Genomic DNA, 57,342 nt, shown 5'->3' with positions numbered 1-57,342 from the left:
ACTACACGCAGAACATCTGGGACACCCTCACGCTGGCCTACCTCATCGACCCGAGCTACGCCACGCAGACCGTGGACCGCTACGTCGACGTGATCGCTAAGCCCGGTGCCGCCAACAACGGCCAGTCCATCGGCTACACCTCGCAGCCTGCGGGAGCGACGCTGCAGAAGATGACGGTGGTGAAGAAGTTCGACAACGCGCGCTTCTTCGAGCTGTACGTCGACCTGCTGACGCGGCCGGTGCCGATCACGCTGCCCCCGACAGCGAACTGAGCGCCATAAGCCGCGCTTATCCAAACGCAACCGGGAGACACGTTCCCAACAGGCATTGCTCTTCGGATACTCGCCCACGTCCGCAGCCCCGCGGACGCACAACGAATCCGACAGAGACAACGCAGTGCCCCTCTCCACCATCACCGCTATCGACAGCCACGCCCATGTGTTCGTGCGCGGCCTGCCCCTGGCGGAGATGCGCCGGCATGCGCCCGACTACGACGCCACGCTGGCTGAGTACCTCGCCTTGCTCGATGCGCACGGCGTCTCGCACGGCGTGCTGGTGCAGCCCAGCTTCCTCGGTACCGACAACCGCTTCCTGATTGATGCGCTGCGCGCCAGCCCCGCTCGCCTGCGCGGTGTCGCGGTGGTCGATCCGCGGGTGGACGACGCCACGCTGCAGGCGATGGCCGACGCCGGCGTCGTCGGCATCCGCCTCAACATCGTGGGCATGCCGCTGCCCGACTTCTTGCGGCCGGACTGGCAGCGGCTTTTCGCCCGCGTGCATGCGCTGGGCTGGCATGTGGAGCTGCATCGCGAATCGCGCGACCTGCCGCTGGCCGCACGGGCCGTGCTCGACGCCGGATGCGCGCTGGTCGTGGACCACTTCGGCCGCCCCGCGTCGGCGCCTGCCATCGCTGACGAAGGCTTCGCCTGGCTGCTTGCCGCCGCGGCCTGCGAACGCATCTGGGTCAAGCTGTCGGCCGCCTACCGGAACTGGCCCGTGGCCACCGCAGCCACGGCCGCGCACGACGCCGCACAGGCACTGCTGAAGTCCTTCGGCCCCGAACGCCTCGTGTGGGGCAGCGACTGGCCGCACACGCAGCACCGCGAGATCGCCGATTTCGCCACCGCACACGCGGCTCTGGCCGACTGGGTGCCCGACGCCGCTGTGCGCCGCCGCATCCTGGTCGACACGCCGGCCCGCTTGTTCAAGTTCAATACAGGAGACATCGACCAATGACCAACGAAATCTCTCGCGCGCGCCTGCTGCGCGCCATTCCCCTTGCCCTCGCGGGCGCGGCCCTGCTGATGGGCGGCGTCAGCGCGCAGGCCCAGGCGTGGCCGGCCAAGCCCGTGCGGCTGGTCGTGAGCTATCCGCCCGGCGGCACGGTCGACGCCGTGGCGCGCATCGTTGCGCCCAAGCTGTCGGCGAAGCTGGGTCAGCCGGTGGTGATCGACAACCGCGGCGGTGCCGGCGGCGCCATCGGAGGCGACTTGGTCGCCAAGAGTTCGCCCGACGGCTACACCGTGCTGCTCGACGCCTCCAATCACGCGCAGAACCCCGCGCTGCGCAAGATGCCCTTCGACACGCTGCGCGAACTGGCGCCGGTGTCCCTGCTGGTGAAGGTGCCCAACGTGCTGGTGGTGAATCCGTCGGCACCGATGAAGAACGTGGCCGACCTGATCGCGCAGGCCAAGGCGAAGCCGGGCGGCATCAACTACGCCTCGTCGGGCAACGGCTCGGCGCAGCATCTGGCGGGCGAACTGTTCGCCTCGATGGCTGGCGTCCAGATGACGCACGTGGCCTACAAGGGCGGCGGCCCCGCGCTAACCGACGTGATGTCGGGGCACGTGCCTGTGTTCTTTGCCAGCATGGCTTCGAGCCTGCCCTTCATCCAGAGCGGCAAGCTGCGCGCGCTGGCGGTGACCGGCAAGGCGCATGCGCCCGCCTTGCCTCAGTTGCCCACGGTGGCGCAGGCCGGCCTGCCCGGCTACGAGGTCTACGAATGGAATGCGGTGTTCGTGCCGGCCGGCACGCCCGCGCCGGTGGTGGAGCGGCTTTCGAAGGAACTGGCGGCCACGCTCAAGGACCCGGAGGTGCGCGGCCGGCTCGAAGCATTGGGCGCCGAGGTGATCGGCTCCAGCCCCGCCGAGCTCGACGGCTTCCGCCGTGCCGAGATCACCAAGTGGACCAAGCTCGCCAAGGACAACAAGATCCAGATGGATTGATCGGGCCGTGCCTCAGCCGCGCAGCATGGCGGCGAAGGTGTCCGCGAAGGTCGGCCGCGAGCGCGCCAGCCACAGAGCCGAAAGCTCGAAGGCCGGCAGCCCCGCGCCATCGCGCACTTCGGCATAGCGCACGCCCTCGTGCTGCAGTGCGCGCACCGAGCGCGGCAGCAGCGACCAGCCCAGCCCCGCAGCCACGCAGGCCAGCACCGTCAGCGTGCGGTTGGCGTCCTGCACCACGCGCGTCTCGTGGCCGGCGCGGCGCAGCGCGCCCAGCAGCTGCGCGCGCAGGGCGGGTATCTGCTGCTCCGGAAACCACACCAGCCCGTGCCGCGCGATGTCGGCGAGCGACACGCAGCCGTCGTCGTCCAGTGGCCAGGCGGCGGGCAGCGCGGCGATCATCGGCTCCTCGCCCAGCCGCAGCTCGTGCACCCGGGCCGTGACTGACACCGGCGGATGCAGCAGCGCGATGTCGATGCGGCCGCCTTCCAGCGCCGCCACCTGCTCGGCATTGCTCATCTCGCGCAGCACCACGTCGAGCTGCGGATGCTCGACGCGCAGCTGGCGCAGCGCGTTCGGCAGCACCTGGTAGACCGCATGCGTCACGAAGCCGATCGTGAGCCGGCCTGCGCGTCCGGCGCCTATCGCGCGGGCGCGCTCTGCGGCCGTGTCGCCATAGGCAAGGCTGGCGCGCAGGTCGTCGATGACGGCCAGGCCCGCGTCGGTGAGCGTGGCCCCGCGGCGCGAGCGCGTGAAGAGCGGTGTGCCGAGCTCCTTTTCGAGCCGGTTCAGCGTCTGCGTGAGCGCTGGCTGCGCCAGGCCCAGCCGCTCGGCCGCCTTCGTGAGGCTGCCCGCCTCGGCGATCGCGACCACGCAGCGCATCTGGCGGGTGTCCAATGCGGTTCCCCTCGAAGATGCTCCGGCGTCAGAACGCTTCGCAGACGCGAAGCACCTCGCTGCCGTAGGCCTCGAGCTTCTTGGTGCCAATGCCGCTGATGCCCTGCAGGTCTTCGAGCGTCGCGGGCGCGCGCTCGGCAATGGCTGCCAGCGTGGCGTCGTGGAAGATCACGTAGGCCGGCAGGTTGTGCTCCTTCGCCACCTCGGCGCGCCAGGCCTTGAGCGCATCGAAGCGCTTCTTGCCCATGTCGTCGAGCTTGGCAGCAGCCGGCGAGGGTGCGCCCTTGGCGACCTTCTCGCGCCGGGGCTTGCGCTCGGCCGGTGACGAAACCGACTCGCGCAGCGTCACGCTCGCCTCGCCCTTGAGCACCGCGCGCGAGCCTTCCGTGAGCTTCAGCGTGTTGAACGCCTCCGCGTCCACCGCCAGCGCACCGGTGGCAATCAGCTGGCGCAGCACGCCGCGCAGCGCCACCTCGCTGAACTCCGCGCCAATGCCGAAGGTGCTCACGCGCTCATGGCCGAACTGCTTGACCTTCTCGGTCGGCTTGCCGCGCAGGATGTCCATGATGTGCCCTGCGCCGAAGCTGATGCCGCTCAACTGCTGCACGCGGTAGATGGTGCTCAGCAGCTTGCGCGCGGCATCGGTGCCGTCCCACACCTGCGGCGGGTTCAGGCAGTTGTCGCAGTTGCCGCAGGGCGTGCTCTTCTCGCCGAAGTAGCCCAGGAGGCGCACGCGGCGGCAGTCGCTGGCTTCGGCCAGCGAGAGCAGCGCATCGAGCTTGCCGCGCATCACCTGCTTGAACTCTTCGCCGGCGGGGCTCTCGTCGATCATGCGGCGCTGGTTCACCACGTCCTGCAGGCCGTAGGCCATCCAGGCATCGGCGGGGCCGCCGTCGCGGCCCGCGCGGCCGGTTTCCTGGTAGTAGCCCTCGATGTTCTTCGGCATGTCGAGGTGGCCGACAAAACGCACGTCGGGTTTGTCGATGCCCATGCCGAAGGCGATGGTCGCGACCATCACGATGCCTTCCTCGCGCAGGAAGCGGTCCTGGTGCTTCTGTCGCACCGCCGCATCGAGGCCCGCGTGGTACGGCAGGGCATTGATGCCCGCGTCGCGCAGCGTCACGGCCACGTCTTCCACCCGCTTGCGCGACTGGCAATAGACCACGCCCGCATCGCCTTCGTGTTCGCGCTCGATGAAGCGCAGCAGCTGCGTGGTGGCGTCTTTCTTCTCGACGATGGTGTAGCGGATGTTCGGCCGGTCGAAGCTGGAGACGAACTGGCGCGCGTCCTCCAGCTGCAGCCGCTCGACGATGTCGGCGCGCGTCAGGTCGTCGGCCGTGGCTGTGAGCGCGATGCGCGGCACGCCCGCGTAGCGCTCGTGCAGCACAGTCAGCGCGCGATACTCGGGGCGGAAGTCGTGGCCCCACTGGCTCACGCAATGCGCCTCGTCGATGGCGAAGAGAGAAAGCTTGCCGCGCTCCTTCAGCGAATCGAGCTGCGACAGAAAGCGCGGCGTGTTCACGCGCTCGGGCGCCGCGTACAGCAGCGTGATCTCGCCGCGCAGCATGCGGCGCTCCACGTCCTGCGTCTGCTCCCAATCGAGCGTCGAGTTGAGAAAGGCCGCGCTCACCCCGGCCTCGTGCAGCGCGCCCACCTGGTCGTGCATCAGTGCGATCAGCGGCGACACCACGATTGCCACGCCGCGCCCCGCACGCTGCCGCGCGATGGCGGGAATCTGATAGCACAGCGACTTGCCGCCACCCGTGGGCATCAGCACCAGCGCATCGCCGCCGCCCACCACGTGATCGACGATGTCCTGCTGGGCCCCCCGGAACTTCGCATAGCCGAAGACCTCGTGGAGGATGTCGGAAGGGGCGCTGCTGCCGGAGACGTCGATGGGGTGGGGAGCGAGGGAGGACACAGGCAGCGGTGGGGAGGTCGGAAAGGGGGCAAAGAGGGCGGGCCGTCGATTGTCCCCCAGCCCCGTCGATATGACTGTGGCACGAGGTTTGCGATGGTCATCCCCGTCCCGCGGCCTCCCTTGTCTAGACAGCAAAGAGGTGCATTTCCCAAGGAAGTGCACCAAAAATGACCTTTCGGGTTATCCTGTATATACAAGTTGGGGCGCTTGGCAACAATGCGAGGCGTGCGTTACCCGGCCATCGGGCCCGCCGCCGAGCCTTTTCCAAAGAAACAGACCCAGGAGTACCCATGGTCAAGAAGACGGTAGTTGTGAAGTTCGCCTCGCTGGTTGCAGTGGGCGCATGTGCAGCGGGCATGGCCGGAACGGCCGCCGCCCAGGACATGACGAAGATTGCGCTCGGCATGTCGGGCTGGACCGGCTTCGCGCCGCTCTCGCTGGCCGACAAGGCCGGCATCTTCAAGAAGAACGGGCTCGACGTCGAACTCAAGATGATCCCGCAGAAGGACCGCCACCTGGCCCTCGCTTCCGGTGCCATTCAGTGCGCGGCCACCACGGTCGAGACGCACGTGGCCTGGAACGCCAACGGCGTGCCCATCGTGCAGATCTTCCAGATGGACAAGTCCTACGGCGCCGACGGCCTCGCGGTGCGCGGCGACATCACCAAGTTCTCCGACCTCAAGGGCAAGACCATCGGCGTCGACGCCCCCGGCACCGCGCCTTACTTCGGCCTGGCCTGGATGCTCAACAAGAACGGCATGACGCTGAAGGACGTGAAGACGACCACGCTGTCGCCGCAGGCCTCGGCCCAGGCCTTCGTGGCCGGCCAGAACGACGCCGCCATGACTTACGAGCCGTACCTCTCGACCGTGCGCGCCAACCCCGCCGCCGGCAAGATCCTGGCCACCACGCTCGACTACCCGATGGTGATGGACACCGTCGGCTGCGCGCCCACCTGGCTCAAGGCCAACGCCAAGGCCGCCGCCGCGCTCACCAAGTCGTACTTCGAGGCGCTCGACATGATCAAGGCCGAGCCGGAGAAGTCGAATGAGCTCATGGGCTCCGCCGTGAAGCAGAGCGGCGAGCAGTTCGCCAAGTCGTCGGCCTTCCTGCGCTGGCAGGACAAGGCCGCCAACCAGAAGTTCTTCGCGGGCGAACTCACCAGCTTCATGAAAGAGGCCGCGCCCATCCTTCTGGAAGCCGGCGTGATCCGCAAGGCGCCTGAAGATTTCACCGCGACCTTCGATGCAAGCTTCGTCAAGTAAGACCATGTCGCAAATGCCGTCCGCCGCGGTGGCCGCGGCGCCTGCCCCCAGGCCCGCAGCGGCGCCGGTCGTCGCGCCTGCGCGCCGCCGCGCGTTCGCACCGCTCGAACCCATCGGCACGCGTGCGCGTGTGCTGCTGGGGCTCGCGTTCTTCGTCGTCTTCGTGCTGGTGTGGGCCATTGCCACGCTCGGCGGCTTCGTGCCGCCGACCTTCCTCGCGAGCCCGCCGACCATGGTCAAGGAGGGCTGGCTGCTCTTCACCGAGTACGGCTTCATCGGCGACATCGGCATGACTGTGTGGCGCGTGTTCGGCGGCTTCCTGCTGGCGGCGGTGTTCGCTGTGCCGCTGGGCATTGCCATGGGCACCTGGAAGACCGTCGAGGCCTTCTTCGAGCCCTTTGTCTCGTTCTGCCGCTACCTGCCGGCCTCGGCCTTCATTCCGCTGCTGATCCTGTGGGCGGGCCTGGGCGAAATGCAGAAGCTGCTGGTGATCTTCATCGGCTCGTTCTTTCAGATCGTGCTGATGGTGGCCGTTACCGTCGGCGGCGCGCGGCGCGACCTCGTCGAGGCCGCCTACACGCTGGGCGCCAACAGCCGCGGCATCGTGGCGCGCGTGCTCATTCCGGGCGCCGCGCCGGGCATTGCTGAAACGCTGCGCCTCGTGCTGGGCTGGGCGTGGACGTACGTGATCGTGGCGGAGCTGATCGGCTCTTCGTCGGGCATCGGCCACATGATCACCGACAGCCAGGCGCTCTTGAACACCGGCCAGATCATCTTCGGGATCATCGTGATCGGCGTCATCGGGCTCCTTTCCGACTTCGCCTTCAAGGCGTTGAACCGCCGTCTGTTTGCATGGGCCGCACTGTGACGAAGAACCAACTTTCCATCCAGGGCGTGTCGCGCGTCTTCACCGGCACCAAGGGGCAACGCACGCAAGCGCTGCAGCCCATCGACTTCGAGGTGAAGGAAAACGACTTCGTCACCATCCTCGGCCCCTCGGGCTGCGGCAAGTCGACGCTGCTGCGCATCGTGGCGGGGCTCGACTTTCCGACCACCGGCCAGGTGCTGCTCGACGGCGAGCGCATCGATGGCCCGGGCGCCGACCGCGGCGTGGTGTTCCAGAGCTACACGCTGTTCCCGTGGCTCACGGTGGCGCAGAACATCCGCTTCGGCCTGCGCGAGCGCGGCATGAGCGAGGCTGACCAGAAGGAGCGCAGCGAGTTCTTCATCGCCAAGGTAGGCCTGCGCGGTTTCGAGAACCACTTTCCGAAGCAGCTCTCGGGCGGCATGCAGCAGCGCACGGCCATTGCGCGCGCGTTGGCCAACGACCCCAAGATGCTGCTGCTCGACGAGCCCTTCGGCGCGCTCGACAACCAGACCCGCGTGCTGATGCAGGAGCTGCTGCTCGGCATCTGGGAGTCGGCGCAGAAGACGGTGCTGTTCGTCACGCACGACATCGACGAGGCGATCTTCATGGCCAACCGCGTGGCGGTGTTCAGCGCGCGGCCGGGGCGCATCAAGACCGAGATCGCGGTCGACTTTCCGCATCCGCGCAGCTACACCATCAAGACCTCGCCGGAGTTCATGGACATCAAGGCGCGCCTGACGGAAGAAATTCGCGCCGAGTCGATGGCGGCGGCGGAGCATTGACCGAAACGATGAAACGCGACCTGCCGACCCTCGCGCTCTACGCGCAAGTCAAGGACCACATCTCCCGCAAGATCCAGGACGGCACGTGGCCGCCCGGCCACCGCCTGCCTTCGGAGCACGAGCTGGTGGCGCAGTTCGGCATGGCGCGCATGACGGTGAACCGCGCGCTGCGCGAGCTGGTGGAGCAGGGCCGCATCGTGCGCGTGGCCGGCGTCGGCAGCTTCGTGGCCGAGAACAAGCCGCAGTCCACGCTGCTGCAGATCGCCAACATCGCCAGCGAAATCCGCCAGCGCGGGCACGACTACCGCTGCGAAATGATCGAGGTCGAGCGCATCGCCGCCTCGCCAGACGTGGCTGCGTGGCTCGACCTGCGCGCGGGCGACTCGGTGTTCCACAGCGCCTGCCTGCACCTGGAGAACGAAACACCGGTGCAGCTCGAAGAGCGCTACGTCAACCCGCAGGTCGTGCCCGACTACCTCGAGCAGGACTTCACCGCCATGCCGCCCAGCGAATACCTGGTGCGCAACGTGCCCTTCGACCAGATCGAACACGTCGTCGATGCCGTGCTGCCCAACCTGGAACAGGCGCAGAGGCTCGCGATGGCGCCCACCGACCCCTGCCTGCTGCTGACGCGCCGCACGTGGATACGCAACACGCCCGTGACCTGGGTGCGCTGCCTGCATCCCGCTTCACGCTACAGCCTGGGCAGCCGTTTCAAAGCCGACGGCAACCCGAGCTTCGGCTAGTTTTTTTCGTCCTCAGAGACCTACGTTTTCTCTCGCAACTACTTGTATAGACAGGTTCACATGCCAAGCAATCACACCGCCACTCCAGATGCCACTTTGACCCTCATGCCCGGCAAGGTCGATCTAGCGATGCTGCGACGCATCCAGGCCGGCGGCGTGCAACTTGCGCTCGATCCGTCGGTGCGCGACGGCATGCTTCGCGCCGAAGCCGCCGTGCGCCACATCGTCGAGAACGACCAGGTCGTCTACGGCATCAACACCGGCTTCGGCAAGCTCGCCAGCACGCGTATCGGCAACGACCACCTGGCCGAGCTGCAGCGCAACCTGGTGCTGTCGCACAGCGTGGGCACGGGCGAGCCGCTGGCCGCGCCCGTCGTGCGCATGATCCTCGCGACCAAGGCCGTGAGCCTGGCGCGCGGCCATTCGGGCGTGCGGCCCGCGCTGGTCGATGCGCTGCTGGCCCTGTTCAACGCGGGCGTCACGCCGAGCATTCCGTGCAAGGGCTCGGTCGGCGCTTCCGGCGACCTCGCGCCGCTCGCGCACATGGCCTGCGTGCTGATCGGCGAAGGCCAGGCGACCCTGGCCGATGGCAAGGTTGTCGGCGGCGCCGAGGCGATGCGCAGCATCGGCCTCGAACCCTTCGTGCTCGGCCCCAAGGAAGGCCTCGCGCTGCTCAACGGCACGCAGGTCTCGACCGCGCTCGCGCTCTTCGGCCTGTTCGGCGCGGAAGACGTGTTCGCCTCTTCGCTGATGTCGGGCGCGCTGTCGCTCGAAGCCATCCAGGGTTCGATCAAGCCTTTCGACGCACGCATCCACGCCGCGCGCGGCCAGCTCGGCCAGATTGCCGTGGCGGGCGCGGTGCGCACGCTGCTCGAAGGCAGCGAGATCGTTCCCTCGCACGCCGACTGCGGCCGCGTGCAAGACCCGTACTCGGTGCGCTGCATCCCGCAGGTGATGGGCGCCTGCCTCGACAACCTCGCGCACGCCGCGCGCGTGCTGGTCATCGAGGCCAATGCCGCGTCGGACAACCCGCTGGTGTTCTGCGACACCGGCGAGGTGATCTCGGGCGGCAACTTCCACGCCGAGCCCGTCGCCTTTGCAGCGGACATCATTGCGCTGGCCATCAGCGAAGTCGGCGCGATTGCCGAACGCCGCATCGCGTTGCTGCTCGACACGGGCCTGTCGGGCCTGCCGCCGTTCCTGGTGCGCGACGGTGGCCTCAACTCCGGTTTCATGATCGCGCAGGTAACGGCGGCGGCATTGGCTTCGGAAAACAAGTCGCTCGCGCACCCCGCCAGCGTCGACAGCCTGCCCACCTCGGCCAACCAGGAAGACCATGTGTCGATGGCCACCTTCGCGGGCCGACGCCTGGCCGACATGGTCAACAACACCGCGGTGGTGGTCGGCATCGAAGCCATGGCCGCGGCCCAAGGCATCGAGCTCAAGCGCAATCTCAAGAGCTCGCCGCTGGTGGAGGCCGAATTCGCCGTCATCCGCCAGAAGGTCGCTTTCCTCGAACGCGACCGCTACCTTGCCCCCGACATCGAAGCCATGCGCCAGTGGGCGCTGAAGGCCGAGCTGCCGGCCACGCTGCTCGACATCCTGCCCAGTCACTCGTAAAACACACCCCGATTAGGAGAACCACGCCATGAACGCTCCCGAGAAATTCGCCCTGAACAACCCCGATGCCGCCGACCCGCGCCATGACCCGACCCGCGTGATCCGCGCCCCGCGCGGCAGCGAGCTCAACTGCAAGAGCTGGCTCACCGAAGCCCCGTTCCGCATGCTGCAGAACAACCTAGACGCCGAGGTGGCCGAGCGCCCGCAAGACCTCGTGGTGTACGGCGGCATCGGCCGCGCCGCGCGCAACTGGGCCTGCTACGACCAGATCCTCGCGTCGCTGAAAGAGCTGAACGACGACGAGACGCTGCTCATCCAGTCGGGCAAGCCCGTCGGCGTGTTCAAGACGCACGAGAACGCACCGCGCGTGCTGCTGGCCAACTCCAACCTCGTGCCCAAGTGGGCCAACTGGGAGCACTTCAACGAGCTCGACCGCCAGGGCCTTTTCATGTACGGCCAGATGACGGCCGGCAGCTGGATCTACATCGGCAGCCAGGGCATCGTGCAGGGCACCTTCGAGACCTTCGTCGAAGCCGGCCGCCAGCACTACAACAACAGCCTCGCGGGCAAGTGGATCCTCACGGCCGGCCTGGGCGGCATGGGCGGCGCGCAGCCTCTCGCGGCCACGCTGGCCGGTGCCGTGTCGCTCAACATCGAATGCCAGCAGTCGAGCATCGACTTCCGCCTGCGCACGCGCTACGTCGACAAGCAGGCGCGCGACATCGACCATGCCTTCGAGCTCATCAAGCAGCATTGCGACGCAAAGGAAGCCGTGTCGATCGCGCTGCTCGGCAACGCGGCCGACATCCTGCCCGAGCTGGTGAAGCGCGCGAAGGCGGGCGGCCTGAAGCCTGACCTCGTGACCGACCAGACCTCCGCGCACGACCTCATCAACGGCTACCTGCCTTCGGGCTGGAGCGTGCCGCAATGGCAGGCCGCCATGAAAGACGTGTCGCAGCACGACGCGCTCAAGAAGGCCGCCGCCAAGTCGTGCGCCGTGCACGTGCAGGCCATGCTCGACTTCCAGGCCATGGGGATCCCCACGGTCGACTACGGCAACAACATCCGCCAGGTCGCGTTCGACGAAGGCGTGAAGAACGCATTCGACTTCCCGGGCTTCGTGCCGGCCTACATCCGCCCGCTGTTCTGCGAAGGCAAGGGCCCGTTCCGCTGGGTGGCGCTTTCGGGCGACCCGGAAGACATCTACAAGACCGATGCCAAGATCAAGGAGCTGTTCCCCGAGAACAAGCACACGCATCGCTGGCTCGACATGGCGCGCGAGCGCATCGCCTTCCAGGGCCTGCCGGCGCGCATCTGCTGGCTGGGCTTGGGCGAACGCCACATCGCGGGCCTGGCCTTCAACGAGATGGTGAAGAACGGCGAACTGAAGGCGCCCATCGTCATCGGCCGCGACCACCTCGACACCGGCTCGGTCGCCAGCCCCAATCGTGAGACCGAGGCCATGAAGGACGGCACCGATGCCGTGTCCGATTGGCCGCTGCTGAACGCGCTGCTCAACACGGCGGGCGGCGCCACCTGGGTCAGCCTGCATCACGGCGGCGGCGTGGGCATGGGTTACTCGCAGCATTCGGGCGTGGTGATCGTGTGCGACGGCACCGATGCCGCGGCCAAGCGCATCGAGCGCGTGCTCTTCAACGACCCGGCCACCGGCGTGATGCGCCATGCCGACGCGGGCTACGACATCGCCGTCGCCACCGCGAAGAAGCAGGGCCTGAAGCTGCCGATGGTGAAGTGATGGCGGGCGCGGTCCTTCCCGACGCCCGGGAGTTGCAGCGCCGCGTGCAGGCGCGCGTGGACGACGCGCTGGTCGCGCAGTTCCAGCGCGACGGCGCGGTCTGCATCCGCCAACTGCTCACGGCCGATGAACTGGCATTGCTGCGTGACGGCATCGAAGCCAACCTCGCCGCACCCAGCCCGCGCGCCAAGGTGGCGAGCCGGCCCGACGACCCGGGCCGCTTCTTCGAGGACTTCTGCAACTGGCAGGACATCGACGCCTTCCGCCGCTTCATCTTCGAAGCACCGCTCGCGCAACTGGCGCAACGGCTGATGGGCTCGCAGACCGTGCGGCTGTACCACGACCACTTGTTGGTCAAGGAGCCCGGCACGCGCCAGCGCACACCGTGGCACCAGGACCAGCCCTACTACAACATCGAGGGCGAGCAGAACGTCAGCATGTGGATTCCGGTCGATCCGGTGTCGCGCGCCGCCACGCTCGAGTTCGTGGCCGGCTCCCACAAGGGGCCGTGGCTGATGCCGCGCACCTTCATGGACAACCACGCCAAGTGGTTCCCCGAAGGCAGCCTGCAGGACCTGCCCGACATCGAGGGCGCGCGCGAGCGCTTCCCCATCGTCGGCTGGAACATCGAGCCCGGCGATTTCGTCTGCTTCCACATGCTCACGCTGCATGCGGCCGCCGGGGTCGAGGGGCCGAACCGGCGCCGCGTGTTCTCGGTGCGCTTCCTGGGCGACGACATCCGCCATGCGCCGCGCAGCTGGAAGACCTCGCCCGACTTCCCCGGGCTGGCCGACACGCTGCCAGCGGGCGCGCCCATGGACGACGCGCGCTTTCCGCTGCTGGTGGGTTAAGACGAAGGTAGAAAGAAAAAACGCGCTCATTCCCATCGAGTGGGAATCAAGGCTTGGAAGTGAGAACGGCGAGCAAGATACTGCACGCCGCATCCACTTTCGACCTCCAGCGATTGCCTCCGATGACGCCCCCGATTGAAGCTCCCGCCCACAACGACCGCGCGCTGTTCGTGCTGTCGGTGCTGGCGCAAAGCAAGGCGGCGATGACGGCGGCCGAGTTGGTGCAGGCCACCGGCCTGTCGCAGAGCACGCTGTACCGGCAGATCGCCACGCTGCGCCGCTGGGGCTTCGTGATGGAGTCCGAGGGCCGCTACTCACCGGGCCCGGTGAGCGTGCAGCTGGCCACCGGCTTCGACGGCAACTCCGACCTCGTGATGGCGGCGCGCGCCGACATGCGCGTGCTGGCCCAACAGACGCACGAGAGCGTGGCACTGGTCACGGCCGTGAACGAGCGCGTCGTGTGCCTGGAGATGATCGACAGCGAGCAGTCGCTGCGTTGTTCCTTCGATCGTGGCCGCAGCGTGCCGGCGCGCGACGGCGCCAGCGCCAAGTGCCTGCTGGCCCATATGCCGCTCGACCAGCGCGATGCCCTGCTCGACGGGCTCGGCGAAAGCCTCGAACGCCGCGCCGAGCGCGCCGCCGAACTCGATGCCATCCGCGAAGCCGGCCATGCCGTGACCCACGGCGAGGTCGATGCCGGCGTGTGGGGCGCGAGCGCGCCGGTGCTCGCCTCGGGGCGGCGCCTGCGCGGTGCGATCACGCTCATGGCGCCGCTCACGCGCGTCGAGGGCATGGAAGCTGCATTGCTCCACATGACCGTCGTCACGGCGGCCCGCATCTCTCGCGCCCTGCAGTAGTCGCGCGCTGCTTTTTTTCTTCTTTACTCCCACGGAAGCCTTTCACCATGAACACCCGTCGCTCCCTCGTCGCCGCCGCACTCTCCGGCCTCGCTCTCTTCGGTTTCGCCGGCGCTGCCCAGGCGCAGGGTGAGCCGCTGCGCGTGGCCACCGACGCCACCTTCCCGCCGATGGAGTTCGTGGAGAACGGCAAGCGCACCGGCTTCGACGTGGAGCTGGTCGAGGCCATCGGCAAGACGCTGGGCCGCAAGATCGAGTGGATCGACATCGACTTCAAGGGCCTCGTGCCGGGCCTGATCTCCAAGCGCTTCGACATGGCCGTCTCGGGCATCTACATCACCGACGAGCGCAAGAAGGTCGTCGACTTCACCGTGCCGTACTACGCGGGCGGCCTCGTGGTGATGGTGAAGGACGGCAACACCGCCATCAAGACGCCGGCCGACATCAACGGCAAGAAGGTCAGCGTGCAGGTGGGCACCAAGTCGGTGTCGTACACCAAGGAGAAATTCCCGCAGGTGCAGCTGATGGAAGTCGAGAAGAACCAGGAAATGTTCAACCTCGTCGACATCGGCCGTGCCGACGCCGCCGTGACCGGCAAGCCCGCCGCCTACCAGTACGTGCGCACGCGCGGCGGCCTGAAGGTGCTGCCCGAGCAGATCACCACCGAGGAATACGGCATGGCCATCCGCAAGGACACGCCGGAACTCACCAAAGCGGTGAACGGCGCCATCGAGAAGCTCAAGGCCGACGGCACCTACGACCAGATCGTGAAGAAGTGGTTCAGCGCCAACGCTAAGTAAGCGAGCCATGGATTTCGATTTCTCGCCCGTCTGGGAGGGCTGGCCCGACCTGCTGCGCGGCGCGCTGGTCACGGTGGAGATCACCTCCTGCGCGCTGGCGCTGGGCTGCGTGCTGGGCCTCTTGGTCGGCATCGGCCGGCTGAACCCGAAGCGGCGCTGGCTCTACGGCGTGTGCACCGCGTACGTGGCGGCCATTCGCGGCACGCCGCTGCTGGTGCAGCTGTTCATCCTGTTCTTCGGGCTGCCGCACTTCGGCATCCTGCTGCCGGCCTTCCTGTGTGGCGTGCTGGGGCTCGGCGTGTACTCGGGCGCATACGTGTCGGAGATCGTGCGCGGCGCGATCCAGTCGATCGACAAGGGCCAGACGATGGCGGCGCAGTCGCTGGGCATGACGCCCGGCGTGGCAATGCGCCAGATCGTGCTGCCGCAGGCGGTGGTGCGCATGATTCCGCCGCTGGGCAACGAGTTCATCGCGCTCATCAAGAACTCGGCACTGGTGTCGTTGCTGACCATCCACGACGTGATGCATGAAGGGCAGAAGATCATCAGCGTGTCTTACCGCTCGCTGGAGGTGTACCTGGCCATCGCGGTCGTGTACTTCGTGCTGACCGGCACTATGACGCTGGTGCTGCGGCACTTCGAGCAGCGGCTGCGCCAGGGCGGGTTGATGCGATGAGCGTTGTGCTTCGTTTCTCGTGCGCCGCGCTGCCCGTCACGCCGTGGAAGAACGGCGGCGGCACCACGCAGGAAATCGCCAGCTGGCCACAGGGCGCGGGGCTCGACAGCTTCGGCTGGCGCGTGAGCATCGCCACCATCGCAGCGGCGGGGCCGTTCTCGGTGTTCGCCGGTGTCGACCGCAGCATCACGCTGCTGGAGGGCGACGGCGTGCGCCTCTTCACGCACGACGGGCGCATCGACCATCGGCTCGACGTGCCGCACCGGCCCTTCGCCTTCAGCGGCGACGAGGCCATCGACTGCACGCTGCTCGGCGGTGCGTCGAACGACTTCAACGTGATGACACGGCGCGGCCAGTGGCGCGCCGAGGTGCTGGTGCTCGATGGCGTTTCAGCCATCGACGCCGCGCCGCATGGCGTGTTGCTGGCGTTGCGCGGCGCGTGGCGGTTTAACGACGAAGCGTTCCGCGATGGCGAGGGCCTGCAGTGGGCTGACGCAGCGCAGGCCTGGCAGGCAGTGCCCGAGGGCACCGATGCACGGTTGCTCGCAGTGCGCGTCGTGCCGGCGTAACCTGCAACAGCAAAGACAGGAAAGACGATGAAACCCGCCAACGAATTCCCTTCGGCCGACGGCCTCTGGACCGGTCTCCGCCTCGCCATCGATGCCGAGGTGGAGAGCGCCATCGTGGTGGAGCAGGGCGCGATCCGCTGGGTCGGCGCGCGCAGCGCACTGCCGGCAGGGTTCGCGGGCCTTGCGCTGCACGACGGCGGCGGCGCGCTCGTCACGCCGGGCCTGGTCGATTGCCACACCCACCTCGTCTACGGCGGCCAGCGCGCCAACGAATTCGCAATGCGGCTTGCGGGCGCTACGTACGAAGAAGTGGCGAAGGCTGGTGGCGGCATCGTCTCGTCGGTGCGCGCCACGCGCGAGGCCGATGAAGACACGCTCTTCGCGCAGGCCGCGTCGCGGCTCGAACAGTTGCTGGCCGACGGCGTGTGCGCCATCGAGATCAAGTCGGGCTACGGCCTTTCGCTGGAACACGAGCGCAAGCAACTGCGCGTGGCGCGGCGCCTGGGCGACGCCTATGGCGTGACGGTGCGCACCACCTTCCTCGGCGCGCACGCGCTGCCGCCCGAATACGCAGACCGCAGCGGCGACTACATCGACCTCGTCTGCCACGAGATGCTGCCCGCGCTGGCCGCCGAAGGGCTGGTCGATGCGGTCGACGTGTTCTGCGAACGCATTGCCTTCTCGCTCGAGGAAACCGAGCAGGTCTTCAAGGCCGCACAGGCGCTGGGCCTGCCGGTGAAGCTGCATGCCGAGCAGTTGTCGGACATGGGCGGCGCGGCACTGGCCGCGCGCTATGGGGCGCTCTCGTGCGACCACATCGAACACCTGTCGGCCGAGGGCATCGAGGCGATGCGCAAGTCGGGCACCGTGGCCGTGCTGCTGCCCGGCGCGTACTACACGCTGCGCGACACGCACCTGCCGCCCATCGCCGCGCTGCGCGCTGCGGGCGTGCCGATGGCGGTGTCCACCGACCACAACCCCGGCACCTCGCCGGCACTGAGTCTGCTGCTGATGGTGAACATGGCCTGCACGCTGTTCCGCCTCACCGTGCCCGAGGCGCTCGACGGCGTCACGGTGCATGCCGCGCGCGCGCTGGGCCTGCAGGACACACACGGCGCCATCGCGCCAGGCATGCCCGCCAACTTCGTGCTGTGGAACGTGCGCGAAGCGGCCGAACTCGCCTACTGGTTTGGCCAGCAGCCCGTGCGCGCGGTGGTGCGGCAGGGCCGCATCGCCATCGGAGCCAAGGAATGACACAAACGCTTTTCGCAGCCGATGCGCTGCTGCCCGAAGGCTGGGCCAGAAACGTCCTGCTGACGTGGAACGATGCGGGCCAGCTCACGCAGGTGCAAGCCGGTGCGCAACGGCCTGCCGACACGCAAGCCGCCAGCGGCCCCGTGATCCCCGGCATGCCCAACCTGCATTCGCACGCCTTCCAGCGCGCCTTTGCCGGCCTTACCGAACACCGCGCCGAGCAGCAGGACAGCTTCTGGAGCTGGCGCACGCTGATGTACCGCTTTGCCGCGCGCCTCGGCCCGCAGCACATGGAAGCCATCGCCACCTGGCTCTATGCCGAGATGCTCGAAGCGGGCTACACCAGCGTGTGCGAGTTCCAGTATGTGCATCACGACGTGGACGGCCGCCCGTATGTCGACGACGCGACGCTGAGCCTCGCCCTGCTGCGCGCGGCGAAGAAGACCGGCATCGGCTTCACGCTGCTGCCGGTGCTCTACCAGACCGGGGGCTTCGGCGACCTGCCGCCCACCGAGGGGCAGCGCCGCTTCATCCGCTCGACCGATTCGATGCTGCGCCTGCTCGAAGCGCTGAAGCCTGTGTGCGACGCGCAGGGCGCCCGGCTCGGCCTCGCACCGCATTCGCTGCGCGCAGTGCCGCCCGAAGGCTTGCGCGATGCGATCGCGGGGCTCGAAGCCATCGACCGCACCGCGCCCATCCACATCCACATCGCCGAGCAGAAGAAGGAAGTGGACGACTGCGTGGCCTGGAGTGGACTGCGTCCGGTCGAGTGGCTGCTCGATCACGCGCCGGTCGATGCACGCTGGTGCCTCGTGCACGCCACGCACATGAACGACGCCGAGTACGAATACGCGGCCCAGAGCGGCGCGGTCGCGGGCCTGTGCCCGACGACCGAAGCCAACCTCGGCGACGGCATCTTCGACTTCGCCAAATGGCGCAGCCACGGCGGCGCATGGGGCGTGGGCTCGGACAGCCACGCCAGCGTCAACGCGGCCGAAGAGCTGCTGATGCTCGAATACAGCCAGCGTCTGGCCAAGCGCCAGCGCAACGTCGGCGCCAGCGCGGCGCAGCCGCATGTGGCGACCGCGCTCACGCTCGAAGCGGTGCAGGGCGGTGCGCAGGCATCGGCCCGCGCCGTCGGTGGGCTTGCAGCGGGGCAGCAGGCCGACTTCGCCGTGCTCGACGCCTCGCACCTCGCGCTGCAGGGCCTGCTTGCGCCCGATATGCTCTCGGCCCACGTCTTCGCAAGCCATCGCACCTCGGCCGTCGACACCGTCTGGGTGGCGGGCCGCGCGCGCGTTTCGGCCGGCCGCCATGCGCTGCACGACGAAGCCGCGGCCGCCTTCGTGGCCGCGCGCACCCAACTACTCAAGGATTGACCCCACCATGGCCTTCACCACCGCCGAACCGCCATTCCGCTTCCGCCAGGGCACGCGCCCGCTGCTGATCTCGATGCCGCACGTCGGCACGCACGTGCCGCCCGCGCTGGCTGCCCGCCTCACGGAGGAAGCGCGCCATGTGCCCGACACCGACTGGCACCTCGAGCGGCTCTACGACTTCGCCGACGAACTCGGTGCCTCGGTGCTCGTGGCCACGCACTCGCGCTACGTGATCGACCTGAACCGTCCGCCGGATGGCGCGAGCCTTTACCCGGGTCAGAGCGTCACCGGCCTGTGCCCGGTCGACACCTTCGACGACACACCGGTGTATGCCAACCCCGGCGACCTGCCGGGCGATGCGGAAACCGCCGAGCGCCGCGATGCCATCTGGCAGCCCTATCACGCGAAGCTGGCCGAAGAACTCGCGCGCATCCGAGCGCAGCATGGCGTGGCCGCGCTGTGGGACGCGCACTCCATCCGCTCGGTGCTGCCGCGTTTCTTCGAAGGCAAGCTGCCCGACCTGAACCTGGGCACCGGCAAGGGCATCAGCTGCGACCCGGCGCTGGCGCAAACGCTGCTGGGCATCGCCGAAAGCGCCACCGGCTACACGGGAGTGCTCAACGGCCGCTTCACCGGTGGCTACATCACGCGCAACTACGGCAACCCTGCGCAGAACGTGCACGCGGTGCAGCTGGAGATGACGCAGAGCAGCTACATGCAGGAGGCCTTGCCCTTCGACTATCTGCCCGAGGTGGCGGCGGGCGTGCAGCCGCATGTGCGGCGCATGATCGAGGCGGTGCTGGCGTTCGCCGAATCGCGCGCGGCGCGCTGAGCGACCGCAGGCTCAACTGCTTTCCAGGCTCGCGAAAGTCCTGGAGAAATCGCCGAGTGCCAGGTCCTTCATGTGGATGCTGAAGCTCAGCGTGCCCGCATCCCAGAAGCAGAAGCCGGGCCGGTTGTCCGACTCGAGCATCAGCAGGTTGATCCATTCGCCAGGCAGGCCGCCGCGCTCGGCCGATGCCTGCTCCTCGGGCGATTCGTGCTGCGTGAACACGTGTGCGTTGACGAGGTGGCAGTCCTCGCTCTTGCCCGAAAGCTCTTCCTGCAGTGCCCAGTAGGCCTTCTGCAGCTTGTCGTCGTCCTCGATGTTCTGCAGCACCGCGTCGCGGCCGGTCAGGCGGTCGCCCGCGTTGTAGAGGCTCGGCACCGACACGGTGGCAGTGGCGACGGCCTTGAAGCCGGGAAACGCGTCGCCGTTCTCGAACGTGGCGTCGTCCGGGTAGACGTAGGTCTGCAGCGACGAGGCGGCGGCGGTCGAGTGGATCACCCGGTGCTTCTGCAGCTCCTCCTGGTCCTCGCCGAAAAAGTAGAGCATGCCGTCGCGCGGTAGCCAGGGCTGCAACCCGGCCACGTCGGCCAGGCGCAGTTGCGCATAGAAGCGCCAGTGCGTGCCGTCTTCCGCACGGGGAAATTCGATGTCCGGCGGAAGGTCGGGTGCGCCGCCGAAGCGCGTGTTGCCCTTCTGCGCATAGTCTTCCGGCTCGGTGGTGCGGTAGCGCACGGTGTTGCGGGCCAGGCGCAGCAGCGCGGGCAGGTAGCGCTTGAGCTTGTGCCGGGCGCAGGCGGCTTCCAGGATCGCGGCGTGTTCCGCGCTGCCGCGCGCCAGGAAGCTTTCGGGCGCCACCGCCACGTCGACGTCCGGGCGATAGCGGATGTCGAGATACAGCGCCTTGAGCTTGTTCTCGAGCGTGACCTTCTTGATTTTCTTCAGCGACGCCGGCAGCGACACAAAGGGATTCTTCTCGACGTTCAGCAAGGTCAGCGCCGGCAGGTAGCCGACGCATTCGGGCAGCGTGGTGAGTGCGTTGCCGGGCAGCACCAGCCGTTGCAGCCGCGAGAGGCGGCCGATGCTGTCGGGCAGGTCGCGCAGCTTGCCGTACTGCAGGAACAGCGCTTCCAGCTGCTCGAGCGCGCCGAAGTTGTCGGGCAGGTGCTCGATGGCCGAGCCGCGCACGAACAGCTCCTTCAACGACGAGAGCGAACAGAATTCGTCCGGCAAGGCTGTGAAGGGCGCGTGTGCCGGCGACATGAACTGCAGCGACAGGAACTCGAGGTTCCTGAAGCGCAGGATCTCGGGCGGGAAGGCCTCGATCTTCGGTGTGTCGCCTTGCCACGGTCGCCGGACAAGCAGCCGCCGCACCCGTTCGGGCGGCACCTCGGCAGCCTCCGCGAGGCTGGTGTACGTGTGGGGCTGCAATGTCACTTCACCCGGCTCGAAAGCCTTGCGGACGTGGATGGGAACGCTCTTGCTGTCGTCGTAGCGCGAACGCATCGTGCCGCGCAGCTCGACCGACGAAGGCGTCAGCGTCACCGTGCCGTGGAAGCTGTCGAGCGCGAAGCCGCGCTCGTACAGGTGAAAGTCGAAGGTGGCCGGCTGGTTTTGCGGCATCTGCACGATGCGTAGCGGCTCGCCGGTCTTGTCGTGGAAGAAGAACGCGCCGTAAGTGCCGAACTGCGGCGCGATCGTGCCCTGCGAGGGGTTGTCCACGTCGTCGGGCTGGAAGGCGGGTGCATGCAGCGCCGCATCGAACGCGACCGGGGCCGTGTGCAACTGGAACTGCATGCCCCCGTCGACGAAGCTGGCCGAGGATTGCGCGGTGAACGCGAAGTGCGCGTCGCCGACCTGGAAGATGTCTTCTTGCATGGAGATGAAAGCGTCGGGTGCCTGCGTCCAACCTTGCCAGACCGGCAAGGCATGGACAAGGCCAAGTCCCGGGGCAGAGCGGGGCGATGGGCTGGTTTCTACAATCGGAGCTTATGAAGCCCCTTGTCTACACCCGCGGCCAGGCCCTGCCCGGCATCCTCGCCAAGCGCATCGCCATCCTCGACGGCGCCATGGGCACGATGATCCAGCGCTTCAAGCTCACCGAGGAGCAGTACCGCGGCGAGCGCTTCAAGGACTTCGAGCGCGACATCAAGGGCAACAACGAGCTGCTGTCGCTCACGCGGCCCGACGTGATCCGCGACATCCACGAGAGCTACCTCGCGGCCGGCGCCGACCTGATCGAGACCAACACCTTCGGCGCGACCACCATCGCGCAGGAGGACTACAAGATGGCCCACCTGGCGCGCGAGATGAATCTCGAATCCGCCAAGCTGGCGCGCGCGGCCTGCGACAAGTTCAGCACACCCGACAAGCCGCGCTTCGTGGCCGGCGCGCTTGGCCCGACGCCCAAGACGGCGAGCATCAGCCCCGACGTGAACGACCCGGGCGCGCGCAACGTCAACTTCGAGGAACTGCGCGCGGCCTACTACGAGCAGACCGAAGCGCTGGTCGAAGGCGGCGCCGACGTGATCCTGGTCGAGACCATCTTCGACACGCTCAACGCCAAGGCCGCGCTGTTCGCAGTCGACGAGTATTTCGACAACAGCGGCCAGCGCCTGCCGCTCATCATCAGCGGCACGGTGACCGACGCCTCGGGCCGCATTCTCAGCGGCCAGACCGTCACCGCCTTCTGGCATAGCGTGCGCCATGCGCAGCCGCTGGCCATAGGCCTGAACTGCGCGCTGGGCGCGGCGCTGATGCGCCCGTACATCCAGGAGCTGGCGCGTGTGGCCGGCGACACCTTCATCAGCTGCTACCCGAACGCGGGCCTGCCCAATCCGATGAGCGACACGGGCTTCGACGAGACGCCCGACGTGACCTCGCGGCTGCTGCACGAGTTCGCGGCCGAGGGGCTGGTGAACATCGTGGGTGGCTGCTGCGGCACCACGCCGGACCACATCGCGGCCATCGGCAAGGCTGTGGCGCCAGTGGCAGGCCGCGTGCTGGGCAGCAACAACGCGGGCTTCTACAAGGAAGCCGCGTAAGCACCACTCCGGTCGCGCCCGCGGCCGATTGACAGGCTCTTGGCCCCCGGCCTACGCTGGGGCGCAAGGAGCCTACCCATGAACACACTCGTTCCGCGCTGGATCGGCATCGGCGCCCTGGCACTGCTGCTTCCGCTCGCGGCCGCGGCGCAACAGGCCTTCACGCGTGGCGCGGTCAACATGCGCGCCGGCCCTTCGGGCGACTATCCGTTGGTGGCGCGGCTCGGGCCGGGCCAGCCGCTCGACGTGGTCGGCTGCACCAGCGGCTATGGCTGGTGCGACGTGGTGCTGCCCGACGGCGGGCGCGGCTGGGTCTGGTCGCGCAACCTCGACTACGCATATCAGGAGCAGCGCGTGCCGCTGGCCACCTACGGCGCGGTGATCGGCGTGCCGATCATCGGCTTCGCGATCGGCAGCTACTGGGCCGACTACTACCGCGACCGGCCATGGTACGGCGACCGGCGCTGGTGGGGCGGCCGGCCGCCTCCGCCACCCATGGCGGGCTGGCGTCCACCGCCGCCGGTGAGGCCGGGATGGCAGCCGCACCCGTGGCGGCCGGGGCCGGGTTTCCGGCCGCCGGGGCCTGGCTTTCGCCCACCACCCGGGCCCGGATTCCGCCCGCCGCACGATCCCGGCATCAGGCCGCCGCGGCCGCAGCCGGGCTTTCGTCCCGGGACTCCGCCCGGCGTGGCACATCCACACCCCGGCGGCCGGCCGAGGCCCGGTGGGGGCGGCGGCGAACGCCCGCATGGCGGTGGCGGACACGGTGGCGGACACGGCGGCGGACATGGTGGTGGCCATGGAGGTGGCCACCGGCCCTGAAGGCGCGTGCGTCAGCCCTCGGCGACGTGCACCACGCGCTTGCCGAAGTTGCGCCCCTCCAGCAGGCCGATGAGCGCAGCCGGCGCGTTATCCAGCCCGTCGACCCGGTCCTCGCGCAGCGTCACGCGGCCCGCATCGACCCATTCGCTCATCTCGCGCCGGAAGGTGTCGAAGCGGTCGCCGTAGTGGTCGAGGATGACGAAGCCCTGCATGCGGATGCGCTTCTGCAGCAGCGCCGCCATCAGCAGCGGCAGCCGGTTCGGGCCGGACGGCAGCGTCTCGTTGTTGTAGTCCGCGATGTGCCCGCACACCGGCACGCGCGCGCCGATGTTGAGCAGCGGCAGCACCGCATCGAACACTGCGCCGCCGACGTTCTCGAAGTACACGTCGATGCCCTTGGGGCACGCGGCCGCGAGGCGCGATGCGAACTCCGGGTCGTGGCGATCAAGGCAGGCGTCGAAGCCCAGTGTTTCGACCGCGTAGCGGCACTTGTTCGCGCCGCCCGCGATGCCGACCACGCGCGCGCCCTTGAGCTTGGCGATCTGCCCGACCACCGAGCCGACCGCGCCGGTCGCCGCGGCCACGACAACGGTGTCGCCCGGTTTCGGCTGGCCGATGTCGAGCAGGCCGACGTAGGCGGTGAAGGCAGGCATGCCGAGCCCGCCCAGCGCCAGCGAAGGCTGCGCCATCTCGCCGAGCGGGAGCAGGTCCTGGCCGTCGGACAGCGCGTAGTCCTGCCAGCCTGCGTTGCCGAGCACGAGATCGCCGGGGCGGAACTGCGGGTGCTTTGAGGCGACGACGCGGTTCACCGTGCCGCCCGGCATCGGCTCGCCCAGCGGCACCGAGGCCGCGTAGACCGGCGCGATCTCATCCATCAACTGGCGCATGTACGGATCGAGCGACAGGTGCAGGGTGCGCAGCAGCACCTGTCCTTCGCCGGGCGTGGGGACGGCGGTTTCTTCGAGGCGGAAGTCGCCCGGTGTCGGCAGGCCGCGCGGGCGTGCAGCGAGGACGATGCGGCGGTTGAGGGTGTCGCTTTGAGGCATGGGCTGGTGGCTCCTGTAATGGTTGGGGATGCGGATCTGCGGAGGCGAATAGACCAGTCGTCTAGTGCACGGCCGAAAAAAAAGCGGGAGCGCGTATGCCTCCCGCTCCAGGCTTTTTCAGGTGTCCGGAGACAGGCCCAGCAGCTGCCGGGTGTCGCGCATGGCCATGTCCAGCGAGGCGCGGTCTCGGGTGATCTTGGCCAGCAGGCTGGCGCCGAGCCATCGCTGGTAGAGCGCGACGGCGATTCCCTGCGCGTCCTGTTCCTTTGCTTGCGGCGCGGCCTGCAACGAGCCGTCGGCCCGGCCGGCTTCGATGCAGCGCGCCAGCCGGTCGGTGATGCCGCGGGTGCCTCGCGCCAGCGCCGCGCGCATGCTTTCGGACAGGTCGCAGACCTCCGCGCCGAGCTTGACCACGAGGCAGCGGCTCTGCGCATCGTCGCCGGTCTGCGAATCGAGCCAGTCGTCGAAGTAGCCGATCAGCCGTTGCGCGGCCGTGCCCGGTGCCTCGGTCAGCAGGGCGTCGGTGCGCCCCAGGTATTCGGTGAAATAGGCTTCCAGCACGGCCTCGCCGAAGGCCTCCTTGGAGCCGAAGTAGTGATAGAACGAGCCCTTCGGCACCTTCGCCGCCGCCAGCACCTCGGCCAGTCCGACCCCGGTGAAGCCCCTTTGCAGCAACAGCGGATGGGCCACGTCGAGGATGTGCTGGCGGACGTCGGGAGTGGGGGCGATCGCGTTCATGGCCCGCACTCTAGCGGCTATTAGACCAGTCGTCTAGTCGCCTTGATCGCCGCCGGTCTTGGGGCTGCACTCACCGGCGGCTGCCCGGTCCTTCGCTATCAACTTCACGAAGCGCTGGGCTCCCAGGCCGAGTGGGCGCTCACGTGACCACACCACGTCCACCCACAGGTCCAGCCCGTTGCTGAGGTTCTCGAACGGAATCTCGATCAGGGCGCCCGCCGCCACATGCGGCTTTGCGAAGTTGCGCTGCAGCCAGCCCCAGCCCAGCCCGGCGGTGATCAGGCTCAGCGCGGCCAGTGCGTTGTCGGTGCGCCAGACATGGCGCGCGAACACGAAGCGCGGGTCGCTGGTGGTCAGGTCGCGCCCGGCCACGACGATCTGCCGGGTGTTCGTCAGGTGGTCCTCGCGCAGCCGGCCGCCGTTGGCCGCGAGCACGGGGTGGTCCGGCGCGATGACCGCCACCATCAGGTCGCTGCCGACTTCCTGGAAGCCCTCGCGCCCGTCGAGGCTCGGGCGCTCGAACACTAACGCCAGCTGCGCGCGCCCGCTGTGGAGCAGCGCCAGTGCGTCGGCCTGCGGGGCCGCCAGCACCTCGACCTGCAGCAGCGGGTGCTCCCGTGCCAGTTCGGCCAGCGGACCGCTCCAGCGCGCGGCCAGCAGCTCGGGCGCAATGGCCAGCGTGAGCCGGTCTTCCAGCCCCTGGGTCAGCGCCAGTGCCTGCACCTGCAGTTGCCTGAGCTGGGCCGCCAGCAGCCGCGCCTGCGGCTCAAGCGAGCGCGCGGCGGCGGTGGGCTGGGGCTCGCGGCCGCTGCGGTCGAACAACGGCAGATCGAGCTCGGCCTCGAGGTTGGCGATGGCCATGCTCACGGCCGACGGCACCCTGTGCAGCGCCCGGGCGGCGGCCGAGAAGGAGCCGTGGTCGATCACGGCCAGGAAGACTTCGACGTTGTCGCTGGAAAAAGCCATGGCACCCGACCTATCAATAAAACTGAAACAAGTTAACTTTTTATATCAGCGGATGACACATAAAGTCCAGTCGTCGCAGTAACGAAACCAAGAGAAGAGTCATGCAAGGCATTCAACGTCGCATCGTCTACATCAGCCTTTATGAGGGCATCGCCATCGTCGCCGCCAGCGCCGGGCTGGCATTGATGACGGACGCCGGCCTCGGCCATTCGGGCGTGCTGGCGGTGGCCGCCTCGGTCGTCGCGGTGATCTGGAACCTGGTCTTCAATTCGCTGTTCGAGCGCTGGGAGTCGCGCCAGGTCGTGCGCGGTCGCAGCCTGCGCCGCCGCATCGCCCACGCCATCGGCTTCGAGGGCGGGCTGGTTGCCTTCCTGGTGCCGATGTTCGCCTGGGGCCTGGGCGTGTCGCTCTGGCAGGCACTGGTGATGGACCTGGGGCTGGTGATCTTCTTCCTGGTCTACACCTTCGTCTTCAACTGGGCCTTCGACCGGGTGTTCGGCCTGCCGGCTTCTGCGGCGGCGAACAGCACGGTGGTCACGGCGTAGAGGGCGCCTTCTTCTTGTCGTTGGCGGCGCGGACTTCCAGCGCGGCCTGAAGCCGCAGCGCCTCCTGCGGCGTGAAGAGCTGGGCCTGCAGCTGCGCCCGCGTGGCCTCGTCGGCCGCGGCGTAGCGCGAGAGGCGGCTTTGCCAGTCTTGCTCCTGCTGGTCGAGCGTGGCCAGCCGCTGCGCTGCCTCGTAGCCGTACTGCTGGGAGCGCTCGGCAAAGCGCTCCTGGGGGCTCGCACCGCGTGCTTCCAGCGCCGCGGTCTGCTCGGCGACGCCGAGTTGCGCCGTGGTGGCAGCCCGGTCGGCGAGTTGCTCGGGCGTAAGCCAGTTCTTCTCGGTCTGCGCCAGCGCCTCGCGCTTCTGCTCGGGCGTCAGATCCTTGTTGCGCTCGATTTCCAGCTTCTCGACGCTGAAGCGGTCGAACTTCTCCTCGGTGCCGAACAGGCCCTCGACCTCTTCGGGTGCGAAGTAGCGTGCCCGGATGCCCGCGCGCGCATCGAGGATCCTGCGCAGCCCGGCAGGGTCGCCGATGCTGGCCGCCGGCAGCGCCTCTAGCGCGTTGCGATAGTCGATGTAGCGCTCCAGCAGGCCCAGCCCGCGCACTCGCCATTCCGGCGGCAGGTGCTTGTCGATCTTGGCGCGCATCTCGGCCATCAGGCCTTCCTTGTCCCTGGCCTGGCTGTCGTTCAGCATCTGCTCGAAGATGCGCAGCAGGTCGGGTGTCAGCAGTGGGTCGGGGGCATGGCCGTTGTTGCGCAGCGCGATGGCGGATGCTTCCGCCGCCGCGGGGTTGGTGGCCGGCGGCGCCGAAGAAGCAACGACCGCAGGCGCTTCAGGCGCGCTGAGCTGCCACCACGCCACGCCTGCGGCCACCACCACCGCGACCGCCGCCAGCGGGCGCAGGAGCTTCGGGGACATCGACTCCTCAGAGGCCGAGCTGCTTCAGCTTCGCCGCCTGGTTGACGTACAGCGTCACCGGGCTCACCGAGAACAGGTCGCGCAACCCGAGCAGCTGATTCACCTCGTCCAGATGGTTCTGCCGGTAGCTGCCAAGGTAGGTGCCCAGATGCGAACTGCAGGCCGATGCCAGCCCGTCGTTGGCTTCGCCGTGGACCGCGCTCAGCAGCGACAGCGGGTAGTCGGAGGCGTCGAACACGTTGGTCAGCGGCTGGGTGCCCGACCAGGAGAAGTACCGCACGCCGTTGACCAGCTCGGCCCCGTTGCCGCAGGCCGTGGTGGGCACGCCGTCGGGGAACTTGGCGTTGAACTTCGCCGAGCCCACGGTGTTCAGCGAATCGAGCGCGCCCAGCCCGTTCTGGGGCGTGTTGTTGCCCGAGAGAATGCCGAGCAGGCTGGAGAACGCGTTGACGGCGCTGACCACCACGGTCCGGCTGAGGCTGCCGGCCGGCAGCGTGTCGCCGAGCACGTCGGCCACCTTGCTGCCCTTGTGAGGGCTGCCCACCGTCGTGACGGAGGCCACAAGCTCCGGCGCCACGCCCGAGACATAGCGCGCCGTGGGCCCGCCGTGCGAATGACCGATCAGGTTGACCTTGCTCGCGCCGGTGAGCGCCAGCACGTCCTTGACCTGCTTGAGCAGCTGTTCGCCGCGCACTTCGCTGCTGTTGGTGGCCGCCACTTCGGCGACGAAGACCTTGGCGCCCTGGGCGCGAAGCTCGCCGGGAATGCCGTACCAGTAGTCGATGCCCGCGATGGTGTCGAAGCCCAGCATGCCGTGCACCAGCACGATCGGGTAGGCCGTCTGCGCGGCCTTGCTCGTGGCTGCCTGGGCCGTCTGCACCAGGGGCGCGAAGGCCAGCACGCCGCACATCAGCAGCGCGCCGGCAGAGCGCCGCGCCGTACCGCTTTTCCTGCCCGTCGAAGCCAGAATCGTCTTCAGTCGAATCATCGGAACTCCCTGCAATTGGGTTGGATCGGTTTTGGGGATGCACGCAAAAAAGAACGAGCGTGCTCTTTTCATTCTGCGAAATCAGGGATTCGCTATCGATTCGGACTTACCCTTTCATGATTCAGACTTACTCCTTGCACGCTATCTGCTTGGGGGAGGGCGATAGACTCCCCCAACCCGCGCACGAATAACCGCTTTTGCCCTCGAGTCAAACCATGTCTTCCCCAATGCCCCCTCCCATGAAGCTGTCCGGCCTCGAACCGGTTGCCATCGGCGAGGGCACGCTGTTCGTCAACATCGGCGAGCGCACCAACGTCACGGGCTCCAAGGCCTTCGCGCGGATGATCCTGAACGGCCAGTTCGAAGAAGCCCTGGCCGTGGCGCGCCAGCAGGTCGAGAACGGCGCGCAGGTGATCGACATCAACATGGACGAGGCCATGCTCGACAGCAAGGCCGCGATGGTCCGCTTTCTGAACCTCATCGCCAGCGAACCCGACATCGCGCGCGTGCCGGTGATGGTCGACAGCTCGAAGTGGGAAGTCATCGAAGCCGGCCTGCGCTGCATCCAGGGCAAGGGCATCGTCAACTCCATCTCCATGAAGGAGGGGGTCGACAAGTTCAAGCACGAGGCCAAGCTGGTGAAGCGCTACGGCGCCGCCGCAGTGGTGATGGCCTTCGATGAAAAAGGCCAGGCCGACACCTACGCACGCAAGATCGAGATCTGCGAGCGCGCCTACCGCATCCTGGTCGACGAGGTGGGCTTCTCGCCCGAAGACATCATCTTCGACCCGAACATCTTCGCCATTGCCACCGGCATCGAGGAGCACGACAACTACGCGGTCGACTTCATCAACGCCGTGCGCTGGATCAAGGAGAACCTGCCGGGCGCCAAGGTGTCGGGCGGCGTTTCGAACGTGAGCTTCAGCTTCCGCGGCAACGACCCGGTGCGCGAAGCGATTCACACCGTGTTCCTGTACCACGCGATCAAGGCGGGCATGGACATGGGCATCGTCAACGCCGGCATGGTCGGCGTGTACGACGACCTCGAACCCGAACTGCGCGAGCGCGTCGAAGACGTGGTGCTCAACCGCCGCGCCGACGCCGGCGAGCGCCTCGTCGAAGTGGCCGAAACCGCCAAGAGCGGCGCCAAGGACGACAGCAAGAAGCTCGAATGGCGCGGCACGCCCGAGAACCCGGTGCACGTCAACCAGCGCCTGTCGCACGCGATGGTGCACGGCATCACCGACTTCATCGTGGAAGACACCGAAGAGGCCTACCAGCAGATCCTCGCCAAGGGCGGCCGCCCGCTGCACGTGATCGAAGGCCCGCTGATGGACGGCATGAACATCGTGGGCGACCTGTTCGGCCAGGGCAAGATGTTCCTGCCGCAGGTGGTGAAGTCGGCGCGCGTGATGAAGTCGGCCGTGGCCCACCTCATTCCCTACATCGAGGAAGAAAAGCGCCAGGACGAGGCCGCGGGCCGCGACGTGCGCACCAAGGGCAAGATCATCATCGCCACCGTGAAGGGCGACGTGCACGACATCGGCAAGAACATCGTCACCGTCGTGCTCCAGTGCAACAACTTCGAAGTGGTGAACATGGGCGTGATGGTCCCGTGCCACGAGATCCTGGCCAAGGCGAAGGTCGAGGGCGCGGACATCGTGGGCCTGTCGGGCCTCATCACGCCGAGCCTCGAAGAAATGCAGTACGTGGCCGGCGAGATGCAGAAGGACGATCACTTCCGCATCAAGAAGATTCCGCTGCTCATCGGCGGCGCCACCACCAGCCGCGTGCACACGGCCGTGAAGATCGCGCCGCACTACGAAGGCCCCGTGGTCTACGTGCCCGACGCTTCGCGCAGCGTGAGCGTGGCGCAGAGCCTGCTTTCCGACCAGGCCACCGCGTACATCGACGAGATCAACGCCGACTACGTCAAGGTGCGCCAGCAGCACGCCAACAAGAAGCAGGTGCCGATGTGGCCGCTGGCCAAGGCGCGCGCCAACAAGACGCCGATCGACTTCGCGAACTACCTGCCGCCGGTGCCCAAGTTCATTGGCCGGCGCGTGTTCAAGAACTTCGACCTGACCGATCTGGCCAAGTACATCGACTGGGGCCCGTTCTTCCAGACCTGGGACCTGGCCGGCCCGTTCCCGGCCATCCTGAAGGACGAGATCGTCGGCACCGAGGCCGTGCGCGTGTACGCCGACGGCCAGCGCATGCTCAAGCGCCTCATTGAAGGCCGCTGGCTCAGCGCGAGCGGCATCGTCGGCTTCTGGCCCGCCAACACGGTGAACGACGACGACATCGAGCTGTACACCGACGAGTCGCGCAGCGAGGTCGCGCTCACCTGGTACGGCATGCGCCAGCAGACCGAGAAGCAGATGATCGACGGCGTGATGCGCCCCAGCCGCTGCCTGTCCGACTTCGTCGCGCCCAAGGACAGTGGCGTGAAAGATTACGTCGGCATGTTCGCCGTCACCGCCGGCCTGGGCGTCGAGAAAAAAGAGAAGTACTTCATCGACGACCTCGACGACTACTCCGCCATCATGCTCAAGGCCCTGGCCGACCGGCTGGCCGAGGCCTTCGCCGAGTCGCTGCACCACCGCGTGCGCACCGATCTCTGGGGCTACGCGAGCGACGAAAGCCTGAGCAACGACGACATGATCGCGGAGAAGTACCGTGGCATCCGCCCCGCGCCCGGCTACCCGGCCTGCCCCGACCACAGCGTGAAGCGCCCCATGTTCGACCTTCTGGCCTGCGCGGACATTGGCATGACCCTGACGGAAAGCCTCGCTATGATGCCCGCCGCCAGCGTGAGCGGTTTCTACCTGAGCCACCCCGATTCGACGTACTTCAACGTCGGCAAGATCGGACACGATCAGTTGCAGGACCAGGCCGCGCGGCGCAAGGAGAGCGAGTCCGATCTCGAGCGTCTGCTGGCGCCCAATCTTTGAACCTGCCGGCCGGCGCGGCCGCCCGGCGCCGGGAGTTGTTATTCAGAAGCTGATGTTTGCAGCCGCGCACTACGCGGCACTGGCGGTTTTCGTGTTCAGCTGCTGGGGTTACGGCCGCGCATTGCTGGGCCGCATGGCCCCGCCGCCGCGCCGCGACGCTGGGCTCGAAGCCGCCATGGCCGTGGCGCTGGGCGTTGGCCTCTTCATCTGCGCGTTCCAGGCGCTGGCCATCTTCGGGGCCTTCAAGATGGGCGCGACCGTGGCGCTTGTCGTGGCGGGCTTCGTTGCGGCGGCGATCCAGCTGCCGTCGTGGCTGCGCGTGCGGCGTGCCCTGCGTGCGAACGAACCCGCCGCGCCGTGGACCTACTTCGAACGCGTCGCGATGATCGCGCTGGCCCTGGTCGCATTGCCCGCGCTGGTAGCGCCGCTCGCGCCGCCGATCGCCTTCGACGAGCTGATGTACCACTTGCCGTATGCGCGCCAGGTCGCGCAGCAGGGCTCGCTGGGCATCCACGACTGGCTGCGCTACCCCTGGTTCCCGTACAACTACAACCTGCTCTACGCCGCCGCACTGCAGGTCGGCGACGACGTGCTGCCGCACTTCCTCAATGCACTGGCGGGTGCGCTGTCGGTGGTGATGATCTTCCGCCTCGGCATCCTGCACGCCAACCGGCTCACCGCCTGCATCGGCGCGGCCATCTGGCTGGGGCTTGGCGATTATTCGAACGCACTGATCGACATGGGCGTGGCGCTGTTCGTGCTGTCGGCCTGCGTGGCGCTGTGGTGGTGGCGCGAATCGGAACCCGGAAAGCCCGTGCACGGCGGCATGCGCTGGCTCGGCGTGGCTGCGTTCTGCCTTGGCGTGGCCGCGGGCTCGAAGTACCAGGCGCTGATCTTTCTGCCGCTGGTGGCGCTGTTCGTCATTCGCCACGAGCGCCGGCCCCAGGCATGGGCGCTGGTGTTCGTCTGCTTCCTGATCCCGTGCGTGTACTGGTACGCGCGCAACGCCGTCATGACGGGCGACCCGTTCAACCCTATCGGTGCGCGCGTGTTCGGCTTCACCGAATGGACGCCGGCCGACTACGTGCAGCAGGTGGCGGATGTGCGCGTGCATGCCGAACTGCCCAATGCGCTGATCTGGTCCGTGTTCTTCGCACCGTTCAGCGTGCTGTGGAAGCGCTCCGCGGCAGTGCGCGCCGCTGGCTGGTTCTGCCTGTACTCGGTGGTGGTCTGGGTCGTGACCTCGCGCTATCCACGCTACCTGACGGCCTCGTTCCCGCTGCTGGCCGCCATCGCGGCGATCGGCTGGCAGGTGCTGTTCGGTTGGGCCGCATCGGGCTTGCGCCGCGTGTTCGGTTCGAAGGAGAAGCAGCAGGATGCCGGCGCCGTCGCGACGGGCTCGATGAGCCGCGACACCGCGCGTTCCGGCGCCCGCGCGGGCGACTGGGTGCTCGTGCTGCTGCTGGCCGTGCTGGCTGCCGTGTCGGTGCGCCAGACCGCGGTGAAGGTGTCGATGGTCTCGATCACCCCGGAAGCCCGCGATGCCGTGCTGCGCAAGCACGTGCCGGGCTATGCAGTCATGGACTACCTGCGCCGCACTGCCACCGGCCGCGTCTACCAGATCGCGCTGAACGAGGCGATCTACTACGGCCCCAACCCCATCTGGGGCGACACGCTCGGGCCGTGGCGCTACACCGACTTCGGGCGCCTGTCGGGCGGCGATCTCGCGCGCAAGCTCGGTGGCCTGGGCTTTGTTGCGGTCGTCCTGCCAGACAGCGTGGTGCCGGTGTTCAGCGCGCGTGTCGACTTCGACAAGTACTTCGCCGTGGAGTACGAGAAGGACGGCAGCCGGGTCTACCGTATCCTTCCCGCCGCACAATGACCGACGCCAATTTCCCCACCACCCACGGCAGCAGCGGCCTGCGCATTGCCGCGGTGATCCCCTGCTACAACGAGGCGCTAGCCATCGCCCAGGTGGTGGCGGGCTTTCGCGCTGCGCTGCCAGAGGCCGAGATCCACGTCTTCGACAACAACTCCAGCGACGACACGGCCGCCGTGGCGCGCGCGGCCGGCGCCATCGTCACGCACGTGACCCTGCGCGGCAAGGGCAACGTGGTGCGGCGCATGTTCGCCGACGTCGATGCCGACGTGTACGTGATGGTCGACGGCGACGCCACCTATGACACCGGCGCCGCGCGCCGGCTCATCGACCGGCTGGTGAGCGACAACCTCGACATGGTGGTCGGCAGCCGCGTGGACGACGGCCAGGACGCGCATACCTATCGCACCGGCCACCGCCTGGGCAATCGCATGCTCACGGGTGCCGTGGCGCAGCTGTTCGGTGGTGGCCTGAGCGACATGCTCTCGGGCTACCGCGTGTTCTCGCGGCGCTATGCCAAGTCGTTCCCGGCGCTGTCGCGCGGCTTCGAGACCGAAACCGAACTTACCGTGCACGCGCTCGAACTGCGCATGCCCTATGCCGAGGAAAGCACCGCCTACAGCACGCGCCCCGAGGGCTCGGTGAGCAAGCTCTCGACCTACCGCGACGGCTGGCGCATCCTGAAGACAATCTGCAAGCTGTTCGTGAGCGAGCGGCCGCTGCAGTTCTTCTCGATCATCGGGGGGCTGCTGGTGCTGATGTCGGTCGCGCTGGTCTTGCCGCTCGTCATGACCTACATGCACACCGGCCTGGTGCCCCGGCTCCCCACGGCGGTGCTGGCCACGGGTGCGATGCTGGCTGCCATGCTGTCCTTCGTGTGCGGCGTTGTCATGCAGGCCATCACGCTGGGGCGACGGGAGGCCAAGCGGCTTAGCTACCTCGCGATTCCTAGCGTGCGCGAGCAGGCGGCCCGCGGCACACGCACTTCACGATGAAGATCGGACGCGAGTTCCTCTCCTTCGCCCTCGTCGGCGTGATCGGGCTCGTGGTCGACGTGGTCGTGCTGTACCTCGTAGCGCCGTTGCTGGGCTGGTACGGCGCGCGGGTGGTGTCGTTTCTCGCAGCGGCGACCACCACCTGGGCCTTCAACCGCCGCTACACCTTCGCGGCCAGCGCATCGGCCGGCCGCTCCCTCTGGCGCGAGTACCTGGGCTACCTGGCGACCATGGCCGCCGGCGCGGTGCTGAACTACGGCGCCTATGTGCTGACGCTGCACTGGGTCGAAGGGCGCTGGGCCGCGGCCCTGGGCGTGGCGCTGGGCAGCCTTGCCGGCATGAGCGCCAACTTCCTGTCGGCGCGCTACCTGGTCTTTCGCTCGCACCGCGGCGGCTGAGGCCGCCGGGTGTCGTGGCGCGTGTCAGTGCGCGCCGGAAACCACCACCGGGATTTCAGTCGCGGGCGGCGTATTGCGGCTGCGGCCGCAGCGCACGATGCCGTCGATCATCACCATGCCCACGCCCGGAATGTCGCCGAGCTGCACGCTTTCGAGCAGGCCCGGCGCGGGCGAATGCTGTGCGCGGTCCATGAACACGAAGTCGGCATCGCGGCCCACTTCGATCAGCCCGCAGTTGAGCTTTCGGATCTTCGCCGTGTTGCCGGTCGCGAAGCAGAACACCAGCTCGGCCGGAATGTTCGCGATGGACGACAGCATTGCCACCATGCGCAGGATGCCCAGCGGCTGCACGCCCGAGCCCGCGGGCCCGTCGGTGCCGAGAATCACGCGGTGCGGGCACTTGAGCTCCAGCGCCGCCTTGGCCGCCGCGATGGCCACCTTCTCGTTGCCGTTGTGCACGATCTCGATGGCGCGCGAGCTCTTCTCGCAGAGCTCACACACGTGAGCCTCGGGCAGTGAGGTGTGGCCGCCGTTGATGTGGCCAATGATGTCGGCGTCGGCCTCGAGCACAACATCTTTGTCGATCAGGCCCGAGCCCGGGATCGACGGGCCGCCCGTGTGGATGGTGCTCTGGATGCCGTACTTGCGCGCCCAGGCCACCATCTCTTTCGCCTCGTAGCCGGCCTTGACAGAGCCCAGGCCCACTTCGCCGAGCAGGCCCACGCCGGCTTCGGCGAGTTCCTTGAAGTCGCTCTCGACCATGCCCTTCTCGATGACGGGCGCGCCCGCCAGAACCTTCACGCCGCCGGGGCGGAAGTTGTCGAAGGCGCGCTGCGCGGTGATGGCCAGGGCCTTCAGGCCCACGATGTCCTTGGGGCGGCCGGGCAGGTGCACCTCGCCGGCGGAAATCATGGTGGTCACGCCGCCGTGCATGGTGGAGTCGATCCAGCCGATCTGGCCCTGGCGCGGCGTCCAGTCGCCGAACACCGGATGCACGTGGCTGTCGATCAGGCCTGGCGCCACGCAGGTCTTCTTCGCGTCGATGACGGTCTGCGCGCCTTCGAGATCGCAGTCTTTCTCTTTGCCGACCGCGACGATCAGGCCGTCGTTCACCACGATGGTGTCGGCGTCGAGGATGGGCTTGTCGATGTCGCCCGAGAGCAGCAGCCCGATGTTCTTTATGACGACCTTGCCCGACTTGCCGCCGGCTGCGATTTCTGCCATTTCGATGTGTCCTCGTGGGGTGGTGTGTTGTCTTGCGGCTCGTCCGCTTCTGTATCCGCGTCCGCGCGCACCGTGCGCAGCAGCGTCTCGATCACGAAGTCTTCCCAGTGCGTGATCGCCTCCGGTGACTCCAGCGGTTCACCGAGGAAGGCGGTGAGCGTGTGGCGGTTGGAGGTGTAGAAATAACCCGTGGACGCGATCAGCAGGTAGATGTCGCGCGCCACCAGTTCCTTGCGGAACAGGCCCTGCGCAGCGCCGCTGGCGAGGATTTCCGCAATGATCGCCACCGCGCGCGACGAATACTCGCGCGCCCGCAGCGACTTCGAAATGTGCCGGCCCTTGTGCAGGTTCTCGGTGTTCAGCAGCGTCACGAACTCGGGGTTCTTGCGGTAGTAGCCCAGCACGAAGCGGATGACTTCGGTGAGCGCTTCCACCGGCCGCGAGGCGTCGAGCGCGATGGCGGCCTCGGCGTCGTCCATGCGCTGGTAGATGCCTTCGAGCACCGCAATGAAGAGGCCTTCCTTGCTGCCGAAGTAGTAATAGATCATCCGGTCGTACGACTTCGCGGCCTTGGAGATCTTCTCCACGCTGCCGCCGTCGTAGCCGTATTTGGCGAACACCTTGGTCGCCGCCTTCAGGATGCTGTCGCGCGTGGCCTGTGCGGCCGCCTCGCGCACGCCCGTGCGGCGCTGCGGCTTGGTGACTACCTTGCGTTCCATCGGAGGGCGGAATGAAGAGGGAGGCGGTCGCCGCCGGGCCGCCCCAAGGCGGACCGCGCCTCCCCCATGGGGGGTGGAGTTACACGAGCACAGCGAGTGAAAAGCCGGGGGGCCTTCATTACTTCTCTGCGAACGCGCGCTCGACCACGAAGTCGCCCGGCGTGCTCGTGTTGCCTTCCTTGAAGCCGCGCTTTTCCAGGATGTGCTTCAGGTCGACCAAGAGGCCGGGGCTGCCGCACAGCATGACGCGGTCTTCCTCGACGTTGAGCGGCGGCAGGCCGAGGTCGTCGGTGAGCTTGTTGCTCTCGATCAGGTCGGTGATGCGGCCCTGGTTGCGGAACTCCTCGCGCGTGACGGTCGGGTAGTACAGCAACTGCTTGGCGATCATCTCGCCGAGGATCTCGTGCTTGGGCAGGTGGTCGGTCACGAGGTCGTGATAGGCCAGCTCGTCGACCTGGCGCACGCCGTGCACCAGGATGACCTGCTCGAACTTCTCGTACGTGTCCGGGTCGCGGATGATGCTCATGAACGGTGCGAGGCCGGTGCCGGTGCCGAACAGGTACAGGCGCTTGGCCGGCAGCGTGTAGTCGATCAGCAGCGTGCCCGTGGGCTTGCGGCCCACGATGATGGTGTCGCCCACCTGGATGTGCTGCAGCTTCGAAGTCAGCGGGCCTTCTTCCACCTTGATGCTCAGGAACTCGAGATGCTCCTCGTAGTTCGGGCTCACGATGCTGTAGGCGCGCAGCAGGGGCTTGTTGTTGACCTTCAGGCCGATCATTGTGAAATGACCGTTCGAGAAGCGCAGCGCCGGGTCGCGCGTGGTGGTGAAGGTGAACAGGCGGTCGGTCCAGTGGTGGACGCTCAGGACGCGTTCTTCGCTGAATGCACTCATACGGAACTCAAGAGTTGGTTGGTAACAGGGGAGGTTGGCTGAGCCGACGTGCACGCCTTTGGGGCGAAAACCGCCGGCCGGCTCCGAACCCTCCATTGTCGTTGGTCGTAAAAACCCCGATGAACATCGCGAGAAAACACCATTGCAAGCATCGGGCCTGTTTGCTACATTGACTGCGAATGTAGTGAACGCAACATGAAAGTGTAGGGAATGCTACACAAACGGAAGTCGGTGCACAAGCGGGCGGACGGCACGTTTGTTGCAAACCCCGACAGCCAGGATTTGCCCACATACGCCCACGAGATTGCCCGATGACAGAACACACCAAGACAGATGGCCTCCCCGGCATGGACATGCCCGTGGTGGCTGAAGCCGGCAGCGGCGCCTTCGGCAAGGCGCCGCCGCGCAACGAGCGCATGAGCACTGCCAAGGTCGAGTGCAACGCCTGCCCGGTGCTGTGCCAGATCTCCGACGGCCGCACCGGCGCCTGCGACCGCTATGCCAACCGCGAAGGCGTGCTGGTGCGCGTCGATCCCGTGGTGCTGTTGCGCCGGACGATCGAAAGCGAAGCGCCTGCGCTGGTGCCCTTCAATCGCACCGGCGCCGAAACGGCCCCGGCTCCTGCCGAGCGCGACTGGAACGGCGACCTGCTGCACGCCGACGAAGTCTTCGTCACCGGCGTGGGCTCGTCCACCACCTACCCCGACTACAAGCCCGCGCCCTTCATCGTTGCATCGAAGGCCCAGGGCGTCGACATGGTCACCGTCGTCACCGAAGGCATCTTCAGCTACTGCAGCTTCAAGGTGAAGATCGACACCGACCGCTTCCTCGGCTCCGAGCAGGCCAACGTGCGCTATCGCGGCGAAGTCGTGGGCCACGTCACCACGGCCGAATACGGCTCGCAGATGCTCTCGCTCGGCGGCGTGCACCACCTTACTGGCGGCAGCAAGAAGGAAGGCCGCATGACGGCCGAGCTGATGCAGCTGCTGGGCAACAAGAAGGCCGTGGAGTGCACCATCGACGGCGGCTCCACCCTCGTCATCCAGGCCGGCAAGGCGCCCATCGTCAACGGCGTCGAAGAGCAGCGCATGCGCGTGGGCTGCGGCTCCGCGGCGGTCGGCATCTTCGCGCGCCAGTTCGCGGGCGTGGCCGACGAAGTGGTGGTGGTCGACGACCACATCACCGGCGTGCTCACCGAGCACCAGGCTGGTCGCTGCCTCGACATGGCGCCCTCGGGCATCCAGATGCTGGGGCGCAAGTCCACGCCGGGGCGCTACTTCCAGGTGGCGAACCCGGGCAACGGCTGGGGCGGCACCGACATCGCCGATCCGCTCGCGATCATCGAGGGCTGGGAAGAGGGCGTCGCGCGCCCCGGCCTGCGCCTGCTCATGACCTCGACCACCGGCGAGCACGCGCAGTGGTACGTGCTCGACGATGCACTGAAGCCCGTCGAGCAGCCCATGCCAACGGAGGTGAAGCGCATCGTCGATCGCATCGGCGAGAACTGCGAACCCTCGCTGTGCACTGTGCTGTTCCTCGGCGGCGCGGGCGGAAGCCTGCGCGCGGGCGTCACCGAAAACCCGGTGCTGCTCACGCGTGCCATCAAGCGCGCGCTGGTCAACGTCACATGCGGCGGCGCGCCGGCATACGTGTGGCCCGGCGGCGGCATCACCGTGATGGCGGACGTCATGCGCATGCCCGACAACAGCTTCGGCACCGTGCCCACGCCAGCCATCGTCGCGCCCATCGAGTTCAGCATGCGGCGCGACGACTACGAAGCGCTCGGCGGCCACATGGAACACATCTTCCCGCTCGAACAGGCGCTCGCGCGCGGTGCATGGCAGGAAGACGGCGCACCGCTCGCACGCCAATGGCTCGCGATGGACGACGCCAATCCGTGGCCGCTCGGCCACGCTCCCATGCTGGGCTGATCATGTCCGCCCAACGCGCAGCGCTCGACAAGAACCGCTGGCATTTCAACCACGGCCCGATCGACATCGTGGCCGAGGCGCATGGCGACCCGTACGCCGTCGCGGCCGCGCACGACGCCGCGTGGGCGCGCTTCGCCCACGTGCTCGACGAACTGGTGCACGAGCTGCCGCTGCTGCGCCTGCCCGTCACCGACAAGATGCGTCCGCGCAACGTGGTGGCGCGCCGCATGTGGGACGCCTGCGCCGCGTTCTCGCCGATGTTCATCACGCCGATGGCGGCGGTGGCCGGCTCGGTCGCGCAGGAGCTGATCGCGTTCTACGAGCGTCCCGGCATCGAGCGCGCATGGATCAACAACGGCGGCGACATCGCGCTGCATTTCGCGCCCGGCCAGTCCGCGCGCGTGGGCGTGTTCGCCGACCTTGCGCGCTTCGACTGGCGCGATCATGTCGATGGTGGCAGCGGCATCCTCACCACCGACGGCCAGTTCGAGCTGCACGCCGACCAGCCCGTGCGCGGCGTTGCCACCAGCGGCTGGCGCGGGCGCAGCTTCTCGCTGGGCATCGCCGACAGCGTGACGGTCCTGGCCGCCACTGCAGCGCAGGCCGATGCGGCGGCGACAGTGATTGCCAACGCCGTCGATGTCGACGACGACACCATCGCGCGCCGCCCCGCGAACGAATGCAAGGACGACAGCGACCTCGGCGACACCCTCGTCACCGTCGACGTGCCCACGCTGGCCCCCGGGCAGGTGCGCAGCGCACTCGATACGGGCGTGGTGTGCGCCAAGGTCCTGCAAAAAGGCGGGCTTGTGTGGGCCGCTCTACTCGTTTGTCAGGGGCAGTGGCGACTTGTCGAGCCCTTATGCTCGAAGGCGCTCAAGACCGAGCTGCCGAAAGCAGTTGGTTCAGTATTTGCTTAACGAAAAGCAAGGTTCTTTTTCATGATCGAAATCCGACGCGTCTTCACCCATGTCGAGCACATCCACCACGAGTTCGGACCGCGCGCCGAAACGCCGCTGGTGCGCGGTGCCATCGGCGCGGTGCTGACCAATCCGTTCGCCGGCCGCTACGAGCCCGACATCCTGCCGATGATGGCGCTGCTCGACCCCGTAGGCGTCGACATGGCGCACAAGCTGCACGCCGCCATGGACGTGCCGCTGGAGCAGATCGCCACCTACGGCAAGGGCGCCATCGTCGGCGCCGACGGCGAGCTGGAGCACGGCGCGCTGTGGCACGTGCCCGGCGGATACGCAATGCGCGAGCTGCTCGGCTGGAAGGGCAGCCGCGTTGCCTACACCGCAGGCACGGCCGAGGAGAAAACCGCCCAGCCCGGCAATGCGCTGTCCATCGTGCCCTCGACCAAGAAGGTCGGCCCGCCCGGCGCCGCGCTCGATGTGCCGCTGACCAACATCAACGCCAGCTACGTGCGCGGCCAGTTCGACGCCATCGAGGTGCGAGTGCCCGGTGCGCCGGCTGCGGACGAGATCGTCTTCATCCTCGCGATGAGCACGGGCTACCGCGTGCATGCCCGTGTCGGCGGCCTGCTCGCAGAGAACATCAGCAAGTGGGACGGCCTGCGCTGACCCGCACAGAGACAAGACAAGGAACACAGAACATGACCGCCAACATCCGCAAGCTCGTCATCCAGGTCGATGAAACCCGCAAGGAAATGGGCAAGGACGTCACGCCGCCCACGCGCCGCGCCGTCGCCATCGCCGTGATCGAGAACCCCTACGCCGGTCGCTACAGCGAGAACCTAGACGAGCTGATCGCCATCGGCGAAGAACTCGGCGCGCTGCTCGGCCAGAAGGCCGTGAAGGCTCTGGGCATCGAGCCCGGCCAGGCGCAGAGCTACGGCAAGGCCGCCATCGTCGGCGAGCGCGGCGAGCTCGAACACGCCGCCGCCATCCTGCATCCCAAGCTGGGCGCGCCGCTGCGCGTTGCGGTCGAGAAGGGCGCCGCACTCGTGCCCTCGGCCAAGAAGCAAGGCACGCTGGGCACCGCCATCGACGTGCCGCTCGGCCACAAGGACGCAGCCTTCGTGCGCAGTCACTTCGACGCGATCGAAGCCCGCGTGAGCGATGCACCGCGCGCCAACGAGATCGTGGTGGCGGTTGCCGTCACCGACAGCGGCCGTCCGCTGCCGCGCATCGGCGGCCTGCAGGCCCATGAAATCAAGGGCGAAGACGGTCTTCGCTGACGCTGTCTTTCGCTCTCGCCCAATCACGGTGTTTTCTTTCCTCATTCGATCTCAAGGAGCTTTCCCCATGAACCCATTGCGTCACGTCTTCAGCGCCGCGGCCCTCGCTGCGCTGACCACTGCTCTCGTTCCCGCGCATGCGCAGGGCGTGATCAAGATCGGCGAGGTCAACAGCTACAAGGCACAGCCCGCCTTCCTGGAGCCCTACAAGAAGGGCATGGAGCTGGCCGTCGAAGAAATCAACGCCAAGGGCGGCGTGAACGGAAAGAAGATCGAGCTCATCACGCGCGACGACAACGCCAACCCCGGCGACGCCGTGCGCGTGGCCGAAGAACTGGTGGCGCGCGAGAAGATCGACGTGCTCACCGGCACCTTCCTGTCGAACACCGGCCTGGCCGTGGCCGACTTCGCCAAGCAAAAGAAGATCTTCTTCCTGGCCGGCGAGCCGCTGACCGACAAGATGACCTGGCAGGGCGGCAACGAATACACCTACCGCCTGCGTCCCGGCACCTACATGCAGGCAGCGATGCTCGTGCCCGAGGCCGTCAAGCTCAAGAAGAAGCGCTGGGCCGTCGTGTACCCCAACTACGAATACGGCCAGTCGGCCGTGGCTGCCTTCAAGGCGCTGCTGAAGGCCGCGCAGCCCGACGTCGAGTTCGTCGCCGAGCAGGCGCCGCCGCTGGGCAAGGTCGACGCAGGCGCCGTGGTCCAGGCGCTGGCCGATGCCAAGCCCGACGCAATCTTCAACGTGCTGTTCGCCGCCGACCTGTCGAAGTTCGTGCGCGAAGGCAACACCCGCGGCCTGTTCAAGGACCGCACCGTCGTCAGCGTGCTGACCGGCGAGCCCGAGTACCTCGACCCGCTGAAGGACGAAACGCCCAACGGCTGGATCGTGACCGGCTACCCCTGGTATGGCATCCAGACGCCAGAGCACAAGGCCTTCTTCCTCGCGTACCACGCCAAGTACAACGACTATCCGCGCCTCGGCTCGGTGGTCGGCTACAGCATGATCAAGTCGGTCGCGGCCGGCGCTGCCAAGGCCAAGAGCACCGAAACGCCGAAGCTCCTCGAAGCCTTCAAGGGCCTGCAGGTCGATACGCCCTTCGGCAAGATCAGCTACCGCGCCGAAGACCACCAGTCCACCATGGGCGCCTTCGTCGGCAAGACGAAGAACGAAAACGGCAAGGGCGTGATGGTCGACTACACCTACTTCGACGGCGCGAAGTTCCAGCCCTCCGCCGCCGACGTCAAGAAGTCGCGCGCCGCCGACTGACCCTGATCCTTTTTCGGAACGCTTGCACCCATGAGCCTCTCGTCCCTGCTGCTTCAGTTCCTCACCGGGCTGTCGTCGGCTTCGTCGCTGTTCCTCGTGGGGGCCGGCCTTTCGTTGATCTTCGGCGTCACGCGCATCGTCAACTTTGCGCATGGCTCCTTCTTCATGGTCGGCATCTACCTGGCCTACACGCTGGTCGAGAAGCTCGGCGGCGGCATGGGCTTCTGGCCCGCGCTGGTGATTTCCGCGCTCGCGGTCGGCATACTCGGCGCGCTGATCGAGATGGTGCTGCTGCGCCGCATCTACAAGTCGCCCGAGCTGTTCCAGCTGCTGGCGACCTTCGCACTGGTCCTTGTCATCAAGGACGCGGTGCTCTACATCTGGGGGCCTGACGAACTGCTCGGGCCGCGCGCGCCGGGCCTGTCGGGCTCCGTCGAAATCCTGGGCCGGCAGTTTCCGACCTACGACCTGTTCCTGATCGTCGTCGGCCCGGTCGTGCTCGGCCTGATGTGGCTGCTGCTCACGCGCACCCGCTGGGGCACGCTGGTGCGTGCCGCCACGCAAGACCGCGAGATGGTCAGCGCGCTGGGCGTGAACCAGGCCTGGCTCTTCACCGCGGTGTTCGCGCTCGGCGCCATGCTCGCAGGCCTGGGCGGTGCGCTGCAGCTGCCGCGCGAGCCGGCCACGCTTGCGATGGACCTCAACACCATCGGCGCGGCCTTCGTGGTCGTGGTGGTGGGCGGCATGGGCTCCATTCCGGGCGCCTACGCGGCCGCGTTGCTGATCTCCGAGATCAAGGCCGTGTGCATCTGGCTCGGTGTGGTGGAAATCTTCGGCTACAGCGTGTCCTTCTCGAAGCTCACGCTGGTGGTCGACTTCATCGTCATGGCCATCGTGCTGGTGTGGCGCCCGTGGGGCCTGTTCGGCCGGCCGCAGGCGCCGAGCCGCTACGTGGGCATGGCCGAGGAGCCGCTGCGCCGCGCGAGCAAGGGCTACCTGTGGCTGGTCGCCGCGCTCGGCGTGGTGCTCATGGCGATGCCGCTGCTCACCGCCGATTCGCCCTACACCACGGTGCTGATGATCGACCTGCTGATTGCCGCGCTGTTCGCCGCCAGCCTGCACTTCATCATGGGGCCGGCCGGCATGCACTCGTTCGGGCATGCCGCCTACTTCGGCCTCGGGGCTTACGGCGCCGCGCTGCTGGTGCGCTCCAGCGGCCTGCCGATGGAAGTGGCGCTCATCGTGGCTCCGCTCGTCGCGGCCATCGGCGCCTTCATCTATGGCTGGTTCGCCGTGCGGCTGTCGGGCGTGTACCTGGCCATGCTCACGCTGGCCTTCGCGCAGATCACCTGGGCCATCGTCTACCAGTGGGATTCGTTCACCGGCGGCAGCAACGGCCTCACGGGCGTGTGGCCTTCGGAGTGGCTGTCGGACAAGCGCACCTACTACTGGCTCACGCTGGTGCTCGTGGCCGCCGGCGTCATGATGCTGCGCCGCGTGCTGTTCTCGCCCTTCGGCTATGCGCTGCGCGCGGGCCGCGATTCGGTGCTGCGCGCCGACGCCATCGGCATCGACGTCAAGCGCATGCAGTGGACGGCCTTCGTCGTCGCGGGCGCCGCGGCCGGGCTGGCCGGCTCGCTCTACGCCTTCTCCAAGGGCAGCATCTCGCCAGAGAGCCTCAGCGTCGACAAGTCGGTCGACGGACTGGTGATGGTGCTGCTGGGCGGCATCCAGACGCTGGCGGGGCCGGTGGTCGGCGCCGTCACCTTCAGCTGGCTGCACGACACCGTGGCGCGCAACACCGACTACTGGCGCGCGACGCTCGGCGCCATCATCCTGATTCTCGTGCTGCTGTTCCCGCAGGGCATCGCAGGCTTCGCGAAGCAGCTGACCGACAAGCTGCTGCGCCGCACCAAGCCCGATGCGGCGCCTGTGGCCGCCGAGGCGAAGGAGGCCAAGGCATGACGACCACTTCCAACGCACCCCTGCTCAAGGTCGAGAACCTCGGCAAGTCCTTCGGCGGCGTGAAGGCCGTCGATGGCATCAGCTTCGAACTGCATGCCGGCGAACTGCTAGCGCTCATCGGCCCCAATGGCGCCGGCAAGTCGACCACCTTCAACATGGTCAACGGCCAGCTCAAGGCCGACCAGGGTTCGATCCTGTTCGACGGGCACGAGCTTGTGGGCCAGAAGCCGCGCGCCATCTGGCGCCAGGGCGTGGGCCGCACCTTCCAGATTGCCGAAACCTTCGCCTCGCTCACCGTGGTCGAGAACGTGCAGATGGCGCTGCTGTCGCACGACGGCAAGCTGTTCTCGATGTGGCGCCGCGCGGCCGACCACAAGCGCGACGAAGCACTGGCGCTGCTCGACCAGGTCGGCATGAAGTCGCAGGCCGACCGGCCCTGCAGCGTGCTGGCGTACGGCGACGTGAAGCGCGTCGAACTCGCCATCGCGATGGCCAACAGCCCCAAGCTGCTGCTGATGGACGAGCCCACCGCCGGCATGGCCCCCAAGGAGCGCAACTCGCTCATGGCGCTGACCAAAGATCTCGTCATCCAGCGCGGCATGGCCGTGCTCTTCACCGAGCACAGCATGGACGTGGTGTTCGCGTACGCCGACCGCATGATCGTGCTGGCGCGCGGGCGCCTCATCGCGCAGGGCAAGCCGCTCGAAATCCGCGACCACCCCAAGGTGCAAGAGGTCTACTTCGGCAGCGGCAAGACATTCGAGAAGATCGCAGAGAAAGCCGCAGCCCTTGGAGTCGCCGCATGAGCACACACGAACCCCTCCTGCAGGCCAAGGCCCTGTGCGCCTGGTATGGCGCCGCGCAAATCCTTTATGACGTCGACCTCGAAGTGCGTCGCGGCGAAGTGGTTGCGCTCATGGGCCGCAACGGCGCGGGCAAGTCGACCACGCTGAAGACGCTCATCGGCATGCTGACCAAGCGTCGCGGCGCGGTGCGCTTCCTGGGCCACGACATCTCCAGGAGCGAGCCGCACCACGCAGCGCGCCTGGGCCTGGGCTTCGTGCCCGAAGACCGCCGCGTGTTCACCGACCTCACGGTGATGGAGAACCTCGAAGTCGGCAAGCAGCCCGCGCGCCGCTGGGCCGACGGCACCGATGCGCCGCTGTGGACGCCCGAGCGCCTGTTCAAGCTGTTCCCCAACCTCGGCGAAATGCCGAACCGTCCGGGCGGGCGCATGAGCGGCGGCGAGCAGCAGATGCTGACCGTGGCGCGCACGCTCATGGGCAACCCGTACCTCGTGCTGCTCGACGAGCCTTCCGAAGGCGTGGCACCGGTGATCGTCGAGCAGATGGCCAACATGATCCTGGAGCTCAAGGCGCAGGGCGTGAGCATCCTGCTGTCGGAGCAGAACATGCACTTCGCCGAACTGGTGTCCGACCGCGCCTATGTGCTCGAGAAGGGGCAGATCCGCTATCACGCCACCATGGCCGAGCTTGCGGCCAACGACGAAGTTCGCCGCGCCTACCTGAGCGTCTGAGTTTTTCCTTCAACCCATCGGAGTCCATGCCATGCATCGCAGAACCCTCGTGAAATCCGCCGCCGCCCTCGGGCTGGCCGGCGGCTTCGGCAGTGTCGGTTTCAACGCCTTCGCGGCGGGCAAGATCAAGCCCGGCGACAAGGCCGCGCTGATCGTGGTCGACGTGCAGAACTGCTTTCTCGACGGCGGCACGCTGGCTGTGAAGGGCGGCAACGAAGTCATTCCGGTCATCAATGCACTGGCGCCCGCGTTCCAGAACATCGTCGTCACGCAAGACTGGCACACGGCGGGCCATGCGTCCTTCGCGAGCACCTACAGCGGCAAGAAGCCCTTCGAGACCACCAAGCTCAGCTACGGCACGCAGGTGCTTTGGCCCGACCACTGCGTGCAGGGCACTGAAGACGCCGCGCTCGGCAAGGAGCTGAAGGTGCCCACCGCGCAGCTGATCATCCGCAAGGGCTTCCACAAGGAGATGGACAGCTACTCGGCCTTCGAGGAAGCCGATCACAAGACGGCCACGGGCCTGGCCGGCTACCTGAAGGCGCGCGGCATCAAGACCGTGTACGTCACCGGCCTGGCCACCGATTTCTGCGTGGCATGGACCGCGATGGACGCGCGCAAGGCAGGCTTCGAGGCCTACGTGATCGAGGACGCCACGCGCGGCATCGATCTCAACGGCTCGCTGGCCGCGGCGTGGAAGCAGATGACGGCCAAGGGCGTCAAGCGCATACAGTCCGCCGACATCCAGACCGCCTGAGATCGCACCGCGAAGAACAACGACGAACAACAAGAAAACACGAGACACACGACGCATGAAGCTTTCGATCTCAAGGCGCGCCATGGTGGCGGGCAGTGCGGCCCTGGTCCTCGGCCCCGGCCTGCTGCGTTCGGCACGCGCGGAAAACGGCGTGACCGACACCACCATCCGCATCGGCCAGTCGGCCGTGTTCAGTGGGCCGGCGAAAGACTTCGGCGTCGACTACCGCGCGGGCATCAAGCTGTACTTCGACCGGGTCAACAAGTCGGGCGGCGTCAACGGTCGCAAGATCGAACTCGTCACCTACGACGACGCATACGACCCCGCAAAGACCGCCGTCAACACTGCGAAGCTGATCGACGAGGACAAGGTCTTCGCGCTCACCGGCTACGTGGCCACCGGCAACCTCGCGGCCGCGATGCCGCTGGCCGAGAAGGCGGGCGTGCCGATGTTCGCACCGCTGGTGGGCACCAGCTCGTTCCGCACCAAGGTCAACCGCTACCTGTTCCATGTGCGCGCGGGCTACGACCTGGAGCTGCGCAAGATCATCAGCCACCTCTCGACCATCGGCATCCAGTCGATCGCGGTGGTCTACCAGGACAGCGCCTTCGGCAAGTCGAACCTCGCCACCTGCGAGGAGCTGGCGGCCGACCACAAGGTGAAGGTGCTGAAGACCTTCCCGCTGGCCATCACGGCCGAGGACGCGAAGCAGGTCGTCACCGGTCTGTCTGAAGCCAAGCCTGGCGCGGTCGTGATGATCATGGCCGGGCGCATGGTCGAAGTGTTCATGCGCGATTACCGCGCGAACGGCGTGGGCGCGCCGCTGTACACGCTGTCGGTCGGCATCACCGACGCGGCCGGTTCGGCCAAGCGGCTCGACGGCAAGCTCGCGGGGCTGGTCACGGCCAGCATCGTGCCGCCGCCGCAGGCGCAGCGGATGCCCATCGTGGCCGACTACCAGCGCGACCGCGCGGAGTTCGGCGAGAAGATCGACAGCTACACCGCGCTGGAAGGCTACATCGTCGCGCGCGTGATGGTCGAGGGCCTGCGCCGCGCGGGCAAGACACTCACGCGCGACAGCTTCATCGCCGGGCTCGAAAGCATCGGCAGCACGCGCATCGGCGACTTCCCCGTCGAGTACAGCGCGAAGAACCACAACGGCTCGACCTTCGTGGACCTGGAGATGTACACCCGTGACGGCCAGTTGCGGCGCTGAGCCGCTGCACCTGCTGGTCAACGGCCAGGCGCAATCGATCGAGGGCGTGCCGCGCGAAGCAACGCTGCTGCACCTGCTGCGCAACGACCTGGGGCTGAACGGCCCCAAGTACGGCTGCGGGCTGGGGCAGTGCGGCGCATGCACGGTGCACGTCGACGGCGTGGCGGCGCGCTCGTGCGTGATTCCCGCGCGTGGCGTGGCGGGGCGATCCATCACAACGCTCGAAGGGCTGGGCGCGCGCGGCGACTGGCATCCGGTGCAGGCCGCCTTTGAAGACGCGCAGGCTGCGCAATGCGGCTACTGCCTCAACGGCATGGTGATGCAGGCGGCGGCCTTGCTTGCACGCGATCCGGATGCGAGCGATGCGCGCATCCGCAGCGAGCTTTCGGGCAACCTGTGCCGCTGCGGCACCCACATCGAAATTCTCGACGCCGTGCAACGCGCGGCGGCGCGCATGCGCGCGCATCCGGCCCCATGACGCGACGCGCCGATCTTCCGCGGACCCGCGCCGAGTTCCTGTCGGCCAATGGCGTGCTGCTGGTGGTGCGCGAGACCCCGCTCGCACCGCCGCCCGCCAAGGGCCAGCCCGCGTTCATTGCCGGCAACCCGATCGAAGGCGACGAGATCCTGCTCGCCGTGTGGGACGACGGCAGCGCCTCGGCACTCAACGGCCACGTCGACCTGGGCACCGGCATCCAGACCGCGCTCGGGCAGATCGTGGCCGAGGAACTCGACCTCGGCATGCCCTGCGTGCGCGTGATGCTCGGCGACACCGCGCGCGCGCCCAACCAGGGCGCGACGATTGCGAGCGCGTCGATCCAGATCCATGCGCAGCCGATGCGGCTTGCCGCCGCGCAGGCGCGTGCATGGCTGATGGCGCGCGCGGCTGAGCGCCTGGGCGTGGCCGTCGATGGACTGCGGGCGCACAACGGCGTGGTGCGAGTCACCGAAGCGCCGGACCGACACGTCAGCTATGCCGAGCTGGTTGCCGGCCAGCGCACCGTGCTTCGGCTCGATCCGCTGGCGCAGCCAAAGAACCCCGCCGATTACCGCGTCGTCGGCACACGGCAGGCGCGCGTCGACATTCCGGCCAAGCTGGCAGGCGAGCTCGTGTTCGTGCACGACATGCGCGTGCCCGGCATGCTGCACGGGCGCGTGGTGCGACCACCGTATGCGGGCGCGGACCATGGCGAGTTCATCGGCAACACGCTCGAGGCGGTCGATGAATCGTCGATTGCGCACATCCCCGGCATCCGCGCCGTGGTCGTGATCCGCGACTTCGTCGGCATCGTGGCCGAGCGCGAGGAGCACGCCGAGCAGGCCTTGCGTGAACTGCGCGTCACGTGGAAGCCATGGCCCGGCATGCCTGACCTGGGCGACCTGGCGCAGGCGCTGCGCGACAACCCGTCGACGCAGCGCCTGCTGGTCGATGAAGGCGATGTCGATGGCGCCATTGCCGCCGCCGCGCAGCCGATGCATCGCACCTACGTGTGGCCATACCAGATGCATGCCTCCATCGGCCCTTCGTGTGCGCTCGCCGACTGGCAGCCGGCCGACGGCAGCGGCATGCAGTTGCGTTGCTGGGCCGGCTCGCAGAATCCGCACGTGCTGCGCGCCGATCTCGCGAAGCTCATGGGCGTGGAGGACGTGCAGGTCGACGTGGTCCGCATGGAAGCTGCTGGCTGCTATGGCCGCAACGGCGCCGACGACGTGGCCGCCGATGCGGCGCTGCTCGCCCGTGCGGTCGGCGCGCCGGTGCGCGTGCAGCTCACGCGCGAGCAGGAGCATGCGTGGGAGCCCAAGGGCGCCGCGCAGCTCATGGAGATCGACGGCGGCCTCATGGCAGACGGCCGCGTCGCTGCATACGACTTCGAAACCTCTTATCCGTCGAACGGTGCGCCCACGCTTGCGCTGCTGCTCACGCGCACCATCGAACCGGTGGCGCAGGCTTTCGAGATGGGCGACCGCACCGCGCGACCGCCCTATACGTACGACAACCTGCGCGTGAAGGTCAACGACATGGCGCCGATCGTGCGCGCCTCGTGGTTGCGCGGCGTGTCGGCGCTGCCCAGTTCGTTCGCACACGAGTCGTACATCGACGAGCTGGCGACTGCTGCGGGTGTGGACCCGGTGCAGTTCCGCTTGCGGCACCTGGAAGATCCGCGTGCGGTCGAGCTGGTGCAGGCCACGGCGCAGAAGGCCGGCTGGCGCATGCGAACCGGGCCGCAGGAGAACGCGGACGGTGGGCTCGGCGAAGGCGGCGACATCCTCTTCGGGCAAGGCTTTGCGTACGCTCGCTACATCCACAGCAAGTGGCCGGGCTTCGGCGCCGCGTGGGCCGCGTGGGTGGCTGACGTCGAGGTCAATCGCAAGACCGGCGAGGTGCATGTGCGCCGCGTGGTGGTGGGGCATGACGCGGGGCTGATGATCAACCCGGCAGGGGTCGAGCATCAGATACACGGCAATGTGATCCAGACCACGAGCCGGGCGCTGAAGGAGCAGGTGCGGTTCGCGCCGCAACAGCAGCAGCAAGGCACGGCGACAGGTGCGCAGCTGCCGGGCGTGCTGCCTTCGGGCGTGGTCGCGAGCCGCGAGTGGGGCAGCTACCCGATCATCAATTTCCGCGAAGTGCCGGTGATCGAGGTGATGCACATGCCCCGGCCCGGCGAACCTTCGCTGGGGGCGGGCGAGTCGTCTTCGGTGCCGGGGACTGCGGCGATCGCGAATGCCATCTTCGATGCGACGGGGGTGCGATTTCGCTCGCCGCCGTTTACGCCGGAGACGGTGCTGGCGGAATTGAACCGGGGGTTGCCTGGTGACGCCGTCGTGCCCCCATCCCAACCTTCCCCCAGAGAGGGAAGGAGCAATGCAGCCTGGCCGCGCCGCAAAGGCTTGTGGGCTACCGGCGCCGCGCTCGTCGTCGGCGGCATCGGCGTTGTCGCCGGCCTGCTCGGCTGGCGCTCCGCTATTGCGCCCGTATCGCTCACCGCTCCGGTCTACAGCCAGGCCACCATCGACCGCGGGCGTGTGCTCGCAGCCGCCGGTGACTGCGCCGTGTGCCACACCGCACCCAATGGCACTCCCAATGCGGGCGGCCGCGCGATGGAAACGCCCTTCGGCACACTCTACACGACCAACCTCACGCCCGACCCCGAGACGGGCCTCGGCCGCTGGTCCTTCAGCGCCTTCCAGCGTGCGATGCGCGAAGGCGTCTCGCGCGACGGCCACTACCTGTACCCCGCGTTCCCCTACACCGCATTCGCGAAGACCAGTGACGACGACCTGCAGGCGCTCTATGCGTACTTCATGTCGATGCCTGCGGTGCGTGCGGAAACGCCGAAGTCCGAGCTCAAGTTTCCGTTCAGCATGCGGCCGCTGATGGCCGGATGGAATGCGCTCTTCCATGACCCGACGCCGATGCAGCCCGCGGCCACGCAGAGCGCGGAATGGAACCGTGGTGCGTATCTCGTCAACGGCCTCGGCCATTGCGGCGCCTGCCACACGCCGCGCAATGCGCTCGGCGCGGAGCAGGGCGGCAGCGCCTTCCTGTCGGGCGCCATGATCGATGGCTGGGAAGCACCGGCGCTCACGCACCTGTCGAAGTCAGCGGTGCCGTGGGACGCCGACGAGCTCTATCGCTACTTGCGCCACGGCCACACGCAGCGCCATGGCATCGCCGGCGGGCCGATGGCCGAGGTGGTGCGCGAGCTTGCGCAGGTGCCGGATGAAGACGTACGCGCGATGGCAACCTACCTCGGTTCGTTCAATCCAACACCGTCCGTGCAACCGACTGTCGTGGCACAGCAAGCGGTCGATAACGCTGCACGCACGCAGGGCCAGTTGCTCGGTCCCGCGCAGCGCATGTTCGACAGCGCCTGCGCCTCCTGCCACCACGACGGCAACGGCCCCACGCTGCTTGGCGTGAACACGCCGCTCGCGCTCAACAGCAACCTCACGAGCGCGAGGCCAGACAACCTGCTGCGCACCATCCTCGACGGCGTGCGCGAGCCCGCGAGCCGCGACATCGGTTTCATGCCCGCGTTCCGCGAAGTGCTCGACGACCGGCAGATCGCCGAGCTTGCCGGCTACATGCGCACGCGCTTCGCACCGCAGGAGCCTGCGTGGGCCAACCTGCCTGCCGACGTGGCGCGCGTGCGCGCCGCGCCGGGACACTGACACCAGAAAGAGAAGAGCCGGCCGCGTCGCAATCCGCTGTGCGCCGCTACGATGCAACGTAGCGCACACATCCAAGGAGACACCACGCCATGCCGCTCGATCTTTCAATCTCTTCCAGCCTGCCCCGCGACGCCGAACGCGCCACCCTCGTTGGCCGCATCTGGCAACCCGGCGTGGGCCCCGTGCTGGTGGCCGTGCACGACGGCGACCTGTACGACCTGTCGAAGCTCGCGCCGACCATGAGCGACCTGCTCGAAGGCAAGGAGGCGCCTGCAGAAGCCGTTCGCCATGCATTGCAGGGCGCGCCGCGCATCGCCGCGCTCGACGAAGTCCTTGCCAACAGCGACGAGACCGTGCGCGACACGAGCAAGCCCTGGCTGCTCGCACCCTGCGACCTGCAGGCCATCAAGGCCAGCGGCGTCACCTTCGTCGCGAGCCTGCTCGAACGCGTGATCGAAGAGCAGGCGCGCGGCGACGCATCGAAGGCCGAGGCCACGCGCGCGGCCATCGGCGGCGTGCTCGGCGACAACCTTGCCGACATCGTGCCGGGCTCGCCCAAGGCCATGAAGGTCAAGGAAGTGCTGATCGCGCAGGGCGCGTGGTCGCAGTACCTCGAAGTCGGCATCGGCCCCGACGCCGAGATCTTCACCAAGGCCCCGGTGCTCTCCGCCGTGGGCACGGGGGCCGACGTCGGCATTCACTCGGGCTCGGTGTGGAACAACCCGGAGCCCGAGGTCGTCCTCGCCGTCAACAGTCGCGGCGAGACGCTTGGCGCCGCGCTGGGCAACGACGTTAACCTGCGCGACTTCGAAGGCCGCAGCGCGCTGCTGCTCGGCAAGGCCAAGGACAACAACGCCTCGTGCGCCATCGGCCCCTTCATCCGCCTGTTCGATGCGCACTTCGGCATTGCGGACGTGCGCCGCATCACCGTCGCGCTGGAAGTGACCGGCCCCGAGGGCTTCACGCTCGAGGGTTCGAGCTCGCTGTCGAAGATCAGCCGCGATCCGCTCGACCTCGTGGCGCAGACCGTGGGTAGGCATCACGCCTACCCTGATGGTTTCATGTTGTTTCTTGGAACGATGTTCGCGCCGACACAAGACCGTCATGGGCCTGGGCAAGGATTCACCCACGTCGTGGGCGACCGCGTGTGCATTGCCGCACCGGAACTCGGCGCCCTGGTCAATCGCGTTGTGCACGCGGACCAGGCGCCGATGTGGACTTTTGGTATCAGTGCGTTGATGCGCAATTTGAGTGAACGCGGTCTGCTGTGATTCGCATGTAGACGTTCCGTTTGAATTTCAAAAGGAGTTGTACTCCTTAGTAATTCATATGCGTCGTGTTGCAATCTGTTGCTGTTGACCGCGCCTCTTGTTCCCCTCAAGATTGCCGCTGTTACGAAACGGTTGAACAGGGAGAAGAGGTTTGTCGCCGAGCGAAATCGATCTATTGCAGTTGCCTGTGGAAGGCTCGCATCCGTGCGGTGAAGACCTGGAATACGACCCCGATTTCATGGCGTTGCACCAAGCAACAACCGGTAAGCGCGAGCAGCAATTCGGCTCGACGATCATCCCCGCCGAGCCACCCGACTGGGCCCGCGTGGAGCGCATCGCGAAGCAGCTGTGCACACGTACGCGCGACCTGCGGGTGCTGGTGCCCCTCACGCTGGCCTGGACCGAAAACCGTGGCTTGCCCGGCTATGTCGATGGGTTGCAACTCGTCGACGCCGTGCTGCAGAAATTCTGGGACGGTGTGCATCCGCGCGTTGTCGACGATGGCTTCGAAGACCCGCTGCCGCGCATGAATGCACTGGCCGCGCTGGCCGAGGCCGAGGGATTGGGGCGCAGTGTTCGCGATGCAAGGCTGCTCGAAGACGGCGGCGCATCAATGAGCCTGCGACAGGTCGAAGCCTTGCTCGACTCGAGCAAGACCGACCATCAGAACGATTACCCGGGCGGCATCGGCCGACTGCGGGACGCGGCGCGGCGCGCGCAGGAAAAGGCGGCGCCCCCGGTGGTGGCATTGCGTGCTGCGCTCGACCTGCTGCAGCGCATACGCGAGACCTGCGAGCGCGCGCTAGGTCAGAGCTGGGCGCCTGATTTCTCGCGGCTCGAACGCTCGCTGCGCACCGTGGCCCAGCTGTTGCCCGAGCAGGCGCAGAGCGAAGGGGTCGAGGCCGGCGAAGCCCACTCTGGAGCCGATCCGCAAGGGGCGGGAGTTGCCGGGCCGGCTGCGAAGGGTGCTGCTGCCGGCAGTGCAAATGGTGGTGCTGGCCTACGCACGGTGCCTATTAAAGATATTGAAATATCGACTCGTGATGATGTGCAAGTGTTGTTGGAAAAAGCTTGCCAGTTCATGGAGCGCACGGAACCCAGTCATCCGGCGCCCATGCTGATTCGCAGAGCGCAGCGGCTGCTGGATCTCAACTTCTTCCAGATCATCGAAGAGCTTGTGCCCGAGGGATTGCAAAAGATAGAAAGCCTTGCTGGACGCCCGCTGAACAGTGGGGGCAGCACGTAATAAGAAGAAGGCGGAGGCCGTCGCGGACTCCGCTGGCCGGCAGGACTGCCGGGGTCGTACCCACACGCATTACAGATTCAAGAGGAAGCTTATGGCAGACAACCGTGTCAGAAACAGTGGTCAGAAGTTCATTGCGCGTAACCGCGCGCCGCGTGTGCAGATCGAATACGACGTCGAGATCTACGGCAGCGAACGCAAGATCCAGCTGCCCTTCGTGATGGGCGTCATCGCCGATCTCGCGGGCAAGCAGGTCGACCCGATGCCCGACCTCGGCGAGCGCGAGTTCATGGCGGTGGACATCGACAACTTCGATGAACGCATGAAGTCCATCAAGCCGCGCGTTGCCTTCCAGGTGCCCAACACGCTCACCGGCGACGGCCAGATGAACGTCGACATCACCTTCGACAGCATGGACGACTTCTCGCCCGCGCGCATCGCCCGCCAGGTCGGCGCGCTGCAGCACCTGCTCGAAGCGCGCACCGAGCTGTCGAACCTGCTGTCCTACATGGACGGCAAGAACGGCGCGGAGCAACTGATCGCACAGGCGCTGCAGAACCCGGGGCTTCTCAAGTCGCTGGCCTCGGCGCCGAACCCGGCCGTCGCCAAGGCAGTGGAAGCCGCCAACGAAAAGGCCGGTACGCCCGGCAACCCAGGGACCTCTTCCGAGTAAGCGCGAGCACGAGCAGCAAGGACCGTCATCATCATGAGCACCGCCCCCAAACAGACCGCCGCGCGCGCACCCGCCTCCGTCGAAACGCTCGAGCCGAACGAGTTCTCCGACCTGCTGCAGCGCGAGTTCAAGCCCAAGACCGACCAGGCCCGCGAGGCGGTCGAGAACGCCGTCAAGACGCTGGCCGTGCAGGCGCTGGAAAGCACCGTCACCGTCTCCAACGATGCCTACCGCACGGTGCAGGCCATCATCACCGAGATCGACCGCAAGCTCTCCGAGCAGATCAACCAGATCCTGCACCACGAGGACTTCCAGCAGCTCGAAGGCGCGTGGCGCGGCCTGCACTATCTCGTGAACAACACCGAGACCGACGAGCAGCTCAAGATCCGCGTGATGTGCGCGTCCAAGCGTGAAGTGGCGCGCTCGCTCAAGCGCCACAAGGGTATCGGCTGGGACCAGAGCCCGCTGTTCAAGAAGATCTACGAAGCCGAGTACGGCCAGTTCGGCGGCGAGCCCTTCGGCGCGCTGATCGGCGACTTCCATTTCGACCACAGCCCACCCGACGTCGAGATGCTCAGCGAAATGGCCAAGATCGCCGCGGCCGCGCACTGCCCCTTCATCGCCGGCGCATCGCCCACCGTGATGCAGATGGACTCGTGGCAGGAGCTGTCGAACCCGCGCGACCTGACCAAGATCTTCCAGAACACCGAGCACACCGCATGGCGCAGCCTGCGCGACTCGGAAGACGCGCGCTACATCGGCCTGGCCATGCCGCGCTTCCTGGCGCGCCTGCCGTACGGCGCGCGCACCAATCCGGTCGACGAATTCGAGTTCGAGGAAGAGACCGACTCGGCCGCGCACAGCCGCTACACCTGGGCCAACTCGGCCTATGCAATGGGCGTGAACATCAACCGCTCGTTCAAGCAATACGGCTGGTGCACTTCCATCCGCGGTGTGGAGTCCGGCGGTGCGGTGGAGAACCTGCCCACGCACACCTTCCCGACCGACGACGGCGGCGTGGACATGAAGTGCCCGACCGAGATCGCCATCAGCGACCGGCGCGAGGCCGAGCTCGCCAAGAACGGCTTCATGCCGCTGGTGCACCGCAAGAACTCCGACTTCGCGGCCTTCATCGGTGCGCAATCGCTGCAGCTGCCGGCTGAGTACTACGACGCCGACGCCACGGCCAACGCGAACCTCGCGGCGCGCCTGCCGTATCTGTTCGCCTGCTGCCGCTTCGCGCACTACCTGAAGTGCATCGTGCGAGACAAGATCGGTTCGTTCCGCGAGCGCGAGGACATGGAGCGTTGGCTCAACGACTGGATCATGAACTACGTCGACGGCAGCCCCGGCACCTCGTCGCAGGACACGAAGGCAATGAAGCCGCTGGCGGCGGCGGAAGTCCAGGTGGAAGCCATCGAGGACAACCCGGGCTACTACGCCGCCAAGTTTTTTCTCCGGCCGCACTATCAGCTCGAAGGGCTGACGGTGTCGTTGCGGCTGGTTTCGAAGCTGCCATCCAACAAGAAGGACAGCAGCTAATTCAACGGTGTCCCGGAATCGGGCACATATAACTTTGGGGGTTAATCATGGCAGTAGACATGTTCATGCGCGTTGAAGGCGCGAACGGCGAATCGAAGGACTCGAACCACAAGGAGTGGACGGACATCAAGTCGTTTGCG

51 protein-coding genes and 1 pseudogene (1 of these 52 only partly in view) are annotated in these 57,342 nt (G+C 67.4%); 41 read left to right on the top strand and 11 right to left on the bottom strand.

Annotated elements, in window-relative coordinates:
• The 3 genes in view from BMW87_RS31365 to BMW87_RS31355 are tightly spaced (at most 55 nt apart) and all read left to right on the top strand, a layout consistent with a single transcriptional unit that may run on beyond the window.
• On the top strand, positions 1–272 hold the final stretch of the coding sequence (locus tag BMW87_RS31365) for a nucleoside hydrolase (RefSeq protein ID WP_093081804.1). 922 nt of this gene lie to the left of the window's left edge; the window shows 272 of its 1,194 coding nt (coding positions 923–1,194); its start codon lies off the left edge, out of view; it ends in the stop codon at positions 270–272.
• A 55-nt stretch (positions 273–327) separates the two neighbouring features.
• Positions 328–1,236, top strand: coding sequence for an amidohydrolase family protein (locus BMW87_RS31360; protein ID WP_093081801.1), 909 nt, complete (start codon positions 328–330; stop codon positions 1,234–1,236).
• On the top strand, positions 1,233–2,225 hold the full coding sequence (locus BMW87_RS31355; protein WP_093081798.1) for a tripartite tricarboxylate transporter substrate binding protein: 993 nt from the start codon (positions 1,233–1,235) through the stop codon (positions 2,223–2,225). The genes BMW87_RS31360 and BMW87_RS31355 overlap by 4 nt, the downstream gene beginning before the upstream one ends.
• Positions 2,226–2,237: 12 nt before the next feature.
• Here BMW87_RS31355 and BMW87_RS31350 read toward each other — a convergent pair whose 3' ends face one another.
• Complete coding sequence (locus BMW87_RS31350) at positions 2,238–3,119, bottom strand: LysR family transcriptional regulator (RefSeq protein WP_093081796.1); 882 nt, start codon at positions 3,117–3,119, stop codon at positions 2,238–2,240.
• Between the two features lie 28 nt (positions 3,120–3,147).
• Positions 3,148–5,040 (bottom strand): DNA helicase RecQ, encoded by a 1,893-nt coding sequence (recQ, locus tag BMW87_RS31345; protein WP_093081793.1) that lies wholly within the window; start codon positions 5,038–5,040, stop codon positions 3,148–3,150.
• Positions 5,041–5,330: 290 nt separating this feature from the next.
• Between recQ and BMW87_RS31340 the strand changes: the two genes are divergently transcribed.
• The 14 genes from BMW87_RS31340 to hutG all read left to right on the top strand — a co-directional run bounded on the left by BMW87_RS31340 (position 5,331) and on the right by hutG (position 19,295).
• Entirely contained in the window at positions 5,331–6,305 is a 975-nt protein-coding gene (locus BMW87_RS31340; protein WP_093081791.1) for an ABC transporter substrate-binding protein, read from the top strand.
• A 13-nt stretch (positions 6,306–6,318) separates the two neighbouring features.
• Complete coding sequence (locus BMW87_RS31335) at positions 6,319–7,173, top strand: ABC transporter permease (RefSeq protein WP_093059309.1); 855 nt, start codon at positions 6,319–6,321, stop codon at positions 7,171–7,173.
• The gene (locus tag BMW87_RS31330; RefSeq protein ID WP_093059229.1) at positions 7,158–7,955 is read left to right on the top strand and encodes an ABC transporter ATP-binding protein; all 798 of its coding nucleotides are present in this window, start codon (positions 7,158–7,160) and stop codon (positions 7,953–7,955) included. The genes BMW87_RS31335 and BMW87_RS31330 overlap by 16 nt, the downstream gene beginning before the upstream one ends.
• Positions 7,956–7,963: 8 nt before the next feature.
• Positions 7,964–8,701 (top strand): histidine utilization repressor, encoded by a 738-nt coding sequence (gene hutC, locus BMW87_RS31325; RefSeq protein WP_093081817.1) that lies wholly within the window; start codon positions 7,964–7,966, stop codon positions 8,699–8,701.
• Positions 8,702–8,761: 60 nt separating this feature from the next.
• The gene (gene hutH / locus BMW87_RS31320) at positions 8,762–10,321 is read left to right on the top strand and encodes a histidine ammonia-lyase (protein WP_093081788.1); all 1,560 of its coding nucleotides are present in this window, start codon (positions 8,762–8,764) and stop codon (positions 10,319–10,321) included.
• 28 nt (positions 10,322–10,349) lie between these two features.
• Positions 10,350–12,077, top strand: coding sequence for a urocanate hydratase (gene hutU, locus BMW87_RS31315; RefSeq protein WP_093081786.1), 1,728 nt, complete (start codon positions 10,350–10,352; stop codon positions 12,075–12,077).
• Positions 12,077–12,928: a phytanoyl-CoA dioxygenase family protein gene (locus tag BMW87_RS31310; protein ID WP_093059235.1), complete on the top strand. Its 852-nt coding sequence runs from the start codon at positions 12,077–12,079 to the stop codon at positions 12,926–12,928. The genes hutU and BMW87_RS31310 overlap by 1 nt, the downstream gene beginning before the upstream one ends.
• Positions 12,929–13,050: 122 nt before the next feature.
• Positions 13,051–13,785, top strand: a complete 735-nt coding sequence (locus BMW87_RS31305; protein WP_093081783.1) for an IclR family transcriptional regulator — start codon at positions 13,051–13,053, stop codon at positions 13,783–13,785.
• 47 nt (positions 13,786–13,832) lie between these two features.
• On the top strand, positions 13,833–14,585 hold the full coding sequence (locus BMW87_RS31300; RefSeq protein ID WP_093081781.1) for a transporter substrate-binding domain-containing protein: 753 nt from the start codon (positions 13,833–13,835) through the stop codon (positions 14,583–14,585).
• Positions 14,586–14,592: 7 nt separating this feature from the next.
• Positions 14,593–15,261, top strand: coding sequence for an amino acid ABC transporter permease (locus BMW87_RS31295; protein ID WP_093059241.1), 669 nt, complete (start codon positions 14,593–14,595; stop codon positions 15,259–15,261).
• Positions 15,258–15,830, top strand: a complete 573-nt coding sequence (locus BMW87_RS31290; protein WP_093081778.1) for a HutD/Ves family protein — start codon at positions 15,258–15,260, stop codon at positions 15,828–15,830. The genes BMW87_RS31295 and BMW87_RS31290 overlap by 4 nt, the downstream gene beginning before the upstream one ends.
• A 27-nt stretch (positions 15,831–15,857) precedes the next feature.
• Entirely contained in the window at positions 15,858–17,084 is a 1,227-nt protein-coding gene (gene hutI, locus BMW87_RS31285; protein WP_093081776.1) for an imidazolonepropionase, read from the top strand.
• Positions 17,081–18,463, top strand: coding sequence for a formimidoylglutamate deiminase (locus BMW87_RS31280; RefSeq protein WP_093081773.1), 1,383 nt, complete (start codon positions 17,081–17,083; stop codon positions 18,461–18,463). The genes hutI and BMW87_RS31280 overlap by 4 nt, the downstream gene beginning before the upstream one ends.
• A gap of 7 nt (positions 18,464–18,470) precedes the next feature.
• The gene (gene hutG, locus BMW87_RS31275; protein ID WP_093081771.1) at positions 18,471–19,295 is read left to right on the top strand and encodes an N-formylglutamate deformylase; all 825 of its coding nucleotides are present in this window, start codon (positions 18,471–18,473) and stop codon (positions 19,293–19,295) included.
• A 12-nt stretch (positions 19,296–19,307) separates the two neighbouring features.
• On the opposite strand, the gene BMW87_RS31270 is transcribed toward hutG, so the two are convergent.
• On the bottom strand, positions 19,308–21,167 hold the full coding sequence (locus BMW87_RS31270) for a DUF1963 domain-containing protein (RefSeq protein WP_093081768.1): 1,860 nt from the start codon (positions 21,165–21,167) through the stop codon (positions 19,308–19,310).
• Positions 21,168–21,280: 113 nt separating this feature from the next.
• On the opposite strand from BMW87_RS31270, the gene BMW87_RS31265 reads away from it, so the two are divergent.
• Positions 21,281–22,333, top strand: a complete 1,053-nt coding sequence (locus BMW87_RS31265) for a homocysteine S-methyltransferase family protein (protein ID WP_093081765.1) — start codon at positions 21,281–21,283, stop codon at positions 22,331–22,333.
• Positions 22,334–22,411: 78 nt separating this feature from the next.
• A complete protein-coding gene (locus BMW87_RS31260; protein WP_093059254.1) occupies positions 22,412–23,155 on the top strand; it encodes an SH3 domain-containing protein in 744 nt (247 codons plus the stop codon).
• A gap of 11 nt (positions 23,156–23,166) precedes the next feature.
• On the opposite strand, the gene BMW87_RS31255 is transcribed toward BMW87_RS31260, so the two are convergent.
• The 3 genes from BMW87_RS31255 to BMW87_RS31245 form a co-directional block, all read right to left on the bottom strand.
• Positions 23,167–24,201, bottom strand: a complete 1,035-nt coding sequence (locus BMW87_RS31255) for an NADP-dependent oxidoreductase (protein WP_093081763.1) — start codon at positions 24,199–24,201, stop codon at positions 23,167–23,169.
• Between the two features lie 117 nt (positions 24,202–24,318).
• Positions 24,319–24,939: a TetR/AcrR family transcriptional regulator gene (locus BMW87_RS31250; RefSeq protein ID WP_093081760.1), complete on the bottom strand. Its 621-nt coding sequence runs from the start codon at positions 24,937–24,939 to the stop codon at positions 24,319–24,321.
• 33 nt (positions 24,940–24,972) lie between these two features.
• Positions 24,973–25,905, bottom strand: coding sequence for a LysR family transcriptional regulator (locus BMW87_RS31245; protein WP_093059259.1), 933 nt, complete (start codon positions 25,903–25,905; stop codon positions 24,973–24,975).
• A gap of 101 nt (positions 25,906–26,006) precedes the next feature.
• On the opposite strand from BMW87_RS31245, the gene BMW87_RS31240 reads away from it, so the two are divergent.
• Positions 26,007–26,450, top strand: coding sequence for a PACE efflux transporter (locus tag BMW87_RS31240; RefSeq protein ID WP_093081758.1), 444 nt, complete (start codon positions 26,007–26,009; stop codon positions 26,448–26,450).
• Here BMW87_RS31240 and BMW87_RS31235 read toward each other — a convergent pair.
• Positions 26,440–27,369, bottom strand: coding sequence for a lipase secretion chaperone (locus BMW87_RS31235; RefSeq protein WP_093081755.1), 930 nt, complete (start codon positions 27,367–27,369; stop codon positions 26,440–26,442). The genes BMW87_RS31240 and BMW87_RS31235 overlap by 11 nt on opposite strands.
• A 7-nt stretch (positions 27,370–27,376) precedes the next feature.
• Positions 27,377–28,348 (bottom strand): esterase/lipase family protein, encoded by a 972-nt coding sequence (locus BMW87_RS31230; RefSeq protein WP_371258880.1) that lies wholly within the window; start codon positions 28,346–28,348, stop codon positions 27,377–27,379.
• Positions 28,349–28,572: 224 nt separating this feature from the next.
• Here BMW87_RS31230 and metH point away from each other — a divergent pair, with 224 nt between their 5' ends.
• Genes metH through BMW87_RS31210 form a run of 4 tightly spaced genes read left to right on the top strand, consistent with a single transcriptional unit; the run spans position 28,573 to position 34,583 of the window.
• Positions 28,573–31,311 (top strand): methionine synthase, encoded by a 2,739-nt coding sequence (gene metH, locus BMW87_RS31225; protein ID WP_093081753.1) that lies wholly within the window; start codon positions 28,573–28,575, stop codon positions 31,309–31,311.
• Positions 31,312–31,363: 52 nt separating this feature from the next.
• Complete coding sequence (locus BMW87_RS31220; protein WP_093081750.1) at positions 31,364–33,193, top strand: ArnT family glycosyltransferase; 1,830 nt, start codon at positions 31,364–31,366, stop codon at positions 33,191–33,193.
• Positions 33,190–34,185 (top strand): glycosyltransferase family 2 protein, encoded by a 996-nt coding sequence (locus BMW87_RS31215; RefSeq protein WP_093081748.1) that lies wholly within the window; start codon positions 33,190–33,192, stop codon positions 34,183–34,185. Before BMW87_RS31220 ends, BMW87_RS31215 begins: the two co-directional genes overlap by 4 nt.
• The gene (locus BMW87_RS31210) at positions 34,182–34,583 is read left to right on the top strand and encodes a GtrA family protein (protein ID WP_093081745.1); all 402 of its coding nucleotides are present in this window, start codon (positions 34,182–34,184) and stop codon (positions 34,581–34,583) included. The genes BMW87_RS31215 and BMW87_RS31210 overlap by 4 nt, the downstream gene beginning before the upstream one ends.
• 24 nt (positions 34,584–34,607) lie before the next feature.
• On the opposite strand, the gene BMW87_RS31205 is transcribed toward BMW87_RS31210, so the two are convergent.
• From BMW87_RS31205 to BMW87_RS31195, 3 genes are all read right to left on the bottom strand, one after another.
• A complete protein-coding gene (locus tag BMW87_RS31205) occupies positions 34,608–35,807 on the bottom strand; it encodes an amidohydrolase family protein (RefSeq protein ID WP_093059271.1) in 1,200 nt (399 codons plus the stop codon).
• Positions 35,762–36,526, bottom strand: a complete 765-nt coding sequence (locus BMW87_RS31200; protein WP_093081743.1) for a TetR/AcrR family transcriptional regulator — start codon at positions 36,524–36,526, stop codon at positions 35,762–35,764. Before BMW87_RS31200 ends, BMW87_RS31205 begins: the two co-directional genes overlap by 46 nt.
• Positions 36,527–36,644: 118 nt before the next feature.
• Positions 36,645–37,418 carry a ferredoxin--NADP reductase gene (locus tag BMW87_RS31195; protein ID WP_093059274.1) on the bottom strand — a complete coding sequence of 258 codons (774 nt, stop codon included), beginning with the start codon at positions 37,416–37,418 and terminating at the stop codon, positions 36,645–36,647.
• Positions 37,419–37,729: 311 nt separating this feature from the next.
• Here BMW87_RS31195 and BMW87_RS31190 point away from each other — a divergent pair, with 311 nt between their 5' ends.
• The 17 genes and pseudogenes from BMW87_RS31190 to BMW87_RS35605 form a co-directional block, all read left to right on the top strand.
• Complete coding sequence (locus BMW87_RS31190; RefSeq protein ID WP_093081740.1) at positions 37,730–39,349, top strand: 6-hydroxynicotinate reductase; 1,620 nt, start codon at positions 37,730–37,732, stop codon at positions 39,347–39,349.
• A gap of 2 nt (positions 39,350–39,351) precedes the next feature.
• Entirely contained in the window at positions 39,352–40,269 is a 918-nt protein-coding gene (locus BMW87_RS31185) for a UPF0280 family protein (protein ID WP_093081738.1), read from the top strand.
• A gap of 21 nt (positions 40,270–40,290) precedes the next feature.
• Positions 40,291–40,932 (top strand): amino acid synthesis family protein, encoded by a 642-nt coding sequence (locus tag BMW87_RS31180; protein ID WP_093081735.1) that lies wholly within the window; start codon positions 40,291–40,293, stop codon positions 40,930–40,932.
• 32 nt (positions 40,933–40,964) lie between these two features.
• Complete coding sequence (locus BMW87_RS31175; RefSeq protein ID WP_093059282.1) at positions 40,965–41,549, top strand: amino acid synthesis family protein; 585 nt, start codon at positions 40,965–40,967, stop codon at positions 41,547–41,549.
• A 67-nt stretch (positions 41,550–41,616) separates the two neighbouring features.
• On the top strand, positions 41,617–42,822 hold the full coding sequence (locus BMW87_RS31170; RefSeq protein ID WP_093059284.1) for an ABC transporter substrate-binding protein: 1,206 nt from the start codon (positions 41,617–41,619) through the stop codon (positions 42,820–42,822).
• A gap of 30 nt (positions 42,823–42,852) precedes the next feature.
• Entirely contained in the window at positions 42,853–44,787 is a 1,935-nt protein-coding gene (locus BMW87_RS31165) for an ABC transporter permease (protein WP_093081733.1), read from the top strand.
• Complete coding sequence (locus tag BMW87_RS31160) at positions 44,784–45,593, top strand: ABC transporter ATP-binding protein (protein WP_093059288.1); 810 nt, start codon at positions 44,784–44,786, stop codon at positions 45,591–45,593. Before BMW87_RS31165 ends, BMW87_RS31160 begins: the two co-directional genes overlap by 4 nt.
• Positions 45,590–46,324, top strand: coding sequence for an ABC transporter ATP-binding protein (locus tag BMW87_RS31155; RefSeq protein ID WP_093059290.1), 735 nt, complete (start codon positions 45,590–45,592; stop codon positions 46,322–46,324). The genes BMW87_RS31160 and BMW87_RS31155 overlap by 4 nt, the downstream gene beginning before the upstream one ends.
• A 31-nt stretch (positions 46,325–46,355) precedes the next feature.
• Complete coding sequence (gene pncA, locus BMW87_RS31150) at positions 46,356–47,081, top strand: bifunctional nicotinamidase/pyrazinamidase (RefSeq protein WP_093081731.1); 726 nt, start codon at positions 46,356–46,358, stop codon at positions 47,079–47,081.
• Positions 47,082–47,136: 55 nt separating this feature from the next.
• Positions 47,137–48,297 carry an ABC transporter substrate-binding protein gene (locus tag BMW87_RS31145; RefSeq protein ID WP_371258879.1) on the top strand — a complete coding sequence of 387 codons (1,161 nt, stop codon included), beginning with the start codon at positions 47,137–47,139 and terminating at the stop codon, positions 48,295–48,297.
• Positions 48,275–48,775, top strand: a complete 501-nt coding sequence (locus tag BMW87_RS31140) for a (2Fe-2S)-binding protein (RefSeq protein ID WP_093081726.1) — start codon at positions 48,275–48,277, stop codon at positions 48,773–48,775. The genes BMW87_RS31145 and BMW87_RS31140 overlap by 23 nt, the downstream gene beginning before the upstream one ends.
• Positions 48,772–52,473 (top strand): molybdopterin cofactor-binding domain-containing protein, encoded by a 3,702-nt coding sequence (locus tag BMW87_RS31135; RefSeq protein WP_093081724.1) that lies wholly within the window; start codon positions 48,772–48,774, stop codon positions 52,471–52,473. Before BMW87_RS31140 ends, BMW87_RS31135 begins: the two co-directional genes overlap by 4 nt.
• Positions 52,474–52,562: 89 nt before the next feature.
• Positions 52,563–53,744, top strand: coding sequence for a fumarylacetoacetate hydrolase family protein (locus BMW87_RS31130; protein ID WP_093081722.1), 1,182 nt, complete (start codon positions 52,563–52,565; stop codon positions 53,742–53,744).
• A gap of 151 nt (positions 53,745–53,895) precedes the next feature.
• Positions 53,896–54,990, top strand: a complete 1,095-nt coding sequence (tssA, locus tag BMW87_RS31125; RefSeq protein ID WP_093081720.1) for a type VI secretion system protein TssA — start codon at positions 53,896–53,898, stop codon at positions 54,988–54,990.
• Between the two features lie 91 nt (positions 54,991–55,081).
• On the top strand, positions 55,082–55,660 hold the full coding sequence (gene tssB / locus BMW87_RS31120) for a type VI secretion system contractile sheath small subunit (RefSeq protein WP_093081718.1): 579 nt from the start codon (positions 55,082–55,084) through the stop codon (positions 55,658–55,660).
• A gap of 33 nt (positions 55,661–55,693) precedes the next feature.
• The gene (gene tssC, locus BMW87_RS31115) at positions 55,694–57,202 is read left to right on the top strand and encodes a type VI secretion system contractile sheath large subunit (RefSeq protein WP_093059305.1); all 1,509 of its coding nucleotides are present in this window, start codon (positions 55,694–55,696) and stop codon (positions 57,200–57,202) included.
• A gap of 47 nt (positions 57,203–57,249) precedes the next feature.
• Positions 57,250–57,342: pseudogene (locus BMW87_RS35605) on the top strand (type VI secretion system tube protein Hcp); the annotation flags it as partial.

It is taken from the genome of Variovorax sp. OV084, from assembly GCF_900111625.1.
GTDB lineage: Bacteria > Pseudomonadota > Gammaproteobacteria > Burkholderiales > Burkholderiaceae_C > Variovorax.
This window is presented reverse-complemented; position numbering and strand designations above follow the sequence as displayed.

Bases quoted from the DNA above. Each gene is read 5' to 3' on its own strand.
- BMW87_RS31355 (WP_093081798.1), top strand. From the start codon at position 1,233: ATGACCAACGAAATCTCTCGCGCGCGCCTGCTGCGCGCCATTCCCCTT.
- BMW87_RS31340 (WP_093081791.1), top strand. From the start codon at position 5,331: ATGGTCAAGAAGACGGTAGTTGTGAAGTTCGCCTCGCTGGTTGCAGTG.
- BMW87_RS31335 (WP_093059309.1), top strand. From the start codon at position 6,319: ATGCCGTCCGCCGCGGTGGCCGCGGCGCCTGCCCCCAGGCCCGCAGCG.
- BMW87_RS31330 (WP_093059229.1), top strand. From the start codon at position 7,158: ATGGGCCGCACTGTGACGAAGAACCAACTTTCCATCCAGGGCGTGTCG.
- hutC (WP_093081817.1), top strand. From the start codon at position 7,964: ATGAAACGCGACCTGCCGACCCTCGCGCTCTACGCGCAAGTCAAGGAC.
- hutH (WP_093081788.1), top strand. From the start codon at position 8,762: ATGCCAAGCAATCACACCGCCACTCCAGATGCCACTTTGACCCTCATG.
- hutU (WP_093081786.1), top strand. From the start codon at position 10,350: ATGAACGCTCCCGAGAAATTCGCCCTGAACAACCCCGATGCCGCCGAC.
- BMW87_RS31310 (WP_093059235.1), top strand. From the start codon at position 12,077: ATGGCGGGCGCGGTCCTTCCCGACGCCCGGGAGTTGCAGCGCCGCGTG.
- BMW87_RS31305 (WP_093081783.1), top strand. From the start codon at position 13,051: ATGACGCCCCCGATTGAAGCTCCCGCCCACAACGACCGCGCGCTGTTC.
- BMW87_RS31300 (WP_093081781.1), top strand. From the start codon at position 13,833: ATGAACACCCGTCGCTCCCTCGTCGCCGCCGCACTCTCCGGCCTCGCT.
- BMW87_RS31295 (WP_093059241.1), top strand. From the start codon at position 14,593: ATGGATTTCGATTTCTCGCCCGTCTGGGAGGGCTGGCCCGACCTGCTG.
- BMW87_RS31290 (WP_093081778.1), top strand. From the start codon at position 15,258: ATGAGCGTTGTGCTTCGTTTCTCGTGCGCCGCGCTGCCCGTCACGCCG.
- hutI (WP_093081776.1), top strand. From the start codon at position 15,858: ATGAAACCCGCCAACGAATTCCCTTCGGCCGACGGCCTCTGGACCGGT.
- BMW87_RS31280 (WP_093081773.1), top strand. From the start codon at position 17,081: ATGACACAAACGCTTTTCGCAGCCGATGCGCTGCTGCCCGAAGGCTGG.
- hutG (WP_093081771.1), top strand. From the start codon at position 18,471: ATGGCCTTCACCACCGCCGAACCGCCATTCCGCTTCCGCCAGGGCACG.
- BMW87_RS31270 (WP_093081768.1), bottom strand. From the start codon at position 21,167: ATGCAAGAAGACATCTTCCAGGTCGGCGACGCGCACTTCGCGTTCACC.
- BMW87_RS31265 (WP_093081765.1), top strand. From the start codon at position 21,281: ATGAAGCCCCTTGTCTACACCCGCGGCCAGGCCCTGCCCGGCATCCTC.
- BMW87_RS31260 (WP_093059254.1), top strand. From the start codon at position 22,412: ATGAACACACTCGTTCCGCGCTGGATCGGCATCGGCGCCCTGGCACTG.
- BMW87_RS31255 (WP_093081763.1), bottom strand. From the start codon at position 24,201: ATGCCTCAAAGCGACACCCTCAACCGCCGCATCGTCCTCGCTGCACGC.
- BMW87_RS31250 (WP_093081760.1), bottom strand. From the start codon at position 24,939: ATGAACGCGATCGCCCCCACTCCCGACGTCCGCCAGCACATCCTCGAC.
- BMW87_RS31245 (WP_093059259.1), bottom strand. From the start codon at position 25,905: ATGGCTTTTTCCAGCGACAACGTCGAAGTCTTCCTGGCCGTGATCGAC.
- BMW87_RS31240 (WP_093081758.1), top strand. From the start codon at position 26,007: ATGCAAGGCATTCAACGTCGCATCGTCTACATCAGCCTTTATGAGGGC.
- BMW87_RS31235 (WP_093081755.1), bottom strand. From the start codon at position 27,369: ATGTCCCCGAAGCTCCTGCGCCCGCTGGCGGCGGTCGCGGTGGTGGTG.
- metH (WP_093081753.1), top strand. From the start codon at position 28,573: ATGTCTTCCCCAATGCCCCCTCCCATGAAGCTGTCCGGCCTCGAACCG.
- BMW87_RS31220 (WP_093081750.1), top strand. From the start codon at position 31,364: ATGTTTGCAGCCGCGCACTACGCGGCACTGGCGGTTTTCGTGTTCAGC.
- BMW87_RS31215 (WP_093081748.1), top strand. From the start codon at position 33,190: ATGACCGACGCCAATTTCCCCACCACCCACGGCAGCAGCGGCCTGCGC.
- BMW87_RS31210 (WP_093081745.1), top strand. From the start codon at position 34,182: ATGAAGATCGGACGCGAGTTCCTCTCCTTCGCCCTCGTCGGCGTGATC.
- BMW87_RS31205 (WP_093059271.1), bottom strand. From the start codon at position 35,807: ATGGCAGAAATCGCAGCCGGCGGCAAGTCGGGCAAGGTCGTCATAAAG.
- BMW87_RS31200 (WP_093081743.1), bottom strand. From the start codon at position 36,526: ATGGAACGCAAGGTAGTCACCAAGCCGCAGCGCCGCACGGGCGTGCGC.
- BMW87_RS31195 (WP_093059274.1), bottom strand. From the start codon at position 37,418: ATGAGTGCATTCAGCGAAGAACGCGTCCTGAGCGTCCACCACTGGACC.
- BMW87_RS31190 (WP_093081740.1), top strand. From the start codon at position 37,730: ATGACAGAACACACCAAGACAGATGGCCTCCCCGGCATGGACATGCCC.
- BMW87_RS31185 (WP_093081738.1), top strand. From the start codon at position 39,352: ATGTCCGCCCAACGCGCAGCGCTCGACAAGAACCGCTGGCATTTCAAC.
- BMW87_RS31180 (WP_093081735.1), top strand. From the start codon at position 40,291: ATGATCGAAATCCGACGCGTCTTCACCCATGTCGAGCACATCCACCAC.
- BMW87_RS31175 (WP_093059282.1), top strand. From the start codon at position 40,965: ATGACCGCCAACATCCGCAAGCTCGTCATCCAGGTCGATGAAACCCGC.
- BMW87_RS31170 (WP_093059284.1), top strand. From the start codon at position 41,617: ATGAACCCATTGCGTCACGTCTTCAGCGCCGCGGCCCTCGCTGCGCTG.
- BMW87_RS31165 (WP_093081733.1), top strand. From the start codon at position 42,853: ATGAGCCTCTCGTCCCTGCTGCTTCAGTTCCTCACCGGGCTGTCGTCG.
- BMW87_RS31160 (WP_093059288.1), top strand. From the start codon at position 44,784: ATGACGACCACTTCCAACGCACCCCTGCTCAAGGTCGAGAACCTCGGC.
- BMW87_RS31155 (WP_093059290.1), top strand. From the start codon at position 45,590: ATGAGCACACACGAACCCCTCCTGCAGGCCAAGGCCCTGTGCGCCTGG.
- pncA (WP_093081731.1), top strand. From the start codon at position 46,356: ATGCATCGCAGAACCCTCGTGAAATCCGCCGCCGCCCTCGGGCTGGCC.
- BMW87_RS31145 (WP_371258879.1), top strand. From the start codon at position 47,137: ATGAAGCTTTCGATCTCAAGGCGCGCCATGGTGGCGGGCAGTGCGGCC.
- BMW87_RS31135 (WP_093081724.1), top strand. From the start codon at position 48,772: ATGACGCGACGCGCCGATCTTCCGCGGACCCGCGCCGAGTTCCTGTCG.
- BMW87_RS31130 (WP_093081722.1), top strand. From the start codon at position 52,563: ATGCCGCTCGATCTTTCAATCTCTTCCAGCCTGCCCCGCGACGCCGAA.
- tssB (WP_093081718.1), top strand. From the start codon at position 55,082: ATGGCAGACAACCGTGTCAGAAACAGTGGTCAGAAGTTCATTGCGCGT.
- tssC (WP_093059305.1), top strand. From the start codon at position 55,694: ATGAGCACCGCCCCCAAACAGACCGCCGCGCGCGCACCCGCCTCCGTC.